The sequence below is a fragment of the Curtobacterium sp. MCBD17_021 genome (assembly GCF_003234525.1).
In the GTDB taxonomy this organism is placed as follows: Bacteria; Actinomycetota; Actinomycetes; order Actinomycetales; family Microbacteriaceae; genus Curtobacterium.
Genome location: NZ_QKTS01000017.1, coordinates 1 through 55,552, shown reverse-complemented (window position 1 = coordinate 55,552; position 55,552 = coordinate 1). Strand labels below are relative to the sequence as shown.

The following is a 55,552-nucleotide window of genomic DNA, read 5'->3' as shown; positions in this document are numbered from 1 at the left end:
TGCCGTCTCAATTCGAGAAGTCTCTCTTGGCGTCGATCCGCACAGCCTCGGAGACGGCGACGCACTAGGCGCGCGTTAGCCGATCGGCTTCTGGGACGCGATCACGACACGGAACGGTGCGAGAACGCACGACACCGAACGAAGCTGCTCACACCCTGGGGAGCGATCCGGGTCCGTCGCGGCTGCTCAGAAACGATCGTTTTTGACCGTCAGTTGGTCAGCGCCTCCGAAGCTTGAAGAGCCCGATGGTGATCGCCAGCAGCCCCGCAGGTAGGCCGATGACCATCAGCGTCCCGCCTCGCCCTGCCGGGGAGTCACCAGACTGCGTGGACACGAGGATTAGCACGACCGAGATTGCGCAGAGCGCGATACCTCCGCCGATGAACTGCATGGCCGACGATCTGTCCTTCGACGACATGGGGGTCCTCTCATTCGGGAGCACTTGCGCAGCTCTGACGCTACGTGATCGCACCAGCGCCAGCCCCACCACAACGATGGTTTGCGACCGCATCAACGTGAGCGTTGAGAGATATACTGCTTCCGGAGCGTGCACCTCTCTGCATGCGGCGGTCATCCGCCGTTTCTGATGCCTCTTCAGTTGGCGTCCGTGACGCGTACTGAGAAAATACGGGATTCTTACTCTGTGAACCTTCTCCCTTTTGATTGGCAAGCCGTCGTAGCCGTTGCCGTTTCCGTCCTAGGACTGGTTGCGACCTTCTACACAGCTTTTGGTTCAACCGCGCGACGCCTTCGTAGCGATCTCACTACAGACGTCCAACTTGTGGCCGAGCTCGAGGGCGACGTGAAAGACGACCTTCAAAAAAGCGTCACCGACCGTTCCTACCGCCTCGTTGCAGCTACCCGCTATCCGAGCGTGACGTGGTACGAAGCTGCGCTCGCTCTCTTGCTGGTTCCGTTGTTTTGGTTGCTGTTCAGCGCGCCCGGTAACCTGCACGCACTCGCTGAGAAAGACGAGGTCGAACCCATACTGTTGGGTCCCGGGCAAGGCATCATACTCATGATCGTCTTCGTGACGTACGACGCTTTGGTGCGTTCGTGGTCCGGTCGGGCGGCGGCACGGGTTGTCTACGTCTACCGGCGACTTGGCGACGATGAAGCGCGCGCACTTGTTCGACTACTCGCGTTTCCGGCAAACCTAGTCCCAATTGTATTTTTCTTCGCGCTCGCTTCCGGCATCCTCCTCAACGTCATGGAACTCACCGAATTTGCGTCCTGGCCGTCAGGGGCGGCGGTTCTGATAACGACGGTCATTTCCGGGGGCCTGATCTGGTCCCTCATTCGCATCGGTTCTCGCGAGGACCTATTCAAGTATCTGCGCTTCTATACGGACGTCCTTTACGCCGGCGCCGACATACCCCGTCTTCGTCCAGTTGAGCTTGGTCAAACGGAGGAAGAGCTGGCGCGCTACCAGGCGGCATACGATCGCCGATTCCCCGGCAGGCGTCGCACCACGGAGTGACACTGCTCGGATCAGTGCAGGCTCCGCGATCGGTCTTGGCTCAGGCGTGGTTGCCACAGGTCCAACCCAGCATCCGCTGCGCACGGACCTGAAACGATCATTTGCGCCTCACTCTATGCTTTGAGCATGGCTCGTGTGGACCCACTGCAAATCGCTGTTGCTGCCTACGCAGCCGCAAACTGGAACGACTCGGACTGGCGTGTGCTGGGACGCGAGACCGGGACGAGCGACATCATCGACCGTCACCCGCGGTTGTACCGCTCGCTGGGGTTCGGTGACCCGGACTACCCAGACGCCGCAGCTGAAGTCGTCGGGCAGATTCTCGCCTCCGAAGCAGTCGAAGAGGACTCCGGCGAGGCCGGCCGGATGGAACTGTTCGCCGATTCCATGCCGAACTTGGTCACGTGGGTGGAGGAACATGCTCCGAACCGGACCAAAAAGCTCTTCAAGGACTACTTACAGTCGCGCGATGCATCGGAGATTCCCCCTGCTTGGCGGAGCACGCCCACAAACGGGATGGAGGAAGATCTTGAAAACTGGTTGATGGAAACGCCGAGCTCGACGCCGCCCATCCTCAGCTGGCAGGAAGAACTGTTTGACCAGCAGAGATCCACAGCCGCACCGGCCGCACCGGCGGCCGCGCCCGCAGCGAAGCCCTCGTCCGCACCCACCGCTGAGCAGCCGGAATCAATCTTCATCGTTCACGGCCACGACGAGGCAGCGTTGAACTCGATCCGGATCTTCGTTCACAAGCACACGGGCATCATGCCCATTTCGCTTGCGGAGGAGGCCGGCCGTGGGCAGACGATCATCGAGAAGTTCGAAACGTACGGGGTGGCCGCGTCCTTCGTGATCGTCCTACTCACGCCGGACGACGTGGGCCAGACCGTCGGGGATCACCAGGCAGGTACCGAGCCGAAGGCGCGTGCACGCCAAAATGTCGTCCTCGAACTGGGCTACTTCATTGGCAAGATCGGTCGGGAAAACATCGTCGTCGTCGACGCTGCAGTGGAGCGCCCCTCCGACTTGGCCGGACTGAGCTACGTCGAGTACCCGGGCGCGAACTGGAAAGACTCGCTTCGCACCGAACTGGACGCCGCTGGCCTGGTTCAGGGGTGACCCACGCCGTCCTAACCGGCCGGAGGGAGTGGCCGCTGCGTGCTCGAGCGTGGTCGGAGAGAGTGACCTGCTCGAGCGGTCTAGGAACGGAACTCGGTTTGCTTGGTCATGGTTGATCCCGTCGATGGTGTCGCACACCGGTGACACCACGCTGCTCTGCGTCTCGCTGCTCGTCGTCGGGGTCGTGCCACTGCAAAAGCCGAGTGGCGGCGCCCTGGTACTGGCCCTTGTTGGCGTGGATGGCGCAGTCGTGGTTGTCGTGGTCGAACGCGGCCCGGTAGTACCGATCGGCGTCGAAGTCCGCTGCGATGAACGCGTTTCGGATGGCGTCGAGCTCCGCCTGTCGGGACTCCCAACCCCACCGTTGTCCTTGTCGGAAGATCGCCCATTCCCGGGCGGTGAACTCCCCCACCGGGATCTCCGTCCCGGGATCCTCGGCCGGTGGTGCTTGGAGCTCGTCGTAGTCCGCCGGCCGTGAGAAGACGTCCTCGACCAGTGCCGGTGCGGACGCCGGCGTGGGCTGGCTTCTCACGGTGTCGCTCATGATGCTCGGCTCCTTGTGCTCGAGGCGGGCGCGCCCGGTCAGGCGGTCAGGGTGGCGATCTTGTCGGGCCGGAAGCCGGCCCACTCGTCGGTGTCGGTGATGACGATGGGAGCCTGCAGGAGTCCCCGTTCCTTGAACTGCTCGATGGTCTCGATCGGCTCGTGCTCGAGGTCGACGACGGTGTACGCGATGCCCTTGCCGTCCAGTGCCCGGTACGTGGCGGTGCACTGCACGCAGCTCGGCTTGCTGTAGATGGTGACGTTGCTCATGATCCTCAGACCCCTCCCGATCAACTTCTCTTCTGACCGTTTCCGGCTAAGGGGACCGAGTGAGAGCGGGAGCGACGGCAACCAGGGACCGTGGAATACCGGACTGAGCGCAGCGAGGGAGGATATGCCGCGAAAGCCCTGATCACCGACGTGAAGCGAGCTACGATCGACCCGCCGGAAAGGTCAAAGGATGGGTGCTCTGCACTGTCCCGCGGAGCGGGCCCGTCAGACCGTCGGCCTCCGTGCCGACGGTCACAGCTCTGACACTCCCCCACTGTCACTGTGCTACCTAAATGCAATCAGTGTGATAGCAGTCTGCTACTGCTTGGCGTCGTAGTCGTCGACGCCGCGACGGAGCAGTTGCAGCATCGTCTTGTGGAAGCTGCGATCCTCCGCGGCCGCGATCCGCTGGATGGCGCGCGGCAGCTCCTCGTCCGCCCACCGGACGAGCGAGGTGGAGGGGACGTCGCCGGTCGGTTCGGCCGCCGGGCGACGGGCCGTCGTCCGTGGCGTCCGCGGCGCGGACGGCTGCGTCGGCGGGGTGGACGGTGATGACTGGGTGGGCGCCGGCGTCTCGGCCTGCGGCACGGCTCCGTCGCCGAAGGCGGCGATGGCGGCGGCGCGCTCTTCCTCGGTCCGCGGGGTGCGCTTCTTGATCGCCATTACGCGACTACCTCTCCTGCGAGTTCCTGGATTTCGGCGCGGGCCTTGGGGTTGGTCCACTCGACCACGCCGAGCCCTTCGCCGATGACGTCGCGGTACGCCTTCCGCTCGTAGACGACTGTTTCGAGCGGGGCGATCAGCGGGTACTCCGCCAGGTACTCCCCCGCGTCCGTCCGCTCGGACCCGTTGGGGTTCGTCGGGGCCTGCGTGATGAGGCCGCGGACGACCAGGTCCGGGTTGAGGTCCTGGGCCTGCTCGATCAGCTCGGACATGTGCGGCAGGGTGTCGAGGTCGAGCTGCGAGGGTCGGACGGTGACGACCATCCGGTGCGCGGCGGTCATCGCCGTCCGCATCTCCTTCGAGTCGTTCCCGGCGACGTCGACGAGGACGACGTCGTACCGGCCGTCAAGGTCCTTGAGCGTCGAGTAAAGGTTCCCCAGCTTCTCGACCGCGGCGACGGTCGGCGTGTGGCCGGCCTCGACGCGGTCGGCGTGCCACCGGGACAACGACCGTTGCGGGTCGCCGTCGACGGCGCACACGTCCTTGCCCTGCTTCGCGAGTTCGACGGCGAGGTTGGTGACGATGGTCGTCTTACCCGGCCCGCCCTTCTGGCTACCTACGACGATGATCATGCTTCCATCCTACTTCCATAGTGCTATCAGTGCAATAGCAAAGCGGTAGCAGTTGCAAACTGCTATCAGGTTGCTATCGGGGGAGCGCGAGGGGGCTCGCCCCCTCGCCCGCCCGGGTCACGGGGTGGGCACGCGCGCTACTCGGTAGCCGCGGCCTGGTCGAGGGCGTCGAGTCGGCGAAGCTGCTCGGCGATGGCCTCGAACCGTTCGGCGCGGGTGGTGTGGTCGCGGTGGCGGCGGCATCCGTCGACGTAGCGCGCGGCGTCCTGCCGCGCAAAGCTGGCGCTCTGATCGGCCCATGCGAGGCTCTGGCCGAGCGTGTACGGCGGTGCGTAGCCGAGGGCGGCGAGCCGCTGGGAGTTGGGCGTCTCGGGGGCTACCGCTGTCGGGTTCGTGGTGGTCGTGGCCATGCTCGGTGCTCCTGCCGTGCTGCGGTGCTATCGCTTCCACGCCACTTGTGGAGTGATAGCACGTTGATATCCGGGGGAGAGGAGCCGGTGGGGCCGCCTTCGCGGCGGCCCCACCGGCGCTCACTGCTCCGGGTCGTCGTCGTCCTCGGGGTCGGGGTTGAGGATCCCGGCGACCTGGTGCGCGGCCGTGAGCACTCGGGCGGCGGTGGAGCGGATCAGCTCGGTGTCAGCGTCGGACCATCCGGCGACGTATCCGATGCTGTAGGCGGCGGTGTCGAAGCCGACGAGTCCGGCGACGACGTAGGCGACGCTCTCGGCCTCGGTCTCCATGAGTCCGCGGTGCTCGGCGTACTCGGTCAGGTCGTCGGTGTGGCCGAGGACGATGTGCGCGAGCTCGTGAATGAGCGTCTTCGCGCCGTGCTCGGGGGAGAGGTGCGAGCCGATGACGACTCGGCGGCCCTCGGGCTCGGTAAAGCCGTTGCGGCCCTGGCCCGGCTCGGTGTGCTCAACGCTCCACCCGTCCGCCTCGAGGTGGGCGGTCAGGGTGGCGATCACGCCGTGATCGTCCGTCCCGGTGAGGGGCGCGGCGAGCGTCGACGGGTCGGCGGCGTCCGGGTCGACGGGGTCGGTCTGGGCAATGTCGAACACCGACAGGATCGGGAACCGGGGGTAACGCTTCTCCACGTCCTCGCCGTTTTCGTCCTGCTCGGTCACCTTCTTGGTGCTGTAGCCGAAAATGCGGAGCGACTTCTCTCCCTTGCGGACCTGGCGGCCGAGGGCCTGCCACTTGCGGAACCCGGCGACGCGCTCGGCGTCGGGGCGCTGGCTGAGGATCAACAACACGTTGTTGAGGCTGTAGGCGTGGAACGCGGCCGCGAACGCGAGGAACTGCGTCCAGCGGTCGGAGTCGCGCAGCTGCTCGACCTGGGTGGCGATCGACTCGTGCAGCGCCTCGGCCTGTGCTTTGCGCTCCTCCGGGGTGACGGACGGGCGGCGCGTCTTGGCGGGCTTGCGGCTGCTGGTGCGGGATGCGGTGGTGGTCATGGCTCTCTCCTGCCGAGTGGTTAGTGTCGGAGCGGGGGAGGGGGCGATTACGGTTCGCCCCCTCCCTCCTGGTCACTGCTCGGGCTGGTCGCGAGTGAGGGTGTCGACGAACATGACGAACTCGGGGCCGGGGATCGTGGCCGTGTGGGTCAGCGCCCACCCGTTCCGGCCGAACCCGGCGAGTTCCTGGTCGCGCTCGCCCAACTTGCGGAGCTGGCGCTGCAACTGGCCCTCTTCGACGACGGGGACTGCGGTGGTGACGGTGGTGATCTGCTGCATTTGGGGTTCCCTCCCTCTCGTTGTTTTGCCGTGAAGGCGACTTGTCGCCGCTAGGACGGGAGGGCGTAGTGCAACCCCTTGGGGCGGCGGGGGAGAGAGTCTCGGCGCGAAATCAGGGAGCTTGCGACCGCGTGCCGAAAGTTTCGGAGGAGCCGGCGGCTTGCCGCTTGCGCGGAGCCCGGACGGACGTACGCTGCCGAAGGCTTCTCGGCTAAACAACGGGCCCGTAGGGCCGGACAGCGCCGGCGCTCCGTCGCCGGCTCCTTCTGGGAGCGCAGCGACTTCTGCCTGGGCTGCTTTTACTTTGCTACCGGGGTGCTATCAGAGAGCTAGCAGCCTGGGTCGCGCTGCGGTGTGTTGAGCTCTTGGAGGACGTGCATCACGCAGGTTGCGTGTCCGTACTGGCCGTCCTCTATCTCGAACCGCTCCGGGTGGTCGCCCGGGATGAACCGGCCACACACGGGGCACACGTCTGGATGCACCCGGTCATTGTCGCCGCTCCCAGGCGCACCCGTGTCTAGTGATGCGCTTGTCGTCTGATGGTTCGCGGAGCGGTGACGCTCGACGCGAAGAGCCGCACTGATCCGGGGGAGCGCGAGGGGGTGGGACCCCCTCGCCGCCGGCGGAGACGGCGGGGTCGCTGGCGTGGAGCCCGGAGGGCCTGAGCGGGGGACCGGTCGAGGGCGAAGAATCTCGGGCGATGTGAGGGAGCTTGCGACCGCGTCCGAGATTGTTCGTCAGCGTCCGGCGCGTCAGCGCCCGCGTGGCGTGGAGGGTGGAGCGTTGGCATGATCGCAAAGCCGGACAGGTCAAAGACCACGACAAAGGGTGCGGCCGGCGGTGCCGGCTCCGTTGAGAGGATGCGGGCCCGCGTGCGGGCTCAACAGTCCGGAGCTCCGTCGGAGGACGCTGGCACGCAGTGTCGGTGTGCTGTTGAGGTGATATCAGTGTGTAAGTGTTCGAGGGAGGGATGACATGGCGAACAACGCGCGAGAATCCACGGAGTTGCCGGAGTCAGCGCCACCACCGGATCACGAGTGGGACCGGCTGCTCGCGGCACCGCGACGAGTGGTGCGGTCGCTGACGAGTTCCGACATCGACGTCCGTCCGGGGGTCTACCTGTGGCGACACGGCGGCCGCGTCGCCTATGTGGGGAAGGCGAAATCGCTCCGCGATCGGATCTGGAAACGCCACCTCGGCGGCAGCCGAAGTCTCGGCGGTTCATCTCTCCGCCGGAACGTGTGCGAACTCCTCCTCGGGATCCCGACGAGCGAGACGCTCCGCGGCCGACGGAAGATGACGCCGGAGGAGGTGTCAACTATTCGGGAGTGGCTTCGAGAGTGTGAGATCGCGTGGGTCACCACCGAGTCGGAGGCGTCAGCCTTGGCCCTTGAGGAGCGTCTGCGCCTGACATGGATGCCGCCGCTCAACCGCATCTGATATCACTCTGCGTGCTTGCAGAGTGATATCAGACTGATGGTGTTGTGCTGCGGTGCTTGACTGCGGCTCGCCACACCCAGGCCGACTCGGCTGCTTGGCCGTGGCCCCACTCGACGAGGACGGCGTCGGGTGTGGTCCAGAGGGCGTGCGCGTCGACGCGGAGCTCCTTGTCGTCGATGGTGTGTAGCCAGGCTCGGACGGGCTGGTGAGGGTTCACCTCGAGGACGGGTCCGCCGCGGGCGTCCTCGGGGAGCGACACTGCTCGAGGCGGGGACCATCGGTTGCTGCGGCGGCGGCCCATCAGTCCGCGCGCCGGGGTCGGAGCGTTCGATGGGTGACCTGGTCCCGGGGGATCCAGACGTGGTGCACGAAGCCCATATGGACAAACCGGGCGTAGACGCGGTCCGTTCCGGCAAGTTCGACGAAGCCCGGCACGCGTTGCGGGCCGGTGCGTGTGAACGTGACGTGCACGGTGACGGGTGCTGTGTTCGGGTCGATCGCCGTGGCGCCCTCGTCGGGTGCGACGCCGACGGGCTGGTCTTCGGGCACATCAGAGTGCTCCGGTGGAGTCCACTGGTGCTCGGCCATGCCCTCGATGATCGCGGCCGACACCGACACTCGTGGTGTCGGGCAAGGTCGGGAGAATGGAGCATGGTCGAGTACCGGGAGCTGCCGGAGGAGCGCGAGGCGCGCCGCATCGTGGCGGGCGAGCTGGGGTTGGTTGTCGATCGGTTCGAGGACGGTAGTGCGAACGGGATGGTCGACGCTCTGATCCGAACTCCGTTCGGGGCTGTGCCGCTCGAGGTGGTGCAGGACGTGAACGTGCCTGAGCGTCGCCAGGCGGCTGCGCTGGGGCAGCACGGCCGCCGGATCGATGTGCCGGGCCTGGTGCCCGGCTGGTACGTGACACTCAAGCACCGTGTGAATGTGCGTGAGGTGCGGCGGCAACTTCCCGGCCTTCTGTTGCGGCTCGATGAGTTGCGTGCGGGACGGCCGTCGTGGGCGTCTCCCTCACTGGCGATGTGGGAGCAGGATCTTCCAGACGAGTTCAGGCGGATCGGCGTCGAGTACCTGGCTCCGTTGGAGACGATGCCGGGCATCGTCATGTTGAACGGCGAGGGGTGGGAGGGCTCGTACGGTGACGACCCGCTCAACGCGTGGGTGGCTACGGTGCTCGAGCGGGAAGCGGACGTGCCGGCGAAGCTGCGCGCGTTCCCCGGTGGTCGGGGTGATGCCTTCATCTGGGCGACGATCAGTAGTGATCTGGCCGTGACCGGGCTGATGACCGACCCCGACGTGGCAGTTGTGCCGCGGTCGCTGCCGCAACGAGCTCTGGACCTTCCGGAAGGCGTCGACCGGGTGTGGGTCGCGTGCACCATCGGGCGCCGGCGCGGCATCGTGGCCGAGGGTGGCCGCTGGCGCTGGCTCAACTGTGTCGCTGACCCGGCTCGAGCACTCGGCGATGACTGATCAGTACCGGCGCCGGGTGACAAATCAAGCAGCGAGTTCGTAGGCGCGAAGTCGTTCGACGCCGTCGGGGGAGTGGACGATGGTGCGCGCTGTGCGGTGGTCTCCGAGGCCGGAGGCGTCGCGGGGGTAGGCGGGCCAGGCTTCTTCGCCGCCGCGGGAGTCGGTGGCTTGGAAGATGACGCGGGCGGTCGCGTGGGGTCGACGTCGCCGCTGTCGGGGTTCTGCGCGCATGAACGCTTCCTCGGCGAGCCACCAGGTCCAGAGTTCTCGTTCGCGTGCGTAGAGCAGAGCGCGAGCTGCCAGGGTTCCGATGACGTTGAGGGCGCGAGCTGCCGCATCGCGGAGGTCGCGGCGATGGAGTCGCCACCCGATGTTGGTGGTGACGACCAGCCGGTGGGTGCGTAGACGTGACAGGACTCTGATGATCCGGTGTCGGGGGACTCCGAGGCGGTCGGAGGCGTCCTCGACGGTGACGGGGTCCTCGTGGCGCATGGTCGCGTAGACGCGGCCGGCGAGGTGGCCGAGGCCGGCACGGGTGAACACGTCGTGCCGGAGGTCGGTGAGGTCGTTCTCAAACCGGGCCAGGAGGTCGGCGCGACGATCGAAGAGAACGGCCGGGGGGCGGGGGTTCTTGAGTGGTTGTGACCGGACCTGTTCTGGGGCTGTGGAAAGAGGCGGGGTGAGCCGCCATTCGGCGGCGTTGCTGCCGTCTGCGGTGGCGGTGCGGGTGATGAACCCGTGCGCCTGCAGTCGGGTGAGGGCATCGCCGGCGGTTGTGCGGCCCATGCCGGTGAGCAGCGCGAGCGTCCGGACGGACGCGGCGACGTGTGTCTTACCGGTGTGGAGGGTCAGGTACGTCAGCGCGGTCAGGACGGCGCGTTCGTGCGCGGCCGCCTCGTTGGCGTTCCACCGGCCGGGGGAGACCCGGAAGCGGGTGTGGACGTCCTCGGCCGCGTCGACGAGGTGAGCGAGGTCGGTGAGGTCCCGCTCGGGGCGCGCAGCGGCGCCGAGGAGGCCCCGGGTGGCGGCGATGCTCTGAGCCTTGGCCCACTGCCGCTCGAGGCGTGCAGCGGCCTCCTGCGGGTTCCTGGGGCGGCGGTCGCCGCGGCCGGTGTTCTTGGTGCGGTAGTGCTCCATGCCGGGAGCGGTGCGCGCGGCGTGCTCGACATCGGCGAGGGACCATCCGGCGGTCGCGGCTGCGAGGAGGCAGGCGAAGCCGGTCCACGAGGGGTTGTCGCCGCCGTGGATCGTGGCCATGTGGCCACGGCCCCACGCGGTGAGCTCGCGGTGGGTCTTGTGGCGGGAGTCGACGGGCCCGGAGGGTGCGGAGGACTCCGGGGTGCTCGGCCGCCGGCGTGCGCGGAGCGCGTCGGTGACGGCCGCCAGGGCGTCCGCGGTGACGGGAGCGGCTGTGAGGGCGGCGACGTCGCCGCGGAGCACCGTGGAGGCGGAGCCGTCGCGGTGCGGCGCTCCTGGGGGCCGGACGGCTCCGGTGGCGGGGTTGTGGAGCATCCCGTGGTCGAGGGTGCGGAGGGCGCCGCGAGCGGCGTCGGCGAGTTCGGCGACGGCGGCTGCGTCGGCGTCGACGCGGATCCACACGTGGAACCCGCCCGCTGCGCTCGAGCGGCAGGTGACGTGCGCGATCGCGAGGGTGTCGAGGATCCGGGTGAGCACGTCGGCGTCGTCGGCGGCGTGTTCGTAGTCCTCGTCGGTCTTGGCGTCGAGGTCGAACGCGACGTACCGGAATCGGCCGTCGGGGCCGGCGAGGTACATGCACCACGGCGTCGACGGGGCGGCCGGGCCGACGCGGTACGCGTCGGGGTACTGGTTGACGTGGAGGCCGCCGTCGGCCTCTCGTCGCATGGTCCGCACAGTCGCCTTGGGCGACATGCGACGGGTCAGCGACCACGCCTCGGAGGTCAACGAGATGCTGGGAGCGACACTCCGGCCGCGGTTTTCAGTTACAGAAACAGCTTCGTGAGTTACGATGACAACACCTCCTCCTCTCGGGGCGGTGGTACGACGAAGGCTCCCGGCTCCAACCGGGCTTCTTCTTCGGGAAATCTCACGGCCTGATTTGTTTGGCGACTCGGCAGGCTGTGAGGCACATGACTTGGGGCTTCGCCCCGGACCCCCGCCTCGGCGGGGGTCTTGTCGTTTAAGCGGCTGGGATCGGCAGCTCCTGACGTCGGTCTTGTTCAGGCATCCAGACGGGGATGCCCTGATCGGTGACCTCGACGTGCTCGGTGAGCAGCTCCACCATGACGGCGGCACTCACGCCAGCGTTGCGAGCGAGCGTCTCGAGCCGTTCCTTGGCAGCGCGCTCGATACGCCAACCCGGTAGAACCGGATCGACCAGCGTTCCTCGCGGACGTCGACGTGCAGTCATGTGCGCCACGCTATTGCTACACGTAGCGTTACCGCGGGAGGAGCAGCGCGTGTCGTGAGTCGCCACGGTCTAACCCTCGTCCGGCGTCTCGGCGGCACTGGCGTCGACAGTGCGGCGGGAGCGTGGGACAAAGCCGGGCCGCTGGTTGCTGGTCTCTTCGAGGAGACGGCGGAGCGTCTTCTTCTCGACGCGCCAGCGTCCTCCGGGGCGCATAGCCGGGATGGTGCCGTTGTTGAGCCACCCGAAGATCGCGGGGCGGCTCTTGCCGAGCAGGACCATGAGGTCCTGGTACGTGAGGGTGTCGCCGTAGTCGTCGAGCGGGTCCGGGTAGGGCTCGTGCTCGGGGACCGGGACGGTGGACGTGGACTCGAGCCACGCCCGCACCTCGGATCGGAACACGATCCAGGAGTGCGCGATCTGGTGGCCGGGGATCGTGCCGCGCGTCAGCCACAGGCTGACGGTCGTCTGCCCGATCTGCAACAGCCGCTCGAGGTCTTTCGACTTGAGGGTGACGGGCAGTGTGTCCCAGTAGTCGTCTTCTGCCATGCGAGAGGATGCTGCTTCGGTCGAGGGCGGGCTTGCGGGCTCCGTCTGCTCGAGCAGACGGTCAGCGGGCGGCTCTTCGATCGCGAGGTGTTCCGAATGGCCACCCCGGGCTCCGATTATGCCTTGCTGCTGCCAGTAGAACCCACCGTTCGCATCCGTGTCACTCATCAAGGGGTCACCTCGCGTTCAGTGGCGACCGTGACCTCGCACGCGAGGTCACCGAATCGCAGTCGGTCGCCGTCCTGCAGGGGGATGGCAACGCCGGGCACGGCGACGAGGTCGACGTCGCCGCGCTCGATGGTGGTGCCGTTGCCGGAGCGCTGGTCGATGATCGCGGGCACGTGGTCGGACCAGGCGATGACGAAGTGCGTGCGGGACAGGTTGCGGCTGGGGTCGTCGACCTGGTGCACGTCGAGCTCGGCGCCGGTGGTGTTCACCGGTCGGCGGCCGACGAGCGCGGCGCCCGTGATCTGAACGGACGCGCCGGTCGAGAAGCGGAGGCCGAGCATCGGTGCCACCGGCTGATGGCGCTCGATGAACACCGTGAGTTCGGCCTCGCTGGGGAGGTCGTTGACGGTCCACGCCGGCGTGCTGTCGGCGCGGACGGTTGCAGGGGGCATCGCCGGCACGGGGAGTGGTGCAGCGGGTTCCGTGCGCGAGGCCACTGGCGCCGAGTCGGACAGGGGCTGTACGGGCGCGGTGCGGCCGTTTGCGGCCGCGGACCTGAACGCCGTGCGTCCAGTCGCCGGAGCGGTCGAGGGCCCGGAGACGGTGGGACGTCGCCACCGGGGCCGCTTCGCGGGCCGGGCGGCGGGCGCGAGGTCGGTTACGCGGCCGTCGGGGTGCGCTGCGAGGGTCCACTGGCCGTCGGGGTCGACGGTGGTGAGCCGGACGGGCCGGTGCAGGACGTCGCGGGCGACGGCCACGGCGTAGGACGTGATCTGGGCGCGTGCGTCGGCGATGTTCGCCGGCGTGAGGGGCACGTCGTGTCCGGCGAAGTTGATGTGTGCGGTGCCGTCCGGGTAGATGTTGCCGTGGACGACGGGGAAGTGCGGGATCGGGGCGTCTGTCATCAGAAGTTCTCTCGTCGGCAGTCGTCGCCGCAGAGGGTGACGCCGAAGACGTCGAAGAACTTCTCCGGGTCGACGTAGCCCTGGGGGCCACCCTGGGTCTGCGACTGGGGGAGGGCGCTCACGTCATCGTTGGTGGAGCCGTCGGTGTTGATACGAATGTCGAGGTGGCAGCCGGTCGACGGACCGTTGGAGCCGACCTTGCCGATTTCCTGCCCGCTGCTGACAGCGTCACCGACGGCGACCTCCATGTCTTGCGGGTACAGGTGCAGGTAGCTGATCGTGTAGCCCTCCGCGGACTTCACCGACAGCGTGTACCCGGCGGCCACAGTGACGGTGCCTGCCTGAGAGGCGAAGATCGGGGATCCGCACGAGTAGCCGGAGCGGCCCGCGGCCGAGCCGGAAACGCGCGTCTGGTAGTCGTTCGCGGGGTGCCACGACGAGGCGCCGGCGGTAGGGCTGTTGCGGGGGCCGTAGTCCGAGCTCATGTCGAAGGGCGCCGTCAGGGGCAGGACCGTCCCGCCGGCGGAGCATCCGTTCGTCGGGGCGCTCGCTCCCGGCGTTGCGGATGCGGACGGCGAGGGCGTCGCGGCGCTCGAGGCGGCGGAGGTGGTGAAACCGCCGTCGCCGCCGGAGAGCTGCGTGACGATGTTCTGCGCGGCGGACTGGTACTGGCGGTAGTGGAACGGGTCTTGGTTGATCTGCACGCGGTGGATCACGATTGTGGGTTCGAGCTCTTCCCAACCGTCGACCTCCTGTAGGGCCTTAAAGAAGTTCGTGGCGCTGATCGTGGGGTCCATACGGTCTTCGTAGGAGCCCCACGCGCCGTTGCCGCGCTGCTGAAACAGGCCGCGGCTGTCCGGACCGGCGGCGTCGCCACGGTCGAGGACCTGCAGGGTGGACTCGCCGATGGCGGTCATGATGCCGATGACCTGCGCCTGCTGAGTCAGGCCCAGCGACTCGGCGGCGTTCATGATGTAGGCGGCGTTCTTCAACTGCTCACCGGAGAACCCGTCGATCGGCGCGTGCTCTGCGGCAGCGTCGACGTCGACGCTGCCGCCGGTCATCGTGTTGCAGGTCGCTGCGGCGCTGCCGCTGCCGAACGAGAACACGACGAGGAACACCATCAGCGCCATGAGCGCTGCTGGTGTTCCGATGAGGATCAGAAGACCCTTGCCGCCGTTGTTCATGCGCCGCTGCTAGTTACCGGTCCGAGGTGGGCCGGATCTCGTTGGCGAGCCACGGAGCACTGCCCCCGGAGCGGGACAGCGCGACGTTGTACTCGCCCGCGTCAGTCGGGACCAGGACGTTCAGGGCCACGTCGGTGGCGCCGTCGACGATCGTGCCGCGGCCGGTGACCTTCGTCGCGGGGATCGTGGTCGGGTCCTGGCCCTCGTAGGCGACGGCTCCGGACTGGGAGAGCAGCGGCGTCATCTGCTGCGCCCACTCGTCCGGGGAGAGGTCCGGCTGCGCGTACGCGCGGACGACCTTCTCGGCGGCGGTCACGGCGGAGTCCTGAGCACCCTCGGACGCCTCGGGCGCCGGCTGTGCGGTGGCATCGTCGTAGACCGACGGCGTCGGTGACGGCTCGGTGGAGCCCGTCGACGACGTCGCGGGCAGCGGGTCCCGCTGTGGCCCACCGCTAGGGACCTCACCGGAGCAGCCGGCGAGGGCGATCGCGGCGGCCATCAGGAGCGGGATGGCGGTCGCGGTGCGGGCGTTCACAGCCCACCCGCCACGGCGGCGCCGGCGGCGAGCCAGGCGCGCTGCGTGCTCGGGCGGAGGGCACCGTAGTTGAGCACGTCAGCTCCGAGCGCCGGGTCGTAGGGGATCGTGACGACCTGGCGCGCGAGACCTGAGAACCCGGAGGCCATCTTGGTCAACTCGGCGTCGGGCAGGTCGTGCTTATGCTTGCTGACCACCACGACGGCCTTGTCCGCAAGGCCCGCGAAGTGGCCGCCGCGATCGTGGAGGCCCTCGAGGAGGAGCGCGGCGGACTCGGCCGCCTTCGCCTCGCCGATCGTCGGCACGACGATCTGATCGGCTCGCTCGAGCGCGCGGACCCACATCGGGTCCGTCTCGTCGTTGCCGGAGTCGATGAACACGAGGCGGTAGAACTTCGAGGCGACGTCGTGGATGAGGTCCACGGTGGTCGCGTCGAAGCGCTGCTCGGTGGCCAAGACCTCGGGCTTGCTGCGGAGCACGTCGTATCGGTCGCGGGTCTGGTGGTGCACGTAGTGCGCCAAGTCCGCGGACTGCGCACCGGTGCCGAGGAGCCGGTCGACCTGCGGGAGCAGGTCGAGGATGCTCGCATCGTGCGGGCCCTGCTCGGTGGACCAGCCGAGCGTGCCGCGGGTCTGGTTGTTGTCCCACGCGAGCACCCCCGCTCCGCCGTAGCGGGCGAACACGGACGAGAGGCTGATGGTGGTCATCGTCTTCCCGACGCCACCCTTGCCGTTCACGATGACGATCGTCCGCGGGCCGGGCCAGTGCTGGCTCACCAGACGCGACCAGTCACGCTCGAGCCGTTCGGCGTCGGAGGGTGAGACGCGGATCCCGATGCGCGCGAGCATCCCGCGGATGCCCTGCGTTGCGGGCTCCTCGACCTCCTCACGGGTGAGGAACGACTGCCGCGCAGCCCGACGGGTCGTCGGCTGGCCGTCGGCCGCGGGGGCGGCTGCAGGAGTGGGAGCGGCGGGGGCCGGGGCCTGCGGTGCAGCGGCGGCGGGCGTGGTCGGCTGCGCGTCGACGACGGGCAAGGTCGGGACGGTCTCGACCGGCGCGGCCGGAACGGCGTCGGCCTGGTCGAGGTCGGTCAGGGGCTCGGTGACACCGTTCGGGTTCACGGCGAGCGTTTGGGTGCCGTAGCGGTCGTGCGTCGTCAGGCGGACGGCGCGGTGCATCTGCTCGGCGGTCCCGCGGACGCTCGTGAGGATGCTGCCGCGGATGTCGTCTTCGCTTGCCTCCGCGTACGGCATCGGCACACCGTTGACGGTGAGCACGCCGGTGGCGCGGCCGTCGGTGGTGGGGGTGATGGTGGCTTCGATGCGGGGGAACGCGGGAATGGTCGATGCGTCAGTCATCTGCGCCTCTCAGGGATGGGGTGCCGCTGCGTAGGTCCGGGGATGGGTTGCCGCTGCGGTGGTCGTGTGGCGCGCAAGCGATGCGCGAGCTCGATGTCCGGCCAGTCCATTCGTTCTCCCCCGAAGTGGTCACGTATGGTGCATGATCGTAGAGGGATTTCAGAGCACGGTCTACCTGAACAGCATTGCTGGTTATATTGGCAGCAAGGTGAAGTAACGATCCGTCTACTGGGTCCGCTGCAAGGGGGACTCGCTGGGGGACGGGGCGCAAGAGGCCCGAAAGGGCGAATGGGGGTCGCATGAGCGACAACGCGAATCCGTGGGTAACGGGGGAAGCAACCTCCGAGCAGGAGGAGCAGGAGGCCGCTCCTGTTGCGCAGCCCACGACGCGTCGCGAGGTGCTGCGCGGACCGACGGCACCACAGCCGACGGCCGTGCAGGTGCCCGAAGCCGCCGACCGGCTGCCGTCCCGCCAGGTGCACGGCGACGCAACGATGTGGTGGCTCGGCGCACATGGTGGTGCCGGCGAGAGCACCCTTGCAGCGCTGGCGCTTGGCTCTCAACCTGCCGCTCACGCGTGGCCGCTCCCGAGCGAGCGAGGCGCGCTGGTGCCGGCGACGATCGTCGCCCGCACCAACTACACCGGCCTCATGGCGGCGCAGCGGGCAGCCCGTGAGTGGGCCGCCGGCACGACCTCCGGTCAGGTCGAACTGACCGGGCTGGTCCTCATCGCGGATGCTCCGGGTCGCAGGCCCAAGGAGCTTCGCCAGCTCGAGCAGCACATCGCGGGTGGTTATCCACAGCTCTGGACACTCCCATGGGTCGAAGCGTGGCGGATGGGCCCGCCCTCGCCGTCTGACATACCCCGCGAGTACCGCGCACTGCTCGCGGACCTCAACCTCACCATTTCAACCAACTAGACCCGCTCGGAAGGACCGCCACCCATGTCCAACACCCTCCTCGTACTCGACGCCCTGAACACGGCGGCAACGCAGGTGCATCACGTGCAGCACCTCCTCGCCATCGACGTCCCCGACGGCGACCCCCAAGCCCCCGCCGGGTGGTCGGGCAAGTTCGGCCGAGTGATTGGTATCGCCAAGTGGATCCTGCTGCCGCTCGCGGTCCTCGCTCTGATCGCGACCGGCGCGATGCTCTTCTCGAACAACCGGCACGGCGACGGCGGCGAGATCCAGTCCCGCCTGATCAAGATCGGCTTCGGTCTGTTCCTCGGACTCGGCGCCGCTTCGCTGGTCAGCTTCCTCGTCTCCTAACCCTCGGCATCCCGGATCGCCTCGACAAGAAAGCACCTCCATGAGCAACGCAGAGCAGCCGTTCTACCGCCGCCCACTGTGGATCGTCGTGGCGATCTTCCTTGCCGTCGTCCTGGTGGGCGGTGGCATTGCCGCTGTCACGGGCGCCTTCAGTGGCGGTGACGAGACGACCGCCGAACCGACGCGAGCACCGTCCAAGACGTCGGGTGTGCCCGACGGCGCAGCATCGGCCTGCGGGCTCAAGGACTACGAGACGTCGAACACGCTGGACGCGGCACCGGAGGCGAAGTGGGAGCTGGTGGGGACGGTGGCGGCACCTACAGATGCGAAGGGTGCGGGTCCGGGCTCGACGTCGTCTGACGGCGTCCGAAGCTGCTACTCGCACACCGCAGAGGGCGCGCTCTACGCAATCGTGAACTACTACGCGCAGGCAACCGATGCGCGGCTGGTGCCACACATCGCAGACCTGGTGGCGCCGGGGAAGGGTAAGGACGCGGCGCTCAAGAATGCCGCTGGTGACTCGGCTGGTGGTTCGGCTACGCGGCTGCAGGTTGCCGGCTTCAAGGTGAACAACTACTCGGCGTCTGAGGCCACGATCGACGTCGTCTGGACGGTCACCTCCGAGGACAACACCCTGGTCAGCATGCCGATGGTCATGCGGTGGGTGGACGGTGACTGGAAGGTCGAAGTTACCGAGTCGGGTGACTTCCCCTTCACGGCGTCAGCGGTGGACAGCCTGGGCGGCTACATCCCCTGGACTGCGGGGGTCTGACATATGGCGTGCTCGATCATCAACCCGCTGGAATGCGTCTCTGACGGCGCTTCGGCAGTGGTGTCCAAGGCGGCGAACGACACCGTGCAGCAGTTGATGAACAACGCGCTCGAAACGTTCGGCAAGATCGTCGGCTCCCTCGGCACTCTGTGGGTGAACGTGCCGAGCCCCGAGCTCACGAAGGGCGATGCGAACGCTTCCGGGTACACCCCGGACGCCACGGTGACGTCGAGCTTCGACACGATCCTCGGCTACGTGGCGTGGATCGGGTTGCTCGTCGCCGTCCTCTCAATCATCGGGTTCGCGATCCTCTTCATGCGAGCCCGCTCCGAGGAGTCCGGGCTCGACAGCATGGGGCGGCTCGGGCTCGTCTTCGGAGGCGTGTTCTTGATCACCAGCGCCTCATCACTCGTGGCGTGGCTGATCCCGACGACGGCCCCGAGCGGGTCGTCGACGACGGTCGGGTTCCTGCAGAGCTCTACTTGGTACGTCGTCCTGACGATGGCCGTTGCATCGGTGATCATCGCGGGCATCCGGATGGCGTGGACGCAGCGCGGCGAGCCGATCCGTGACCTCCTGCGGTCCCTGCTCACGCTGATCATGGTCTCCACGATCGGTCTGACGGTGATCCAGCTCGCAGTGTCCGCCGGCGATGCGTTCTCGGTCGGCGTTCTCAACGCCGCCACCGACTGCAACGTGGCCGCCGACACCGGCACGTCCTCGTGCTTCGGCACGAACGTCGCCGGCATGATCGCGCTGTCCTCGTCGTCACCCATCGGCACGATCGGCGTCCTGATCCTGGCGCTGATCGCGATCCTGATGACGTTCGTGCAGGTCGCGCTCATGGTCGTCCGGTCGGCGATGCTCGTCCTCCTCGCGGGCGTGCTGCCCCTGACGGCGAGCTTCACGAACACCCCGACGGGGAACCAGTGGTTTCGCAAGTCGTTGGGGTGGCTCGTCGCGTTCATCCTTTACAAGCCCGCCGCGGCGCTGATCTACGCGGCCTCGTTCAAGCTCGTGGGCACCGACCTGTTCGCAAAAGATGACGGCGGGATCTGGTCGATCATGACCGGCCTGGCGCTGATGATCATCGCGCTCGTCGCGCTTCCGGCGCTCATGCGGTTCATCGCGCCGATGGTCGCTCCCGCTGGGGGCGGCGCGGCCGGTGGGGCGATCGTCGGTGGCCTCGCGACCGTCGGGTCGACGGCCGCGTCGGGTGCGATGAGGAAGCTGGGCTCGAGCGCCAGCCGCACCGCGAACGAGGGCGGCGGCGGAGGAGGCGGCAGTCCCGCGGCGAACGCATCAGGGGCGACCCCGACCTCGACGGGGTCCCGCGACGCGGGAAGTGCCGGCGGCGCTGCAGGGCCCGGCGGAGCGTCGAAGGGCACGCCTGCAGGAGCCAAGGCCGGGGCCGCTGGCGGGCAGACGGCCGGTGCCGGCGCGACGGGTGCCGGTGCTGCCGGGGCCGCCGGCGCTGGTGCTGGCGCCGCGGGCGGAGCGGGAGCCGCTGCGGGTGGGGCAGGTGCCGCTGCGGGCGCTGGCGCGACCGGTGCAGCCGCCGCGGGCCCGGCGGGCATCGCGCTCGTGGGCGCTCAGAAGGCCGCACAGGGCGCCAAGAAGGTCGCCGACGTCACGAAATCTGCGGTCGAAGATTCGTCCGGAGAGGGCCCCTCGGGGTCCAAGTAAGGGGTAGGGCATGAGCAACTTCGAGGGCCGCACGACGGCACGCACCTACGGCAACTGGCGGAAGCCTCGGACCCGCGGTGTGGGCGCGCTCGGGATGTTCCCGACGATGTTCGGCTTCGCCGGGGCGGTCATGGTGATCATCGTGGCCACGAACAAGGGCCTGCTCGCAGGGCTCGTCACGGCCGCGGTCTTCGCGGCGCTGCTCGCGACCGTGGCGATCAAGGACAAGCACGGGGAATCGGGGATGATCCGCATGATCAACCGCATGGGGTGGATGTTCGCGAAGAACCGCGGTTCGCACCTGTACCGCTCCGGCCCCCTCGGCTTCGCCGAGTGGGGCACCGCGCAGCTTCCCGGCCTGGCGGCCGGGTCGCGGCTCACGGAGCAGCAGGACTCCTACGGTCGCCCGTTCGCGCTCATCGAGGTCCCGTCGCAGAACGACTTCACGATCGTTCTCGGCGCCGAGCCCGATGGGTCGGCGCTGGTCGACCAGGAGCAGGTGGATATCTGGGTCGCGGAGTGGGGTTCCTGGCTCGAGGCCCTGGCCGATGAGCCGGGACTGGTCGCCGCGTCGGTGACGCTCGAGACGGCTCCGGACACGGGCACGCGGCTCGAGTCCGAGGTCCTCGGCCGGATCGACGAGCGCGGGTCGGAGTTCGCGAAGACGGTGCTGCGGAAGATCGTGGCGACGTACCCGGCGGGGGCTGCGACGATCAAGGCGTACGTCGCTGTCACGTTCAACGGAGCGACCCGCTCGGGCGGGAAGAAGCGTTCTCCGGAGGAGATGGGCCGTGAGCTGGCGTACCGGCTTCCCGGCCTCACTCAGGGCCTGTCGTCCACCGGCGCGGGCTCCGCTCGGCCGCTGACGGCTCAGGAGCTGTGCGAGGTCGTGCGGGTCGCTTACGACCCCGCCGCGGCGATCCTGATTGACCAGGCGAACGCCGCCGGTCAGACGCCGGAGCTGTACTGGCCGGAGGTCGGCCCGACCGCCCACCAGGCGTCGTGGGACTCGTACCGGCACGACTCCGCGCTGTCGGTGTCGTGGATGATGTCTCAGGCCCCGCGGGGCGACGTCGGTGAGTCGATCCTGGCTCGTCTCCTCGCTCCGCACCGTGACATCGCACGCAAGCGCGTGACGATGCTGTACCGGCCGATCGACCCGGCGCGCGCCGCCGCGATCGTCGAGGCCGACAAGCGCGATGCGGAGTTCATCGTCGGGTCGTCGAAGCGGCCCACGGGTCGGTCGCGGAAGGACGTTCTCGCGGCGTTCGCGAACGAGTCCGAGGAGTCCAGCGGCGCGGGCCTGGTCAACTTCGGGATGGTCGTCACCGCCACGGTGGAAGACCCCGCCACGATCGAGGATGCACGCGCCGCGATCGACAGCCTCTCCGCCCAGGCCCGCATCCGGCTTCGCCCGGTGTACGGCTCACAGGACTCCGCGTTCGCCGCGGGCCTGCCCCTCGGCCTGGTGCTCCCGCGGCACCTCGCCATCCCCCACGACATTCGGGACCAGCTCTGATGCATCTGAAACGAGCACTGGTGAGCGACGCGACGGAAGGGGCAGCACATGCCGGCTCTTGACCAAGGGACCCGACGGGTTACGAAGAAGCGGACGAAGACCATCACTCCGACGCAGTCTCAGACCGCGTCGGAGTCGAAGAAGAAGCCCTCAAAGGAGGAGCGCCAGGCCCGCAAAGCAGCGGGACGCGCGTTCAAGCGTCCCTCCCCGCGCGGCTGGATCGGTCGCGGCCGCGGTGAGACGGTCATCGTGCAGCCCGCCCCGGAGTGGCGTGGCACGACGGTGCAGGTGTGCGGCCTCTGGCCGTACGCCGTCGGAGCGGGCAGCCCCATCAGCGGTGTCCCGCTGGGGCTGCACCTCGACACCGGCTCAACGGTCTGCGCCGACCCCATCTCGTGGTTCCAGACCGGCATCATCTCCAACCCGTCGATCTTCGCGCTCGGCCTGCCCGGGCTCGGCAAGTCGACGCTGATCCGACGCATGTGCGTCGGCGGCGACGGCATGGGGTACCTGCCGCTCGTCCTCGGCGACTTGAAGCCGGACTACGTCGACATGGTCCGGGCCCTCGGAGGGCAGGTCATCACGCTCGGCCGCGGCCGCGGCCATCTCAACATCCTGGACCCGGGCGGCGCGATCGAGGCTGCGGAGCAGCTTCGCGTCGCCGGGTTCGAGCAGCAGCGCCAGCAGCTCATCGCCGACGCCCACGGGCGCCGGAACACGATGGTGTCCTCCCTGCTCACGATCCTCCGCAAGCAGGCCCCGAACGACGTGGAGGAATCGATCATCGACGCCGCGCTCCGCGTGCTCGATGACGAGTTCGAGGGCGTCCCGATCCTCGGGGACCTGCTCAAGGTCATCCAGGACGCCCACCCGGCCGTCCGTGACGTCGCCGTAGACCGCGGGGACATGACGGCGTACCAGGAAATCACCCGGGGCCTCGAGGCGTCGCTGATCAGCCTGACCCGCGGCGGCCGTCTCGGCGAGATTTTCTCGCAGCAGACCGACGTCGCGATGAAGCACGACAAGCCCGTCGTCTACGACGTGTCCTCTATCGACGAGTCCGACACCGACCTGCAGGCGGCCGTGCTCCTCGCGTGCTGGTCCCAGGGGTTCGGCTCGGTGAACGTGGCCACGGCCCTCGCCGACGCAAAGCTGCAGCCGCGCCGCCACTACCTGATCGTCATGGACGAGCTGTGGCGGGCCCTGCGCGTCGGGAAGGGCATCGTCGACCGCATCGACTCCCTCACCCGCCTGAACCGTCAGCGCGGCGTCGGCCTGGCGATGATCACGCACACCATGTCGGACCTCCTCGCGCTCCCGGACGAGCAGGACCGGATGAAGGCCCGCGGGTTCGTGGAGCGTGCCGGGATGATCGTCGCCGGCGGACTGCCGCGCGCCGAGATGGCGATGCTGACCCAGGCCGTCGCGCTGTCGCGGGCGGAGCAGAACCTCGTCATGTCGTGGCAGAACCCGCCCGGCTGGTCCCCGGACCAGGAGCCGCCGGGGCGGGGGAAGTTCCTCATCAAGGTCGGCGGCCACCCGGGGATCCCGGTGCACGTCGAGCTCACCGAGGAGGAGCGGTACATCAACGACACGAACAAGGCGTGGCACGCCACGGAAGTCTTCCCGGAGCCGGACGAGATGGTGGGACTCGCACCGGAGCTCGCGGTCGTCGTCGACGACGAGGCTGCATACGACCGCGCCGCTGACGTCGAGGAGGGCGCAGCATGAGCAGCCAGCAGACGAACCGTCGTTCCGAGCCCGGCAGGTCGAACCCGAACACCGTGCTCTACACGTGGATGTTCGGGATCCTCCTCGGCGCGATCGCGTCCGGGTGGCTGGGACTCGTGATGGCGTCGAAGCTGTCAGGGACGAACGGGAACCTGCCGCGCGACCCGTTCAAGATCGCGGAGGGGATCAAGAAGGGCACCGTCGAGTGGACGGGGCTCTCGACGGTCCTCTCGGTGATCGTCGCGGTCGTCCTGATCGCCGTGGTGGTCATGTCGATGAAGGTGTTCCGCCCCTCGAGCAAGAACCGCACCCGCGTCGACACGTCCGCCCGCTACATGGCCTCGACGAAGGACCTCGCCGAGCTGCAGGAGAAGCGCTCGCTCGAGAAGGCCGCCCGCCTCGGCGTGCAGGGCTGCCCCGGCGTTCCGCTGGGTAAGGACATGCGCTCCGGGAAGATGCTCTACGCATCGTGGGAGGACGTCACGATCGGCATCGCCGGCCCCCGCGTGGGCAAGACGACCGCACTGGTCGTTCCAGCGATTCTCGCCGCCCCCGGCGCCCTCCTGACGACGTCGAACAAGCCCGACACCGTCGAGACGACCCGCAAGCTGCGCGACGAGGTCGGCACAACGTGGGTGTTCGACCCGCAGCAGGTCGTCGACGAGGAGCCCACCTGGTGGTGGAACCCGCTCTCCTACGTCACCGACGACACCACGGCCGCGAAGCTGGCCGGGCACTTCGCCTCCGGCTCCCGCGAGCCCGGCGACAAGGGCGATGCGTACTTCGACCCCGCCGGCAAGAACCTCCTCGCCGGCATGCTGCTCGCTGCCGCCCTCGATGGCCGCGCGATCACCGACGTGTTCACGTGGCTGACCGACCCCGACAACCGCGAAATGGTGCCGGTGCTCCGCAACGGCGGGTACCCACTCATCGCGGACGCCGTCGAGTCCGAGACACGCGCCCCCGAGCGGCAGCGCGCCGGTGTGTACGGCACGGCTCGGAAGATGGCGGGATGCCTGCAGAACAGCCGCATTGGCCGGTGGGTGACGCCCGTCGGCGGCAACATGCGCGGCGATCGCCGCCCGCAGTTCAACCCCGACGAATTCGTGCGCGGCACCGACACCCTCTACTCACTCTCCAAGGAGGGTGAGGGCACTGCCACGCCGCTGGTGACCGCGCTGACCGTCGCCGTCGTCGAGGCAGGCGAGCGCCTGGCGAAGACGCAGCCCGGCGGCCGCCTGGCCACGCCACTGCTGTGCATCCTCGACGAGGCCGCGAACGTGTGCCGGTGGAAGGACCTGCCGGACCTGTACTCGCACTACGGGTCGCGCGGGATCCCGATCATGTCGATCTTCCAGTCCTGGTCCCAGGGCGTCGACGTGTTCTCGCTCGCCGGCATGCGGAAGCTGTTCAGCGCCGCCAACGAGGTCGTGTACCTCGGCGGTGTCAAGGAGATTGAGTTCCTGCGGGAGCTGTCGGAGCTGATCGGCGACTACGACCACGAGACCGTCTCGTACTCGATGAACAAGGGCGTCCGGTCGACGAGCGTGCAGAACAACCGCCGCCGCATCCTCGACCCGTCCGAGCTGGCAGAGCTGCCCCGTGGCCGCGCGATCCTGATCGCGTCGGGTCTGCGGTCCTCGATGGTCAAGACGGCGCCCTGGTACGAAGGCTCCGACGCTGAGAAGGTCCGCGCGTCGATCACCGCCTACGAGGACGCCGCCCGCGACGAGCGCACGGCGTCGACGGCGCCGCTGGCGTCCCCGTTGCCGGCAGAGGACAACCCGTGGCTGAACGCCTCAACGGTGCAGCCGGTCGAGGCGGAGGACAACCGATGAGCGCCGTGGCGGAGTGGGACGGCCACGTCGACGACGTCGACGAGGACGACGACGTGCTCGAGGAGTCGGAGACGTTCTACGGCTCGGCCGACGAGTTCGTGCGCGAGTTCCTGATCGTCACCTACCGCCGCGAGGTCAGCCCCAAGGGCGACTACCGGTGGGACCCCCGCTGGTGGATGCACCCGGAAGCGGTCGCTCGCCTCGACGCGCTCTGGCGCACCTGGGAGCACTTCCGGAACGACGGAGCGACAGGGATGAGCGTCTGGTGGCGTGACCACGCCGACCACCACATGGGCGTCCTCCTGAGCTCCGCGGGGCCCTTCTCGAAGACGTCTGGGACGACGGAGCCGGGTGACCCGCTGCCGTACACAGCACCGCCGCCCGGGCTATTTGTCGATGTCCGCACGATCGAGGGCTAAGCGCCAGCGTTCAGGAAGTGGAGCTGTCGGACGTCCATGTGCGGGTCAGGCCCCGCGCTCGCATCACTTCGGCGGCGTCGTACGCATCATCGACGAAGCGGCGTGTGAGGTTCGTGTAGTGCTCCAGGTCGCGGGCGTTCCACCCCGTGAGTACTTGGACGATCATGTCGTCGCCAAGGTCGAAGACGTGCTGTGCCGCCTCGAGGCCAGCCGGGGTAAGCCCGACGAGTGCGGCTCGCGCATCCGCTGGGTCTGGCGTGCGCTTCAACCAGCTGTTCTCCTCCAGTCGGCGCAACATCTTGCTGACATTCGATGCCCCGGTCTTCAGCCGCTCCGCGATCTGCGACGGCCGAAGGGGGCCAGAGAACCCGAGCAGGCGGAGCAGTTGATGGGACGACTGGTCAAGTGGCTCACCGGATCGCGTCAACACCTCCGACTGGAACTGCGGGGACTCCCACAGATAGATCAGCCGACTGAGGTCCGTCAGGAGGGCAGAGCGGTACCTCGTCTCGCGCTCCGGGTCGCGGTCGTTCCGAGCAGCTGGCATGCCCTGACCCTACTGCGGTGCGCACCCTTCCGCTGGGAGTTAACTGTCCTCCGCGACAGAACATACTGTCGCATGCGACACTATTCGCGTACCGCCCGCCAGAGCTCGCTCAACACAACTGGAGAAGAACTATGACCGAGATCCCCGCAGGCCCCGTGAAGGACTTCATCGACGCGACGAACCGACACGACGCTGACGCGCTGCTCGCCGTCTTCGCAGCGGACGCGTCCGTCACCGACGACGGCACCACCTACACGGGGTCCGCAGAGATCGAGCAGTGGATCCGGGAGCACCAGATCGCACCAAGAATCACTCTCGGGCCGACCGCGTACGAGAACGGCGACGGTAGCGCCGTGCAGCTCACCGCATCTGCGGACGGCGACTTCCCGGGAGGCCCGCTGCCGTTCGCGTTCCGCTTCACACTCGACGCCCAGAGCGTTCAGGCGCTCGAGATCCGTATCGCGGAGTAGCCCGGTCGTGCGGGGAGCTCCGGCTCCCCGCGCACTCGCACTCGCCTTAAAGGAGGCCTGATGGGCGCAATGGACGAGTTGATTACCCCCACCGTGGTCGATGACCTCGCGTCGATCATGCGGGACCACGGTCGCGTGGACACCACCGCTCTCCTGGCCACCGCCGAGACGCTGTCCGGACGGAAATTGCGTGCCCGCGTTGACACGGTGCGTGCAGGAATCCTGGCGACGCTGCCGTCCTCGTACCGCGGTACCGCCGCCCTCACCGACGCGATTTTCGAGGACTCCCGTCTGGACGGGTGGATGATCTGGCCGCTCTCGGAAGCCGTAGTGCGCCGCGCACTCGAGGACTCCAACACGGTCGCGTTCGACGACGTGCACCGTGTCCTGGCGAAACTGACCACGCGCTTGACCGGTGAGTTCGCCATCAGGGACCTCCTCATCGCCGATCACCAGCGTTCCCTCGCGATCATCGGCGAGTGGGCCGGATCGCCCAACGACCACGTGCGACGGCTGGCGAGCGAGGGGACGCGCCCGCGTCTGCCGTGGGCCAAGCAGGTGCCGGCGCTGATCGCCGCTCCGGGCGTGACACGGTCGATCCTGGACCAGCTCGTGGCCGATCCCAGCGAGTACGTGCGTCGGAGCGTCGGCAACCACCTCAACGACATCAGCCGCGATCACCCCGGCATCGCCACCGCGATCGCCGCGGACTGGACCGCGAAGCACGGTGCCACCTCGACGGTCCGTCGTGGGCTCCGCACGCTCATCAAGCGGGGCGACCTCAACGCCTTGGCGCTGCTGGGATTCTCGACCACGACGCTGGGGCTCGAGCCGCCGGCACTCGAGGCTGACCACGTCCGCGTCGGTGAGACGTTGCCCTACACAGTCACGGTGCAGAACCTCGGCGACAGCGACGCGAACGTCGTCATCGACGTGGTCCTCACTTCCCCGACCGCGGCCGGCGGAAGCACCGAAAAGGTTTTCAAGCTCGCCAAACGGTTGATCCCGGGGCGCGGCACCGCCACGGTTTCGGGGAAGCGGAGCTTTGCCCCACTCAGCACTCGCACCATCAGGGCAGGGCGACACTCGCTCATGACCCAAGCCAACGGGCGACGATCCGCGCCGACCTTCTTCGACGTGAACGCCTGACTATTCGCGACACCGGACGCGAACCAGAAAGGACACCATGACCAACCCACTCGCCCTCAGCGGGAAGCGTGCGCTCGTCTCCGGCGGCACGAAGGGCACCGGACGCGCCGTCGCCGAAGCACTCGTCTCAGCTGGTGCACACGTCACCGTTCTCGGCCGCAGTGCCGCCGACCCATCACACCCAGCGCAAGCCTCCCTCCAGGTCGACGTCACGGACTCTCAAGCGCTGAGCGCCGTCGCGGACCGCACCGGCGCCATCGACATCCTCGTCCACGTCGCAGGCGGATCCAACGGCCCAGGAGGAGGATTCCAAGCACTGGACGACGAGCACTGGGACGACGATCTCCAACTCAACCTGCTCAGCGCCGTCCGACTCGACCGGGCCGTCGTCCCCGGCATGATCAGCCGCGGCAACGGGGCAGTGATCCATGTCTCCTCGATCCAGGCCCAGATGCCCCTATACGACGGGACCCTCGCCTACGCCGCCGCGAAAGCAGCCCTCAGCACCTACAGCAAAGCCCTCGCCAACGAGTGCGCACCCCACGGCGTCCGCGTCAACACCGTCTCCCCGGGATTCATCCGAACACCATCAGCCGAAGCGCTCATCGACCGCATCGCAACAGCCAACGACACGGACGTCGACGCTGCCCGCAAGCTACTGATGAACTCACTCGGAGGTATTCCTCTCGGCCGCCCCGCGGAGCCCGAAGAAGTCGCCGCCGCCGTCGCGTTCCTCGTCTCAGACGCAGCTTCGGGCATCGTCGGTGTCGACATCAACGTCGACGGAGGAACTGTCCCGACACGATGAGCAGGCTGGGGCGTATCGATAGCTGATCGTTTACCGGACGTCAGCAGCGCGCATGGGCGCGTAGCACCGGCAGAGGCGAGGGGGTTCGACCTCCCGCAGAAACGGTTTAGCACGTGGGCGGGTAGCGCTCCGCGTCGGATGTCGACCCGGTGGGATGCCTTCGATTTGTCCACGTCCGGCACTTTTTCTCGCGCTCTGAGCCCGCATCAAACGCCTTTGACACCTCTCGCTACCCTCGAACGAGGGGAATTGTGTTGACAGTCGGGAGATGAACAATGAGCACCTACGAGACCGAACCCAGTGTTGAGCCGGCGAAGATCCCGACGGTGGCACGCGCGCGCAAGCAGTGGCGGCGGCAGGGCATCGACAGCATGAGTCAACCGCAAAACGACTTCTTCCGGGATGACGCACCAGAAGTCGTTCAGCGCCGACCTCGATGAGCGGTTCGTCAGGGGTGACTCCGCCCGGCGATCGAGCCAGCACGTTGCCAGGTGGACGGGGGTCGGCGGAGGTGCCGCACCTCGTGGCAGGTCATTGTCACCGTCCTCGTCATGCGGTCGTCTCATCGCCGGTCCTGCCTGGGACGAGCAGATGCGTGATGTCGATTGGCTGTGTCGGGGGAAGGTGCAGGTCTGCGGGATCGACTCGGATGGCGGTCGGAAGCGGGGCGTGCATGGAAGCGTCCGTTTCGTCGTGTCGGTCAGGCGGTGAGGGATGAGACATGCGGGTGCGAGGACGGCACGCTCGTGCCCGGCGAGCGGTTGAACGACGATCAGCTGACTGCGTGGCTCGGTGTCTCCCGTACCCCTGTGCGTGAGGCAATTGCTCGCCTCGTGGCCGAGGGGTTCGTCGAGATGGCGGCAAACCGGTACACGAAGGTCAGCTCTCTCTCCTCACGCGAGGTACGCCTATGCAAGCCAGTTCCTCGCCGGCCTGCACCGGCTCGCGCTCGAGCAAGCGACCGCCGTCGACGGGACAGTTAGAGCCGAGGTCGCCGCCCGGGCGTCTGCAGCTCGTCGCGCCGTCGAGGAGGAGGGCTTGGGTGGGTACCGGGATCTGCTGGATGCCTACGGCAGTCTCGTAGCAGCCTTGGGAAACCCGCTGTTCATCGACGCGGAGCGCAGCGCCCGAGGGCGAGCGAAGTTTCATGCTGCCGCTGACGGCGCCCGCATCGATTGGCCCGCGGTGAAAGAAGCGGGGGCGGCGCTAACGGGTCTCTGATGTACCGTCTGACGTCACCGCACGTCCGGTCGGTGCTCAACCCACGGGACGCGGTTCCTGGCGGGACACCGGCCCGTGAAGGGGCGCGACACGCTACATGGCGGCGCCATCGTTAGTTACTGCGTCTGCGGCAGTGGGGAGAGGGGCGTCGCGAGCATCCGATAGCGGGTGGTGCGGTCGACGCCGAGATCGCGAGCGATGTGCCCTTCGGGACGCCGGCGCTGATGAGCGACGCGCCTCGGCGACTTGGTCGACGCGACGCTTGGTGTCCGGTTGGGGCAGCGGTTCAATGTTGACGCAGGATGCTGAGGAACTCGTCTGCCCATTCCAGGTTGCGGGCGAGCTTGGCCCTGCGATCCTCGGTGTCGGCAATATACGTGTCGAGTGTATCAGCGGTGGTTTTGCTGCCAGGAGGGCCTTTTTGAGCCTCGATGCACTCGCATCGTTCGGTGCGCAAACAGTACATGTCTCTGAATGTTCAGTTGCGCGAACCGTTCGGTTCGTGAAGGATTCTGGTGTCCGGGCATCGAGCAGCAGAAGGTGGCGAGGAACATGCACAGCACGTACCAGGGGATGCCCCGGACGACGCACACGCGGGGCGCGCACCGGCGCTTCGGCCTGACAGACCCGACGGTCATCGAGACGTACGCGTCTCGCCGGGCGGAGGATCCGTCGCTGCTGAGTGGGAGCACCGGGCCGTCGTACGCCGACTTCTTCGCCGCACCCACCGTCTGACATGGTCGGATCCGCACCCCGTTCCTCGGAGGCTGCCTCGTGCCGTTGACCGTCGTCCGCCGTGAGCACATGCACCTCTACGCGCGTGAGCCGCGATCTCGGGCCGCGAAGAACGCGGTCGAAGCGCTGCTGCGGCTGCAGCATGCGGAGGAGCAGCAGCTCGAGCAGGCCCGGAAGGAATCCGGTCTGACGAAGAACGAGTTCCACGCGGTCCGGTACATGCTCCAGGCGCACCGCGACGGCCGGGTCATGGGGCCGAAGGACCTCGCCGTGATGCTGAACGTGTCGAACGCGTCGGTGACGAAGATCGTCGACGGACTCGTGGCGAAGGGGGACTTCGTCCGCGCGCAGCACCCCACGGATCGGCGGGCGCAGGTGCTGGAGCCGACGGTGCAGGCGGCGGAGAAGATCGACGACGCCTACGCCCGGTACCACCGGGTCGTGGTCGAGATCATCGACCACCTGCCCAAGGAGGACAACGACGTCCTCGCCCGGGCGCTGGAACAGGTCACCCAGGCCCTCAACGCAGCGGATCAGTCTCCCGCATTCGAGGACGAGTACGTCGTCGAGAACGAAGACACCATCGAGGAAGCGCCACAGCTCCACATCCTCACCTGAGCCAACCGAGTGCCCCCTCGGAGGACTGTTCGTCGCTCTCTGGGCTCGGTCAGGGACGGTTATTCCCCGGCAACGGTCCCGGATCCGGTCGGTTCGGGGATCATCTGGAGCCCACCGTTGCTGTTGACCGATTGCTTCAGGATGTTGAGCCAGGCCTCGTTGACGACCGGGGCTCTGCTGCCTTCGAACTTGAAGCGGAGGCTGACGGTGGGGAAGATCCAGATGGTGCTTCGACCGTCGCCTTTCGACACGGGTTCCTTCCAGGAGAACGCGAAGCTCTCCTGGCGGCGCAGCTTGCTGATGATGACGATCTGGAGGTGCGCGAGGGTGCGGTCATCCATCTGGATCTCGGCGCTTTGACCGTCGTAGATCAGGTACCCCATGTGGCTCTTCCTTCTGGTAGTGGTACGCGGTTGCAGTGACGCCTCGAAAGCGTCAGCGGGATCGCCCGGTGGGTGCAGCTTCCAACAGCGGAGCTGTCTGGAGCGAAGCCGGTGGAGTGAACTGGCTCACTCGTCGGCGTCAACCCACTGAGGGCCTTCGTCGAGGTCGGATTCACTGGCGGCAGGACCGGTCAGAGTCCGTGCGTCGCCTGCCGGGTTGAGTGATCCCGTCGGCCGGGCGGAGTCGAGGAGCCGGACGGCGTCAGCTGAGCTGATGACCCAGGTCATCGTGGCGGTGACCGTCGCGGTCGTGTCGTCGCTGAGGTCGTCGGCGATGAAGTTCACCGCGACCTGGCTGACCTGCTCCGCGTGGACGGTGACGTTCTTGATGCCGTCCACGATCGCTCGGTCGTCGTAGGGAAGGTTGGAGAGAGCCATGCGGATCCGATCGGTTGCAGGTGAGGTGGCGGACAGCCGCGACCGAAAGCTGGGGTGCGTGGCTGTGTGCGTGGAACAGGCGAAGGGGCGCAACCTCGGGTAGCTGCTCAGGCGCTTCAGGCACGTCCTGAGCTGAGCGAGACCGGCATCTCAGTGGGGCGATCCCGCTCAGGGGTGCAAGCGGCGAGCAGAAGGTTCTCACCTGCTTCTGGGAGCCAACACATGTGAATGTGTCGTGTCCGAGAAGGGGCCGTGAACAGCCAGGCAGCCCGCGTGGAGCGTTCTGATTCTGCTGGCACCGAGGCGCCGCCCTCCGGATCAGCTTGTGGACGCAGCGCTGGCCAGCGTCGGGTGTTGTCAGCCGGTTCGGTGCTGGTCGTCTTCGTCGTGACAGAGGTCAACGCGGCGGTCGAGGATCGCTTCGGCGAGGGTGTGGAGCGGTTGAGCGTTCGCGAACGCACGTGCATGGATGATGAGGAGCGCGTTCTCGACCGACACGTCGAGTTGCGCTGCCACCATCCCGGTTGCTTGTTGGACGTGTCGCCCGGACGGGTGCGTGACGGACGCGGCGGTAGGGGTGGCACCGGTGTCCATGTCGCGGACGGCGCCGGCGAGGATCCGTTGCGCGGTGAGGCCGGCCAGATGTGTCGCGTTGGTGATCTCTGCCGATGAGAGCGGTTTCGTGTCAGCCAGGTACAGGGTGACAGCGCCGATGTCGAGTGAGCTGGTGAAGAGGGGGAAGGACAGCACCCCCGACCAGCCCGTTCGTTGCAACATCACGAGGGCCGTCGGCCAGTCTTCCGCGTTGGCAGTGGCGAAGTCGTACACGGTGACGGGGCTCCGATTCCGGAGCGCTGACCAGCCCGGGCCTTCCCCGAGTGCGACCTGCTGTTCGTCGGCGGTTGCAGCGCTCGGGCCGGATGCGGCGACGAGCGCCGTTCCGAAGATCCCTCCGAAGGTGGAGATCGCCGCTGCCGCAACCGGGAGGGAGTTGACGAACGGGCCGGTGAGGTCGCTATCGTCCGGCGGGTGCCGGGTTGCGTCGTTGAACCTGAGCATGAGCACTCCCATCAGGGTGGGGCTGCAGCGCGGGGTCCAGGTACTGAAGCGATTGCGACGAGTGTACGTCTCGAACCTGTCCGCGCCACCCCCGGTGAAGCAGCGGGCGACGGTACCGGCAGCAGTCCCGGCCTGGCCTTGATTCAGTCGGTGACTGCTACGGGGTCGGAATTGGCGGCAGCTGGTTTACGGCCCTCGATCGGACGAGCTCACCTGCGCTGTCTCCTGCTCCGAGCAGCGGCCCGGTCAAGCCGGCGGACAACGGCTCGTTCCGGTCGTTGTCCTGACGGAGCGCCTCGGCGAACCGCGCGGCGAAACGCGCCACCACGGTCGCCTCGGCGTCGGAGAGTTCATTGATGACGGTGATCAACGGTGTGTGGATGTCCCCGTACGCCCGTGTCAGGTCCGCGGTCCCGATCGCGGTGGGCACCAGGGACACACTGCGGCGATCCCGCGGGTTCGGACGGCGTTCCACCCGCTCGGCTCTGCTGAGACGATCGACGAGCTTGGTGACCCCGGCAGTGGTGAGGTGCAGTCTCGCAGCGAGCTCGGTCGCAATCAGGAACCGACCTCCGCGGCTGGCCTCGACCAGGTGCAGCAGTGCCAGCGCGTCGATCGGGCGTATCTGGAGCGCGCGGAGCGCTCGCTCGTCAGCGTCGTGCGCGCTGTCGCTCAGCGACTGCAGGGCCTCGATGGCCGCCGCCCCGGCCTGACTGCGGGGCTCTTCCGCGCAAATGCGATGCGCGTTGCGGGCGTTGTCCTCGCTCGTCATCAGATCCCTGGACGCATTCAGCGGCTTGGGACACGTACGAAGTAGAGCGTCATCGCTGATGCGATGCTGCCAGCGATGATGAGCGCCCACGCAAGCGCCACGATCAGGCCGTCCCACGGACTGATCAGCAGCGCGATCCCGAGCAGGATCACCGCCGCCGCGCCGACGAACGCGACCCGATGCGGCTTCCGCGTCAAGATCTGTGCCACGCGTGAACGCTACGCGGACCGCCGCGGCAAGAACACTCAGGCTCGGCCGCGTGCCGCTAAAAGCGGTTGCTGCAGGTCAGCACCCTGCTGACGGACGGACGGGTGGGCAGCGGTGCTTCTGACGTAACCGAAACCGCGACGTCCGCGCTGCTTCATGCCGGATGGGGCAGCTGAGGTCAGGTGAGGTCGTCGGGGTGAAGCCGGTCGCCTGGATGGGGCGTGCGAAAGACCGGGTCCCCGTTTGGCTGGAGCGCTTCCCGTCGGTCCGCGCCATCGGTTGCGGGCTCCTGGTTGTCGATGCCGGCCTCGACTTGCTCGGCTTGGCCTCGTTCACGATCAATCTCGCTGAGGGACTCGGAGTCCACCGGAGCTCCCTCGGGGTCGGGTTGACCGACAGGGTTGAATGGCGCGCTCATCGACATGCCTTCAGTCTCGTCAGTAGCAGCTGGAGCTCGCCGCAGTTGCGTTTCACGTGCGCTTCAGGGAGTGAGCAGTGCGCCGTCAGACCTGTTCGCCCCAGCTGAGGTGCAACTCGCTGGTTTGACTAGACCGGTGTAGCGATGGGATCCGAGGTGTGAGACCGGTAGCTGGAGCCCCACGCGCCGTAGATGGCAGCGCAGCAGCTAGTCGACTCGGTGCGCTGAAGCGCTTTGGTCGTCGTGACCCGACGGCAGTCAGCCGCTGACAACTTGGCCGTGTCCCACTTGACCTGGGGATTCGTAGAGCTGTCCCGCGAAAATGCCCGGTGAAGGGGCCAAACCCTACGTGGTGGCGCCGTCGCCGGTGACTGCGTCTGCGTCTGCGTGGGAGAGGGGCGTCGCGAGCATCCGGTAGAGGGTGGTGCGATCGATGCCGAAATCGCGGGCAACGGTGGCCTTCGGAACGCCGCTGCCGATGAGCCGACGTGCCTCGGCGACTTGGTCGTCGCTGAGCTTGCGCGCGCGCCCTTTGTACTTGCCGGCGGTTCTCGCGATGCGGATGCCCTCGCGTTGACGTTCGCGGATGAGGGTGCGTTCGAACTCGGCGAAGGCGCCGAGGAGGTTGAGCATGAGTCGGCCGATCGCGTCGTCGGTGTCGCGACTGTAGGTCTGCTGCTCCTTGACGAACTCGACAGAAGCTCCCTTGCCAGTGATCTCGTCCACGATGTCGCGCAGGTCACCAAGCGAACGAGCAAGCCGGTCCATGGAAGCGACCCGGACAGTGTCTCCATCGCGGACATACCGGATGCAGTCGAGCAGCGCTGCCCGGTCCGCCCGTGAGCCACCCGACACCTTCTCCTCGAACACGCGATCAACCTCGCCGATCGCCTCGAGCTGCCGGTCGAGGTTCTGGTCCGCCGAGCTCACCCGCACGTAGGCGACGGTCTGCGTCTTGTGTTGCACCACGTTTAGACCCTCGCACACATCTGTCGCAGAAGGGTCGACACGGACCCCAGAACCACACAGAATCGAAGCTCCCGCAGCCGTTGCGTTGGGGTATACCCCAGAGTTGCGGCCCGAAAACACTTGCACTGTATTGCCCTCTTGCTTGCAAGCCAGCCACCAAGAGGTCTACAGTTGGGGACAAGGAGGAAACATGACAATCACCTGGTCGCCGATCTTGGTACCGACAGAGCACTACGCAGACATCGCTTTGGCAGTGCAGCACCGACTCGCCGAACTGGGCTTCGCCGGCGCAACTGGCGAAGTCCTGAGCCTCGAAGTGGTTGAGGGCGGCACGGCATCGGCATCGAACGATGCGGATGCGATGCTGGCAAACCATGAGCCGTGGGAGGTGTCGAACCTGGTGCTCTTGCTGCAGAACGACACGGTCACCGCCCGGCGGTGGGTGCGGGCGGTCGATGCCTGCGCGAAGGAGCCGGATGCGTTTATGTCGACTGAACAGATCGCGGAGGCGACCGGCATGCGGGTCAACGAGTGGCGATCGGCATGTCGGAAGATGACGGTGCACCAGCGCGCTACGTATCCGTCTGAGACGTCCTGGCCGTTGGCAGTTGCAAGTGGACGCGACATTGGGCGGCCCGTCGGCCCGCTGTACGTCGCGCTCACCAGTGAGCAAAGCCGCCGCTGGTCGGAAGCTAAGGCTGAGGTGAGCGGACGATGAGCGATCGGCGCCGGTACGGAACCCTTGACGCTGCTCTGCTTGCCGAGGGTATCCCGGCATCGAACTGGGACACGATTGCTGGGATCGTCGAAGCCATTCCGATCAGTGACTTCTCCGCCCGCTCCACGCGGGGCATTCGTGCCCGCCGCGCTGATGGCGGCCCAGACCTGCGCATCGAGTACGGCCACACGATCGGGTTTCTTAGCCAGGAAGAAGCAGAACGCGCAGCGCCGAACTGTGCTGCATGGGCCAACAGCGCCTCCGGTAACCGATGGGGGATCACCCATCCCGAGAACGCACACCGGGACACTGAGAACCCGACCCAACCGACATCCGCCACGGAGACCTGCGCTGAGTGTTTCACCGCGAAGTCGGTCGCTGGTACATGCGGATGTCCGTAGCGAACAGGATCGCGGTGCTCCCGCCCACAGCAGATGCCCGGTTCCTCGCTGAGCTCACCAGCCACGCGTCGGATTTGTCGGAGGCTGCGTCAACGGTCGAGGCAGCATTGGAGGCGGGGGAAGAATCGCCGGGGTGGTTGCCGTTGACGATGCACGCGGCGACGGCGTACGTGCGGCCCTTCATCCACTCGAACGTGCGTCGACGTCTCGATCAGATTCCCGAGTTCCCTGGCGTTCTCGATGAGTGGTCGCGGCTGCATCGGATGGTGCGGCAGTACCGGAACACCACGGTCGCGCATTCGCAGTCAGGTCTCGCCACCCCGGTGGTGATGGCGCTGCTGAACGAGGATGCAGCGGTGGGCCGGGTGATGGCGGTGACGGTGTCGCATCCGATGCCTCGAGCGATCGCGGAACAGCTGCAGCAGCTCATCGCCGCCATCTCCGCGCTTGTCGATTCCATCCTTGAACCGGTCGCAGTGCGGCTCGAGCAACAGCTGGCAACGGTCGATGCTGCAACGGTCGCGGCCTGGCCAGCACTGGATGTGAACCACGAGCTGGACGAGGCGTTTAGCGGCGTCCACCGCCGCACACAGCAGCCGCAGGTGCGTCTCTACTGGCACGTCGAGCGTACGCAGCGGTGACGGAACGACTCTCCGACGAGGTCATCAGCGGCGTTCAGTGCGCTGAACGCCGCTGCGCGGCCTCGTTGTGGGGAGCGGCTGTGATTACGTGTCGGTGCTGAGCCCGAAAAACCGGTCGAAGAAGGCTGTCAGCTTCTCGATGACGCGTTGCTTGGTCGCCCCGTGGCCGTTGCTGTCGGCGAACCGGGATACCGGCGGGAGCACGGTCGTGATCGCGGTGCCCGCGGTGCGGAGAGCTCCTTCGCGGAGCGCCTGATCGACGAACGCGTGCGCGGCGTCGGGCCGGAGACGTTCCTCGTCGATGATCCGGGTGAGTTCCGCGTCGCGTTTCGCGGTGACGTAGCGCTGCCACTCGTCGTCGATGGCGCCGTCGACGGAGACGGAATCAACGAAGTCCTCGATGAGGTCTTTCTTGTTCCGCAGGGTCGGGCTGGCGTCGATGGCGCGGGTGATCTCGGCGCGGAGTTCCCGGTCGTCGCCGTCGCCGTGGTCCTGCCGGAACTTGGCAACCAGCATCAGGATGTAGTCGACGTTGATCTCGACCTGTTTGATCAGCTCGATCTCGAACACGACGTCGTCGTTGATGATCTCCTTGTCCGCCGCGGCGGTCTGCCGGTACTGGGCGTGGAGGTCGAGGTAGACGCTGCGGTAGTCCTGCCGTTGCCGGTCGGTGAGGATCTGCGCTCCGGCGAAGTCGTCGAACGAGGTCAGGATGTTCTCCAACCGGAGGATCTGCCCGAACAGCTGAATGAACGCCTTCTCCGCACCCTCCCCAACGATCTGCTGCCCGAGCGGGAACCCGGCCAGCAGCTCCTGCGTTTGCTCGGCGTACTGGGCGTAGTAGTCCGCGTAGGGCTTGAGGAGCACGACACCGCGGGCGTCCTTGTTCCCGAACAGCTCCAACGCTTCGTTGGTGGCGTCCTCGAGGTCCCGAAACGCGACGACATTGCCGTACGTCTTCACCGAGTTCAAGATCCGGTTCGTGCGGGAGTACGCCTGAATGAGGCCGTGGGCGCGGAGGTTCTTGTCCACGAAGAGGGTGTTCAGGGTGGTGGCGTCGAAGCCGGTGAGGAACATGTTGACCACGATCACGAGGTCAAGGTCCCGGTTCTTCAACCGTTGGGAGAGGTCCTTGTAGTAGTTCTGGAACTTGTCGGCACTGGTGTCGTAGCTGGTCCCGAACAGGCGGTTGTAGTCCCGGATCGCGTCCTCGAGGAACCCCCGCGCGTCACCGGAGAGCGCGTCCGTGTCAAACGCCTCATCGTCGAGCAGCCCATCATCGGCGCTGTCGGTGACGGCGTCGTTCGCGCCGTAGGAGTAGATCAGCCCGATCTTCAACCGCTTCGCGGGCGTCAGGTCCTGCTGTTGGCGTTGGAACTCGGCGTAGTAGCTGCGGGCAGCATCGATCGACGCGGTCGCGAACAACGCGTTGAACCCCCGCACTCGCTTGCGCTGGCGCACTGCTTCGGCTTGCCGGCGAGTGCGGGTCGCGTCAGCGACGTTCGTCACGACGGAGTGCTCGTACCCGGCCTCGCGGCGGGTCTTTTGGTCGAAGTGCTCCAGCGTGTACCCGACGACGTCGGACACGCGTTCCGGGGCGAGGAGGACCCGCTCAGTGTCGATGGAAGACACCTGCTTGTCCACCACCGTGCCGACGCGGAGGGTGTTGACGTAGTCGATGCGGAACGGCAGCACGTTCCGGTCGGTGATCGCGTCGACGATTGTGTACGTGTGCAGCTTCTCCCCGAACGCCTGTTCCGTGGTCTTCAGCAGCGGGTTCCCGCCGGAGCCGGAGTTCGCGGCGAAGATCGGGGTGCCGGTGAACCCGAACAGGTTGAACTTCTTGAACGCCTTCGTGATCTGGGTGTGCATGTCCCCGAACTGGGACCGGTGGCACTCGTCGAAGATCAACACCGTGTGCGAGTCATACACCGGGTGGGTCTTGTTGCCGGTGATGAAGTTCGACAGCTTCTGGATCGTGGTGATGATTATCCGCGCGGACGGGTCCTCGAGCTGGGTCTTCAGGACAGCGGTAGAGGTGTTGGAATTCGCGGCGCCCTTTTGGAACCGGTCGTACTCTCGCATCGTCTGGTAGTCGAGGTCTTTCCGGTCCACCACGAACACCACCCGATCCACCCCCGGCAACTGCGAGGCGAGCTGCGCGGTCTTGAACGACGTCAACGTCTTCCCAGACCCCGTCGTATGCCACACGTACCCGCCGGCACCGGTGGTACCGAGCTGCTTGTACGTGGTCGCGATGCCAATGCGCTGCAGGATCCGTTCCGTGGCGACGATCTGGTACGGCCGCATCACCAGCAGCAGCCGGTCCGCGGTCATGACGCAATACCGGGTGAGAATGTTCAGCAGGGTGTGCTTGGCAAAGAACGTCCGCGCGAACGAGGTCAGATCCTGAATCGGCTTGTTCTGCGCGTCCGCCCACCAGGACGTGAACTCGAAACTGTTCGACGTTCTCCGTCCCCGGCCCGGCTTCTGCCCGTCCTTCAGATGCTGACTGCGGGTGGTGTTCGAGTAGTACTTCGTCAGCGTCCCGTTGCTGATCACGAACAACTGCACGTACTCAAACAGGCCACTGCCGGCCCAGAAGCTGTCCCGCTGGTACCGGTCAATCTGGTTGAACGCCTCCCGGATATCGACACCCCGGCGCTTCAGCTCGATGTGCACCATCGGCAACCCATTCACTAGCACCGTCACGTCATACCGGTTCGCGTAGCGGCTCCCCGCACCACCCTCGGAGGCCGAGTCGGCCTGGTCGACCTCATACTGGTTAATTACTTGGAGGCGGTTGTTGTGGATGTGCTGCTTGTCGAGCAGCCTCACGTTCTTCGTTGAACCGTCATCCCGCCGCAGCACCTGCACATGGTCTTCCTGCACCCGGATCGTCTTCTCAACGATGCCGTCGTTTTTCCCGGCAACGCAGGTGTCGAAGAACTGTGCCCACTCCCCATCCGAGAACACGATCCCGTTCAGCGCCTCGAGCTGGGTACGGAGGTTGTCGACGAGCTGGGCCTCGGACATGATCGGCAGGTACTCGTACGCCTGCGACCTGAGCAGGCGAATTAGTTCAGACTCGAGCGCCGCCTCCGACTGGTAGTCAGCCGCCTGCACCGGATCGGCCACGTACTCAGCGACGACCGTGCTTTCGGCCGACACGGCAATCGGATCGTACTTCCGCGCCACAGCGTCGCTCACGCTCACGCCGACGCCTCCTCGAAAGTCAGGAGCCGGTCGCGGTAGTACTCGTACTGCTTGCGGCGCGCTTCCAGCTCTGCTTCCAGCTCTGCTTCCAGCTCTGTGAACTGGTCCAGGATCCGCACGATCTCCCGCTGCACCTCAAGCGGCGGTATCGGAATTGGCAGGGTATCAGTGTCCTTGACTCCGAGTTGTGGCAGCTTTACTGAGGTTGCCCGCGCGACCTCTTGTAGGCGACCGGCCTGAGTGAGTAGGTAGTAGTAGACGAACTTCTGCTCCACTTCGGGGTCCGTGAGGGTGTATGACCACAGCTCGGTCTTGTGGGTAAAGGGGCCCTCGTAGTAGCTGAAGCCGATATGACCACGCGACTTCACGACGATGCTAGGCTCGCGAACGACATGTTCCACCGGGATCGCGCTCTCGGAAACGTCAGCAATTGTTTGGCCGCCGGCGAACACTCGGATGGGCCCGGGGACCTCAGCGAGAATCTTCATTCTCGCGGCTGTAATTGACGTGCCCTTGTTGCGGCGTCCAAGCGTCGATAACGGCCGATAGGCAACTCCGTTAGGGGCGAGTTGGGCGAGTAATTTATCGATTCTGCTCACCGGGCGCCCTCCAGATCAGCGACGACGGCGTCGATCGAGGTGCGAAGCTCGGCCTGGCGAGTGACGATGCGGGCGATCTCGGCGTTGAGCGCGGTGATGTCGACGATCTCGCGGGTGTCTTCCGCTTCGACGTAGGAGGATACGGCGATGTTGTAGTCGTTGCCTCCGATGGTCTCGTTGGGGACGAGGGCGGCGTAGTGGTCGACGTTCTGCCGGTTTTGGAGGGCGGTGAGAATGTTTTGCTGGTGGTCGGGACTGAGCTTGTTCTTGTTCCCGACGCGGGTGAACTCCGCTGACGCGTTGACGAACAAGACCTGGTTGTCGGGTTTCGACTTCTTGAGGACCATGATGCAGGTGGCGATGGTGGTGCCGAAGAACAGGTCTGGTGGGAGCTGGATGACGGCGTCGACGTAGTTGTTGTCGATCAGGTACTGGCGGATCTTCCGTTCCGCACCGCCTCGGTAGAGCACGCCGGGGAATTGTACGATCGCGGCGGTGCCGTTCACGGCGAGCCAGGACAGCATGTGCATCGTGAACGCGAGGTCGGCTTTCGACTTCGGTGCGAGCACGCCGGCGGGGGAGAAGCGTTCGTCGTTGATCAGGAGCGGGTTCGCGTCCCCGTCCCACTTGATGGAGTAGGGCGGGTTCGACACGATCGCTTCGAAGGGTTCCTCGTCCCAGAAATACGGGTCGATGAGGGTGTCGCCGTGGGCGATGTCGAATCGTTCGTAGTCGAGTTCGTGGAGGAACATGTTGATCCGGGCGAGGTTGTAGGTGGTCAGGTTGATTTCCTGCCCGTAGAACCCGCCGACGTTGTCCTTCCCGAGGACCTTCGCGAACTTCAGCAGCAGCGACCCTGACCCCGCAGCCGGGTCGTAGACCTTGTTGACACGGGTCTTGCCCATCACAGTGGTGCGGGCGAGGACCTCGGACACTTCCTGCGGCGTGTAGTACTCGCCGCCGGACTTCCCGGCTTGGGATGCGTACATCTGCATCAGGTACTCGTACGCGTCACCGAACAGGTCGATGGAGTTGTCCTGGAAGTTCCCCAGCGGCAGGTCCCCGATTGCGTCGAGGAGCTTGACGAGCTTCTCGTTCCGCTTCGCGACGGTGTTGCCGAGGCGGGTGCTGTTGACGTCGAGGTCGTCGAAGAGGCCCTTGAGGTCGTGCTCACTGTCCGTGCCGAGCGCGGAGCCTTCAATGTTCTTGAACACACGCTCAAGCGTCTCGTTGAGGTTGACGTCCCGGCTGCCACGGCGGCGGACGTTGACGAAGAGCTCCGAGGGGAGGATGAAGAACCCCTTCTCCGACACGGTGTCGCGGCGGATAGGTTCCGCTTGCTCGTCGGGGAGGACGGCGTAGGAGAAGCTCGTGTCGCCAGCGTCGTGTTCGCCCTTGTCGATGAACGCGGCGAGGTTTTCAGAGATGAACCGGTAGAACAGCGTCCCGAGGACGTAGGACTTGAAGTCCCACCCGTCCACCGACCCGCGGAGATCGTTCGCGATCCGCCAGATCGTCTTGTGCAGCTCAGCGCGCTGCGCTTCTTTCGTGGTCGGTGCCATGTACTTCGGTCTCCTACGCCAGGGGTGGGCCCTCTGAACGGGGCAACACCGCTCATAGTCTCGCAGCCCGTCTCCCCGCGCCACGTCGCCGTCGGATGCACTGCGTCGGGCTCGTCCATGGCTCCTCGGATGCGGCGGTATGCGGCAGAGTAGGGCGAGTGAGCACCCTCAACGACGACTCGGTCTCAGCTGTCCCGATCTGGCCTGCGTTCGTCATCCCGGTCCTGCGGGTGCTCGAAGACGGGCAAACCCTGCACCGCAAGGACGTCTTCGATGCAGCTGCTCGGATCGCGGGACTCACCGCGGAAGCTCGCGAGGAAACCCTCCGCTCAGGCGGCTACCGGTACGAGCAGCGCTTGGGCTGGGCACTGAGTCACCTAGCGAAGGCGAGCTGGATCGATCGCCCAAGCCGCGGCCACTACGTCATCAACGACCGCGGCCGCAACGCACTCGTGCAGTATCCCGACGGGTTCGACTACGCCCACGCGCGAGAGATCTTCGCCCCGTTCTGGCCCAACGAGACCCGCAAAAGCGCCGATTCTCAAGCCGTGCAGGCCGAGCTCCTCCCGGCTGATGCCGGGATCCTTGACCCGATCGAGCAGATCGAGGACGGTATCAGCCGCATCGAAGCCGAAGTCGGGGAAGAACTGCTGCACCGTCTTCGTGAGAGTCACCCGGACTTTTTCGAGCAAGCGGTCGTCGATCTGCTCCTTGCCATGGGCTACGGCGGTGCCGAGCAACGCGGCAAGCGCATCGGTGGCACCGGTGACGAAGGTATCGACGGCGTGATCGACCAGGACGCCCTCGGCCTTGACCGCGTCTACATCCAAGCCAAGCGGTACAAGGCCGGCAACAACATCAGCCGTGAAACCATCCAAGCGTTCGTCGGCGCCCTCCATGGCTTCGGCGCCACCCGAGGCGTGTTTCTCACCACCTCCGCGTTCACGCCCGCCGCGATCAGCTACACCAGCAACGTGCAGTCACGCGTCGTCCTCATCGACGGCGAACGACTCATCGCTCTCATGATCAAGTATCGAGTGGGCGTCCAGGTCCGCAGCACCTACACCGCCGTGGAAGTCGACGCCGACTTCTTCGACTGACCAAGCGGACGAGCGACGCCGCCTCCGGAGGCCGGTTTACCTTGAACCGTGACGGAACGTCACCACCGCATCGAAGAGAGGATGTCAGCGATGACCCGGGAAATCGAGCTCGTTCGCGACGGAGATGGATTGGCGATCATCGGCGACGACGCCGACATCGACCGGTTCCTGACCGCGGCCAAGCTCAACCACGCGGTGACGAAGCCGCTTCCGCTGCATCGCATGTGGTCCGCGTCGACGACCGCCGCCGCGGCGACACAGGTCGGGGCGGACCTGGCAGCGAACTCGGGCCGGTGGGTGAAGCTCACGGCGGAGTCTGCCGAGGCGATCAAGACGTACGGGTTGATGCCGACAAAGGTTCCCGGGGTGAGTCATGCCATGGTCGGGAACCCCGGAGACATCAAGCAGTGGCTACAAATCGCACAGGCCCCTACCGCGCTGCTGAGTGGACCGTTCGCCGTGAGCGCGCTTGCGACGATGATGCAGCAGCGGGCGATGCAGCAGCAGATGGACGAGATCGTCGAGTACCTCGAGGACATCAGCGAGAAAGTCGATGACATCCTCCGCTCGCAGACTGACTCGGTGCTCGCAGACATGATCGGCGTGGACCTGATCATCGAAGACGCAATGACCGTCCGCGAACACACCGGCCGCGTGTCCGAGGTCACCTGGTCAAAGGTGCAAGGCGCATCATTCGCGATCGCTCGGACCCAGGCGTACGCGATCCGCCAGCTCGACACCATCGCCGAGAAACTGCAGAACAAGGCCGACATCGGCGAGGTAGCGAAAGCCACTCGCGATGCTGACCCGCCCGTGCGGGAATGGCTCGCGGTCCTCGCCCGCACCATGCAGCTCCAGGACGCTGTGTCCGTGCTCGAACTCGACCGGGTTCTTGACGGGGCAGGAGAACAACTGGAACAGCACCGGTCCGGTCTGGCATCGGCGCGTGCGAACCGGATCGGCCTCATCAACCGGATCACCGTGCGGCTGCTCGAGCAGATGGACGAAACGATCATTCGGGCGAACGCGAAGGTCCTGACGAACCCCTTCGACTCACCCGCCGCCGTCCGATCAAGCAACACGCTCTCCGAGGGGCTCGCACAGTTCCGCGACCGCGTCGGCATCGAAGCGGACTACGAGCACGCCGAGACGCGACGCTGGAAGCAAGCCGTTATCGACACTAGAGACAAGGTCGTGACCTCCGGCGTGAGCGGTATTCGAACTGCGGGCCGGGTCGGCGCGAAAGGATTCGAACACGCCACGGAACCCTTCCGAGCCGTGGACCTAGATGGTGACGGAATCACCGACCGGCCGCGCGCAGCCGCGGCTGCTGAAGAAGCCAGCGAAGCCCTGAAAGGCGCCGCCGCCGGTGTCTTTGGCGCACTCGGCACCCTGTTCAAGCGGGGACGGCGGCAGCCGGAACGCCCGGAGGTAGAAGACGGACAGTCGTCGTAAGCGGATCCGCTGGCTCCACCTGACGTAAGAGACCGATATCGGCGCGATCAGCAACGGCCGGCGACCCCGAGGGATGGCCGGCCGTTGCTACGTGTGGAGTGGCGTCAGTGTGCGGCGTCGTACGCGTCACGGACGGCCTGGCTGATCCGGCCACGGGAGGACACTTCGTGGCCGTTGGCTGCTGCCCACTCGCGGATCTTGCCAAGCTCTTCCGAGTTGCCACGCTTGGGGGCACTGCCAGAGGAGGCGCGGCCGCTGCGGTTGCCGGTCTTGCGGGCGGCTGCGATGTAGTCGGAGAGCGCTTCGCGGAGCTGGTCTGCGTTGTCGTCGGTGAGGTCGATCTCGTAGTTGGCGCCGTCGAAGCCGAAGGACACGGTGCGACCCTTGCCGTCTTCAATGTTTTCGCCGGTCAGGTCGTCGACGAGCTGCGTGGTGACTTTCTGCGCCATGGGTACTGCTGCCTTTCGTAGTGGGGGAGGTACGCCTCTACTGTGACATATCCAGAGCAGATCGGGTCGATGCGTGCCGATTGTTGGTCGCGCAAAGTGCTGGTGCAGAATGGTTACCGATGACCCAAAGAGCACCAGTTCCGTCCGGGTACGCCATGGCATTGGCAGAACTCAAGCGGCAAGTGAAGGAAGCGCGTATCACTGCGCAGCGACGCGTCAACACTGAACTGGTGCGTCTGTACTGGGGGATCGGCTCCACGATCTTGCAGCGGCAGGAGCAGGAGGGGTGGGGGACCAACGTCATCGGTCGGCTCGCAGAAGATCTCCGTGCTGAGTTTCCGGAGATGAAGGGCTTCTCGCGCGCGAACCTCTTCTATATGCGTCGTGTCGCTGCAGCGTGGCCGGACGAGGAAGTTGTCCAACAGCTTGTTGGACAACTTCCCTGGGGGCACATCACCGTGCTCCTCGACCGACTCGACGACCAGGAAATCCGCGAGTGGTACGCCGCACAGGCCGTGCATCACGGCTGGTCTCGGAACGTCCTCGAGCACCACATCCGTACTGACGCGCACGCACGGCTCGAGGCGGCGCCGTCGAACTTCGCTGCGACGTTGCCGGCAGGGGAGTCGGACCTAGCGCAGCAGCTCACAAAGGATCCGTACGTCCTGGACTTCCTCGCGCTCGAGGGCGATGCGAAGGAGCGGCAGCTTGAGCAGGCACTCGTCGATCGCATCATCGACACACTGCGCGAGCTGGGGGAGGGGTTCGCGTTCGTGGGCCGGCAGGTGCACTTCGATGTCGACGGGGACGACTTCTTCGTCGACCTGCTGTTCTTCCACGTCGAGCAGCTCCGGTACGTCGTCATCGAGTTGAAGACCGGCAAGTTCAAGCCGGAGTACCTCGGACAACTCGGCTTCTACGTCGCCCTCGTCGACGACAAGCTCCGCCGGTCCCAGCACGCCGACACCGTCGGACTGCTCCTCGTCGCAGACAAGAACGACGCCGTCGTCCGGTACTCACTCGGCGCGAACCAAACACCGATCGGCGTCGCCAGCTACGACCTCCTCCCGCCAGCGGTGCAAGCAGCGCTGCCCTCGGAAGCGGACCTCGTGCAAGCCCTCGAGCAGCCACCCACCGACTCCCCGCCGACATAACCAACGCCGCGGACGGGGCCTGCTTAGCAAGCGTGTCTGTCCAGAGCTTCGCCAGCGCTGCGGCCTGCTCGGCGGCTGCCGTCCAGTTGAGCGTCACGCCAGAAGAAGCGGCGTGGAACTTCGCCCGCCCTCGTGCACCGCGCTCAGCATCAGTGAACAGCGGCTTCTCGAGCCCGACGATTGCAGATAAGCAATCCAGCACTATCGCTTGCAATCGGACGCTGGTACCTGTCCTAGGGCGAGTTGCGCGGTGGTGCACGCGCAAGCTTGCATCTAGCTTTCAGAGTGATAGCTAGGTAATAGCAGTGTGCTGGCATTGCCACGTGCCGGGTCTGGACTCGAGCGCCCGTGAGGCGCTTACAGTGGCTGCTGTGGGTGGGATGACGGCTCGGGCAGCTCTTGTGCGCGAACTTGACGTCATCGGGGGAGACCCGGCCGAACGGTTCGACCGTGTTGCTCGGCTGACGCGGGACGTGTTCGGTGCGCCGATGGCGTTCTTGAACCTCGTCGACGACGACACCGTGTACACGCTCACCCCGCAGACATCGACTGGTCCGCGGGAGATACCCGCGAGCGAGAGCTTCTGTGCGGAGACCGTGCTTCACGACGAGCCGACGTTGGTACCGGATGCTCGCGCTGATGACCGGTTCGCGGCGCTGCCGGTGGTGCAGACGCTCGGAGTGCGCTTCTACGCTGGCGCACCCGTCAGCGTGCGGGGCACCCGTGTCGGGTCGTTGTGCGTCGTGGACACGCATCCGCGGGTTCTGTCGGATAGCGACGTCGTCCTGCTGCAGGACCTCGCGACGTGGGCGGGCCGGATCCTCAGCGACGACGGCAGCGACACAGTTTCGGGAACCGAGACCAGCGCTCTCGCACCTGGTCCGCTTCAGCTTCCCGGCTACGACCTCCGCGCCGAAGTGATCCCGTTCAGTGGCGCCAGTGGCGACTTCTACGACTGGATACCCACGATCAATGGTGCGGCGATCACCCTCACCGATGTGATGGGAAAGGGCGTGGAGGCGGCCAAGCACGCCGCCTCCATCCGCGCGGCGTTCCGCGCCCAGGACCAGGAACGTCCCGCCGCCGACGTGATCGGTGCCACGGACCGAGAAATCGGGCCGGCGCTTGTGCGAGCGGATTCGTTCGCCACCGCGTTCCACGCGCACCTCGACACCGCCACGGGTTGGGTGGACTTCGGCGACGCCGGTCACGGCATCGCGATGCACCTCTCAGCGCACGGGCAACCGATACGGCTGCTCCGATCACGAGACCTGCCACTCGGGCTGCATCCCGGCGCGATGCGCCACTCCTCTGGATTCCTGGTCCTGCAGCCCGGCGATGCGCTGATCGTCTGCAGCGACGGCGTCCTCGACCTGTTCGACGGGACACTCGCCGCGCTCGATCAACTCGCCGAGGTGTACTGGGCTGCTCCGGACGACTTCCTTCCTCGAGTCCGTGCCCTCGTTGCCGAACGCAGCCCTGACGACGATGTCACCACCCTCGTTCTCGCGCGGCACAACTTGGCGCCAAAACAAGACGCGTTGAGCTGACAAGGACAACGAGGCATCTCACGGCTGGTCGGCTGGTCGGCTGGTCGGCTGGATCCAACCCGGCGGCGTCCTGCTGCTTTCCTGCCTGTCCTCGAGCGATCCTGACAATTTCTTGAGGACCTCTCGCGCGCTTGGCCGACGAGGCGTACCGTGCCGCTCAACCACTCTACGTGCGCAGCCGAGATCAGGAGGTGAGCGCATGGACGCGTCGATGCGTCGACCCCTGCGGGCAGTGATCCGGTGGGCCCTTCTGGGTTCCGGGATCGCTGCGGCGGTCGTGCTGCTCTCGCTGCTCCTGGGCGCCCGCCCGGCCGCAGCGGCGGAGGGCAAGCTCCTCGGGGTCTCGCCGAGTGGCGTCACGTCAAGTGTCGGTGGGGCCGTGCAGGGTGTCACGGGCGGTGTCGGCCAGGTGCTCGACAGCGCCGTCGCACCGGTCCGGAGCGTCGTCGCGCCAGCCCCGGCAGCGCCCGCTCCGGCGGCTCCCGCGCCCGTCGTCGCCCCGGCGGCCCCCGCAGCGCCAGCCCCGGCGGCCCCCGTAGCACCCGCCCCGGTGACGGCGACGCCCACTCCTGCGGCGCCCGCTCCTGCGGCGCCGGCCGCCGCCGCGCCGAGCCACCCGGCCCCCGCCCAGCACGCGCCGACCCCGGCCCAGAGCGCTCCGACCCACAGCACGCCGTCGCAGAGCGGCCCGACCTCGAGCAGCCCGGCGCACAGCAAGCCGACCCACTCCGCACCGGCGGCTCACGCCCCGGTGACGTCCGCGACCCCCGCCGGCACGCACGCCCCGAATGGCACCCGCTCGACCACGTCGGTCACCGACGGCATCGTGGCGGCCGCGAGCGGAGCCTCCCGTCCGGTGACCGACACTGTCGGTGCGATCCTCAGCCCGGTGACCGACACCGCCTCCTCCGTCCTCGAGCCCGTGACGGGGGCCGTCGGGACCGTCGCCGACGGCGGGCCCGTCACCGCAGTGGTCGACACCGTCGACCGGGTGGTCGGGAGCCTCCCGGTCGTCGGTTCGGTCCTGGGCGACGACACGCTCGGTGGTGTCACCGCCCCGGTGACCGGTGTCGTCGATGACATGCTCGGCACCGTTGGGGGCGTCGTGACGCAGATCCCCGGCGTCGTCGCCGAGCTGCCGACCGTCGTCGATCAAGTCCCGGGAGTCGTCGGCGTGCTTCCGACCGGTCCGGTCCTGCCTGGCGGGCCGCTCCTGCCGGGAGGCTCGCTCCCCGGCGTCGACGTTCCCTCGCTTCCGGTGGTCCCGGGCTCTGGCACCGGTCCGGCCGCGGGTCCCGCGCCCGTGGCGACCACGAACCCGATCGCGGACCGGCCTGTCCGCACGACGGACGGCAGCACCGGCTCCGCCGCCGAGGCGCCTGCCGCGTCGGCCACCGCTGATGTGACGTCGACCCGCGGCACCGCCGGCCCCCGCACCGTCGCCCTCGGTCACGTCGCCACCGGCCCCGTTGCCGCCGCGACCGTCACGGACGCACCTGCCACGGTCACCGTCGACGGTGCGGCGCTCGTCCTCCCGCTCGGTGGCGCACCGGTGCACACGCCCTTCGATGGCGGCACCGCGGGCACCACGGGCGGCAGCACCTCCGGCGGCTCCGTCGGCGCGAACATCCTGGGCACCGTCGGTGCCTCGGCTCTCACCTCCCCCCTCGCCGCGGGCCTCCGCGGCTCGGTCTCCGACGACGCCGTCCCGGCATCGCTCGTCGGCGACCACGACGTCGCTCCCGATTGAGATCGGCGCACCTGCCCGTCACGGCAGGACGCGCCTCCGACCGCCTCTGTGTGCGGTCGACCATCCATCTCGACCAGGAGTGAACGACCATGAACAAGAACGTCTCCCGAGGGCTGTGGTTCGCCCTCTGTGTGGGCGGGCTGACCTTCGGTGGAGCTGTCGCGGCGAACGCGGCGACGACCACCGGTGAGGACGGCACCGTCTCCGGAACCCAGGTCGCGCCGACCGTCGACGCGCCCGTGTCTGTCACCCGCAACGCCTTCGGCATCGTCGGCGACGCGGTATCCACCGCTGCCGCACCGGCAGCTCCGGCTCCGGCTCCGGCGGCACCGGCGCCCTCGGCACCGGCGCCTGCGGAACCAGCACCCGCAGCACCGGCAACTGCTCCCGCAACGAGCGGGGCCGACGGCATCGCGTCCGGCACGCAGGTCGTACCCGACGTCAGCGCTCCCGTCGACGTGACCGGCAACGCGGTCGCCGTCGTCGGGGACGCGGTGGCGGCACCGGCCCCAGCGCCGGCTGCCCCGGCTCCCGCGCCGGCTGCTCCCGCTCCCGCGCCGGCTGCTCCGGTGGCCTCCTCGCCCACCACGTCCGGCGAGGACGGCGTGCTCTCGGGCACCCAGGTCGCCGGTGCGGTGGACGTGCCGGTCACGGCGACCGGCAACGCCGTCGGTGTCCTCGGTGACGCTGCCGCCACGAGCTCGCGCTCCGGGTCGTCCTCGGCTCCGGCAGCTCCGGCCGGTGACACGACGACCGCCTCGACCTCCGGGGAGGACGGCGTGCTCTCGGGCACCCAGGTCCTGCCGGACATCACGGTCCCCGTCACGGTCTCGGGCAACGGGATCGGCGTGCTCGGGGACGGATCGGCCACCGGGACCTCCGCGGCCCCGGCAGCTCCGACCGGTGGCACGACGAGCGGCTCGACCTCCGGGTCGGACGGGCTCATCTCCGGCACGCAGCTGCTCGGTACCGTCTCCGTCCCGATCACGGTGGCGGGCAACGGTGTCGGTGTCCTCGGCGACGGATCGAGCTCGGCCACGGGCTCGACCCCGACGGCCGACACGGGTACGACGCCGGCTGCAGGTGGTACGACCTCGGGTGACGGCGGCATCGGCTCCGGCACGCAGGTGTCGCCGGTGGTCTCGGTCCCGGTCACGGTCGGTGGCAACGGGATCGGCGTCGTCGGCGACGGCACCAGCACCGGCGGCTCGACGACCGGTTCGACCCCGTCGACCGGTACTGCTCCGGCGGCCGGTGGGACGACGTCCGGTGAGGACGGCATCGGCTCCGGCACCCAGGTGTCGCCGGTGGTCTCGGTCCCGGTGACGGTCGGTGGCAACGGGATCGGCGTCATCGGTGACGGCACGAGCACCGGCGGGACGACGGGGTCGACCCCGACGGCCGGCACGGGTACGACCCCGGCTGCCGGTGGCACGACCTCGGGTGAGGACGGCGTCGGCTCCGGCACCCAGCTGTCGCCCGTGGTGAACGTCCCGGTCACCGTCGGTGGCAATGGCATCGGCATCGTCGGAGACGGCACCAGCACCGGCGGCACCACGACCGGCACGACCCCCACCACCGGTACGGGCACCGCTCCGGCGGCCGGTGGCACCACCTCCGGCGAGGACGGCATCGGTTCCGGCACCCAGGTCACCCCGGTGGTCTCGATCCCAGTCACGATCGGTGGCAACGGGATCGGCATCGTCGGAGACGGCACCAGCACCGGCGGCACCACCACCGGCACGACCCCCACCACCGGTACGGGCACCGCTCCGGCGGCCGGTGGCACCACCTCCGGCGAGGACGGCATCGGCTCCGGCACCCAGGTCACCCCGGTGGTCTCGGTCCCGGTGACGGCCGGCGGCAACGGCGTCGGTGTCATCGGTGACGGATCGGCCTCGGGCACGACCCCCACGACCGGCACTGCTCCGGCGGCTGGTGGTACGACGTCGGGTGAGGACGGCATCGGCTCCGGCACCCAAGTCACCCCGGTCGTCTCGATCCCGGTGACGGTCGGTGGCAACGGCATCGGCATCGTCGGTGACGGCACCAGTACCGGTGGCACCACGACCACCCCCACCACCAGTGCGGGCACTGTTCCGGCTACCGGTGGTACGACGTCGGGTGAGGACGGCATCGGCTCCGGCACCCAGGTCACCCCGGTCGTCTCGATCCCGGTGACGGTCGGTGGCAACGGCATCGGCATCGTCGGTGACGGCACCAGTACCGGTGGCACCACGACCACCCCCACCACCAGTGCGGGCACTGTTCCGGCTACCGGTGGCACGACCTCGGGCGAGGACGGCATCGGCTCCGGCACCCAGGTCACCCCGGTCGTCTCGATCCCGGTGACGGTCGGTGGCAACGGCATCGGTGTCATCGGTGACGGCACCAGCACCGGTGGCACCGCCACCGGTACCACCCCCACGACCGGTACCGCCCCGGCCGCTGGTGGCACCACCTCGGGTGATGGCGGTGTCGGCTCGGGGACGCAGATCATCCCCGTCGTGAACATCCCGATCACGGTCGGTGACAACGGCATCGGCATCATCGGAGACGGCACCACGACCCCGGCCACCGGCACCACGCCCGGAACCACGCCGGGTACCGACCCCGGCACCACCCCGGGTACCGACCCCGGCACCACCCCGGGTACCGACCCCGGCACCACGCCCGGCACCACCCCGGGCTCGACGCCGAACACCGGGACCACTCCCGGTGACACGGGCAACACCCCCGACACCGGTACGACCCCGGTCGTCGACACCATCCCGAACACCGGCACCACGCCGCTCGTCGACACCGACACAGCCCCGGTCGTTACGGCAGACGTAGTCCGGTCGACCCCGACCCTCGTGTCCTTCGCTCCGGCAGCAGCTGCAGCGACCGGGGCAGAGGCGACGGCGAACACCGCCGGCACCCTCGCCTACACGGGCGCGAGCAACCCGGCGTCCCCGGCACTGGCAGCGGTCCTGCTGCTGCTCGCCGGACTCGGGACACTGACCCTGCAACGCCGTCACTGAAGGGCAACCATAGTGGAAAGGGTGCGGAGCACCGGGAGACCGGTGCTCCGCACCCGCCTGCCCGAACGGGTCAGCGCGACCACCGGCCTCGAGAAGTTTGAGGCGCCTTTGGGGGCAGCGAGAAACTTGCGCTGGCCTCAAAGGGTGACGGCACCGGCCGAATGAGTTGAGTGCTGCTCCCCCGTTTGAGCCGGAGATGCGCCGATAATGTATGTTATGTCAGGTAGCGGCTCGCTCAACTGCTTGCGCCACCCCCACCGTTCAGGCCGAGCTGATACTCGGCTCGCCAGCTGCGATCGCCTCCAAAGCACCAGAGCACACCTTGCGATGCCGACGCACATCCCTATCTACCGTGCGTATTCCCACGCGTGCCGGTGGCTAACGCGTCAGCCGTCGAAGATGCCGCAGCACTGTTCACCCTCACTGCCACAAACCTAGCTACACCACCCGCCGTAGCGCGTCGACCTCGCGTACGACGACGCAGTCCTTGGCGGCAACAACAAAGCCCCGGTTCGGATAACGAGCCAGGGCTTGCTGTAGAACAATTGCAGTTTCGCGATCAGTGAAGACGCTTACTTACGCTTATTCCGATTCTTTCCTAAAACTTTCCCTAGTGCGAAAGGAGCGATGATGATCATCAACACCAGTCCGACAATGAACCCAATCGTACCCTCGTCCATTACCAGTCCAACCCAAGGAACGACAACACAACCAGAACTACGCCAAATACCATGAACATAATTCCTCCGATTATTACATTTCTCGGAGTACTAGATTTTTTCGCAAACTTATCGGACGAAATCAATCTTTGCTGCTGCTGCATAGCCGGACCGATCCGACCAGCGTTTATCACAATTGCTACTCCAGCAATGGCGAGAACAATACCACCGATGAGTGCGGGGAGAAATATGGTCATGGCTCATCCTAGAAGGTGTAGCTGACGCCGACGTTGCATCCGCCGCCAGCGCCTCCCCCGACGCCACCGCCACCGGACAAGTCGCCGCCTTCGCCGACGCCAACTTCGCCGTAGACGCCGACGCCGAGGTCTGCTGAGCAGGATGCGTTAACCGAAGGTCCCTCGTTGGTGCCGGCGCCTCCACCGACAGAGCCATTCACTCCGACGTCGGGGCCGACTGCGGCGCCGATTGTGAAGTCCCAGTCGCCGTCGTAGCCGCCACCAACCTGAAGGCAGACGAACGCGCACAGTTCCCCAACGCCTCCAACATAAGCTCGCCCTGACGGGTCGCTTGCATTGATCGGGTCGTCACCTGCATAGGCGTATCGGTTAGCGTTATTGGGATCGAGGGGCGCGTCGAGAGTGTCGCGTGAGATCCACCCACCCGTCTCAGCGGATTGCCAGCGATAGCCAAACTTGGTGAGGCCGATGTTCGTACCGCTTGAGCGCAGACCGCCCTTGAACCCGTAGGGGTTCTGCTGCCACTGCGAGCTGTTGTCACCGTAGGTAACGGTCTCCCCGCCGTACGGGGAGTACGACACGACGTAAGCCTTTTCACCCTTGTCGGTAATGGCGGCGGCCGGATTTCCAATGCCGTCGATGACCCACATGCTGGTCGATCCGTCCGCGGTTCGGAGATCCAACGGGCGTCCACTGGACGGGTCGCTCAGCACTGACGCGGTGCCTTCACTCACGACAGTCCGGGCTGTGAGTGCGCCGCTCCTGCCGTAGGTGTATTGGTATGCCTTGCTCCCGGCGGTTGATTGCGACAACAACGTCACCATCGAGGCGCCGGCGTACGTGTAGCTGCTCTTGATCCCATCCTTCGTAGAAGACGTCATTTGCTGCGCACCGTTGTAGGTGAACGTCTTCCCTGGTGCGGCGATGAGGTTGCCGGTGCCGTCGTACTGGTACCCGGCGGTGGTGATCTGCCCGACCGCGTTGAAGCTGAGCTGCGTGTCGGAGATGACGCGCTTGGTGTCCGTGTCGACTGCCTTGGCTCCGGTTCGGTCGCCCGCCTTGTCGTAGGTGAACGTCCAGGTCGTGTTCTGGGCGCCACCGGTTTGCTTGACCTTCTGCAGTCGTGTGGAGCTCTTCCCGTCACTGGCCTTGTAGTCGTACTCGGTGATCTGACCGGTCATGTCCTTGGACCACTGCAGCTGGTCGCGGTCATTGCCCTTGTCGGGATCACAGCTGCCGCCGGCGGCCGTGCCGGCGACGTAGCAGTACTTTGTGTCGACGACGGAGGACGGGTTGCTGCTGTCGCGGGATCCGAGCACGCGGGTGACCTTGCCGGAGGCGTCGTACTCGAGCTTCTGGTGCGCCTTCCATACCGTCGGATCTTCTTCGCCGTTGGGGGTGGCGTTGAGCCAGGTGTCCGTACGGCGGCCGTGGTCGTCAGGGACTGCTGCAGGTTTGGTTGACTCCTGACGGGTAGGAGCGTTGGCTCCTGCTGGAAGGATGTGCGCCATGGTGAAGGCGTATCCGGAAGAGTTCCGCCGTGACGTGAT

The 55,552-nt window shown here is 67.0% G+C and carries 56 protein-coding genes; 27 read left to right on the top strand and 29 right to left on the bottom strand.

All coding sequences use genetic code 11. The annotated features are described in order from the left end of the window. Window positions 1-607: 607 nt before the first annotated feature. Both DEI83_RS13935 and DEI83_RS13930 read left to right on the top strand, forming a co-directional pair. Window positions 608-1,480: a hypothetical protein gene (locus tag DEI83_RS13935; protein ID WP_181431235.1), complete on the top strand. Its 873-nt coding sequence runs from the start codon at window positions 608-610 to the stop codon at window positions 1,478-1,480. Between the two features lie 126 nt (window positions 1,481-1,606). Further along, complete coding sequence (locus tag DEI83_RS13930; protein ID WP_111082542.1) at window positions 1,607-2,599, top strand: TIR domain-containing protein; 993 nt, start codon at window positions 1,607-1,609, stop codon at window positions 2,597-2,599. Between the two features lie 106 nt (window positions 2,600-2,705). Here DEI83_RS13930 and DEI83_RS13925 read toward each other — a convergent pair whose 3' ends face one another. From DEI83_RS13925 to DEI83_RS13895, 7 genes are all read right to left on the bottom strand, one after another. Continuing rightward, window positions 2,706-3,143: a hypothetical protein gene (locus DEI83_RS13925; RefSeq protein WP_111082541.1), complete on the bottom strand. Its 438-nt coding sequence runs from the start codon at window positions 3,141-3,143 to the stop codon at window positions 2,706-2,708. Window positions 3,144-3,181: 38 nt separating this feature from the next. After that, window positions 3,182-3,412 (bottom strand): glutaredoxin domain-containing protein, encoded by a 231-nt coding sequence (locus tag DEI83_RS13920; protein ID WP_111082540.1) that lies wholly within the window; start codon window positions 3,410-3,412, stop codon window positions 3,182-3,184. A 318-nt stretch (window positions 3,413-3,730) separates the two neighbouring features. Then, a complete protein-coding gene (locus DEI83_RS13915; protein WP_111082539.1) occupies window positions 3,731-4,075 on the bottom strand; it encodes a hypothetical protein in 345 nt (114 codons plus the stop codon). Next, window positions 4,075-4,707, bottom strand: a complete 633-nt coding sequence (locus DEI83_RS13910; protein ID WP_111082538.1) for an AAA family ATPase — start codon at window positions 4,705-4,707, stop codon at window positions 4,075-4,077. The genes DEI83_RS13915 and DEI83_RS13910 overlap by 1 nt, the downstream gene beginning before the upstream one ends. Window positions 4,708-4,844: 137 nt before the next feature. Continuing rightward, window positions 4,845-5,117, bottom strand: coding sequence for a hypothetical protein (locus DEI83_RS13905; RefSeq protein WP_111082537.1), 273 nt, complete (start codon window positions 5,115-5,117; stop codon window positions 4,845-4,847). A 120-nt stretch (window positions 5,118-5,237) separates the two neighbouring features. Continuing rightward, window positions 5,238-6,161: an ArdC-like ssDNA-binding domain-containing protein gene (locus DEI83_RS13900; protein ID WP_111082536.1), complete on the bottom strand. Its 924-nt coding sequence runs from the start codon at window positions 6,159-6,161 to the stop codon at window positions 5,238-5,240. A gap of 72 nt (window positions 6,162-6,233) precedes the next feature. Beyond that, window positions 6,234-6,440, bottom strand: a complete 207-nt coding sequence (locus DEI83_RS13895) for a hypothetical protein (RefSeq protein ID WP_111082535.1) — start codon at window positions 6,438-6,440, stop codon at window positions 6,234-6,236. A 975-nt stretch (window positions 6,441-7,415) separates the two neighbouring features. Between DEI83_RS13895 and DEI83_RS13890 the strand changes: the two genes are divergently transcribed. Further along, a complete protein-coding gene (locus DEI83_RS13890; RefSeq protein WP_111082534.1) occupies window positions 7,416-7,880 on the top strand; it encodes a GIY-YIG nuclease family protein in 465 nt (154 codons plus the stop codon). A 28-nt stretch (window positions 7,881-7,908) separates the two neighbouring features. Here DEI83_RS13890 and DEI83_RS13885 read toward each other — a convergent pair whose 3' ends face one another. Both DEI83_RS13885 and DEI83_RS13880 read right to left on the bottom strand, forming a co-directional pair. Continuing rightward, on the bottom strand, window positions 7,909-8,139 hold the full coding sequence (locus DEI83_RS13885) for a hypothetical protein (protein ID WP_111082533.1): 231 nt from the start codon (window positions 8,137-8,139) through the stop codon (window positions 7,909-7,911). A gap of 41 nt (window positions 8,140-8,180) precedes the next feature. Further along, a complete protein-coding gene (locus tag DEI83_RS13880) occupies window positions 8,181-8,492 on the bottom strand; it encodes a hypothetical protein (protein ID WP_146243352.1) in 312 nt (103 codons plus the stop codon). Window positions 8,493-8,531: 39 nt separating this feature from the next. On the opposite strand from DEI83_RS13880, the gene DEI83_RS13875 reads away from it, so the two are divergent. Then, window positions 8,532-9,350 carry a hypothetical protein gene (locus DEI83_RS13875; protein ID WP_111082531.1) on the top strand — a complete coding sequence of 273 codons (819 nt, stop codon included), beginning with the start codon at window positions 8,532-8,534 and terminating at the stop codon, window positions 9,348-9,350. Between the two features lie 24 nt (window positions 9,351-9,374). On the opposite strand, the gene DEI83_RS13870 is transcribed toward DEI83_RS13875, so the two are convergent. From DEI83_RS13870 to DEI83_RS13840, 7 genes are all read right to left on the bottom strand, one after another. Continuing rightward, a complete protein-coding gene (locus DEI83_RS13870; RefSeq protein ID WP_258371227.1) occupies window positions 9,375-11,213 on the bottom strand; it encodes a hypothetical protein in 1,839 nt (612 codons plus the stop codon). A gap of 295 nt (window positions 11,214-11,508) precedes the next feature. Further along, the gene (locus DEI83_RS13865; protein ID WP_181431234.1) at window positions 11,509-11,739 is read right to left on the bottom strand and encodes a hypothetical protein; all 231 of its coding nucleotides are present in this window, start codon (window positions 11,737-11,739) and stop codon (window positions 11,509-11,511) included. A gap of 69 nt (window positions 11,740-11,808) precedes the next feature. After that, window positions 11,809-12,285 carry a helix-turn-helix domain-containing protein gene (locus DEI83_RS13860; protein WP_111082530.1) on the bottom strand — a complete coding sequence of 159 codons (477 nt, stop codon included), beginning with the start codon at window positions 12,283-12,285 and terminating at the stop codon, window positions 11,809-11,811. A 167-nt stretch (window positions 12,286-12,452) separates the two neighbouring features. After that, a complete protein-coding gene (locus DEI83_RS13855) occupies window positions 12,453-13,358 on the bottom strand; it encodes an FHA domain-containing protein (RefSeq protein ID WP_111082529.1) in 906 nt (301 codons plus the stop codon). Further along, window positions 13,358-14,545: a M23 family metallopeptidase gene (locus tag DEI83_RS13850; protein WP_111082528.1), complete on the bottom strand. Its 1,188-nt coding sequence runs from the start codon at window positions 14,543-14,545 to the stop codon at window positions 13,358-13,360. Before DEI83_RS13850 ends, DEI83_RS13855 begins: the two co-directional genes overlap by 1 nt. A 13-nt stretch (window positions 14,546-14,558) precedes the next feature. Then, the gene (locus DEI83_RS13845; protein ID WP_111082527.1) at window positions 14,559-15,080 is read right to left on the bottom strand and encodes a hypothetical protein; all 522 of its coding nucleotides are present in this window, start codon (window positions 15,078-15,080) and stop codon (window positions 14,559-14,561) included. Then, window positions 15,077-16,438, bottom strand: a complete 1,362-nt coding sequence (locus DEI83_RS13840; protein WP_111082526.1) for an AAA family ATPase — start codon at window positions 16,436-16,438, stop codon at window positions 15,077-15,079. Before DEI83_RS13840 ends, DEI83_RS13845 begins: the two co-directional genes overlap by 4 nt. 299 nt (window positions 16,439-16,737) lie before the next feature. On the opposite strand from DEI83_RS13840, the gene DEI83_RS13835 reads away from it, so the two are divergent. Genes DEI83_RS13835 through DEI83_RS13800 form a run of 8 tightly spaced genes read left to right on the top strand, consistent with a single transcriptional unit; the run spans window position 16,738 to window position 25,674 of the window. After that, window positions 16,738-17,358 carry a DUF6668 family protein gene (locus tag DEI83_RS13835; protein WP_220036806.1) on the top strand — a complete coding sequence of 207 codons (621 nt, stop codon included), beginning with the start codon at window positions 16,738-16,740 and terminating at the stop codon, window positions 17,356-17,358. A gap of 24 nt (window positions 17,359-17,382) precedes the next feature. Continuing rightward, window positions 17,383-17,709 (top strand): hypothetical protein, encoded by a 327-nt coding sequence (locus DEI83_RS13830; RefSeq protein WP_111082524.1) that lies wholly within the window; start codon window positions 17,383-17,385, stop codon window positions 17,707-17,709. 40 nt (window positions 17,710-17,749) lie between these two features. Then, window positions 17,750-18,481, top strand: coding sequence for a hypothetical protein (locus DEI83_RS13825; RefSeq protein ID WP_111082523.1), 732 nt, complete (start codon window positions 17,750-17,752; stop codon window positions 18,479-18,481). Between the two features lie 57 nt (window positions 18,482-18,538). Continuing rightward, the gene (locus DEI83_RS16370) at window positions 18,539-20,167 is read left to right on the top strand and encodes a type IV secretion system protein (protein WP_309146597.1); all 1,629 of its coding nucleotides are present in this window, start codon (window positions 18,539-18,541) and stop codon (window positions 20,165-20,167) included. 10 nt (window positions 20,168-20,177) lie between these two features. Continuing rightward, window positions 20,178-21,686 carry an SCO6880 family protein gene (locus DEI83_RS13815; RefSeq protein ID WP_111082521.1) on the top strand — a complete coding sequence of 503 codons (1,509 nt, stop codon included), beginning with the start codon at window positions 20,178-20,180 and terminating at the stop codon, window positions 21,684-21,686. Between the two features lie 48 nt (window positions 21,687-21,734). Beyond that, window positions 21,735-23,417, top strand: coding sequence for an ATP/GTP-binding protein (locus tag DEI83_RS13810; RefSeq protein WP_258371226.1), 1,683 nt, complete (start codon window positions 21,735-21,737; stop codon window positions 23,415-23,417). Continuing rightward, on the top strand, window positions 23,414-25,255 hold the full coding sequence (locus DEI83_RS13805; protein WP_111082520.1) for a type IV secretory system conjugative DNA transfer family protein: 1,842 nt from the start codon (window positions 23,414-23,416) through the stop codon (window positions 25,253-25,255). The genes DEI83_RS13810 and DEI83_RS13805 overlap by 4 nt, the downstream gene beginning before the upstream one ends. Continuing rightward, window positions 25,252-25,674: a DUF4913 domain-containing protein gene (locus tag DEI83_RS13800; RefSeq protein WP_111082519.1), complete on the top strand. Its 423-nt coding sequence runs from the start codon at window positions 25,252-25,254 to the stop codon at window positions 25,672-25,674. Before DEI83_RS13805 ends, DEI83_RS13800 begins: the two co-directional genes overlap by 4 nt. A 10-nt stretch (window positions 25,675-25,684) precedes the next feature. Here DEI83_RS13800 and DEI83_RS13795 read toward each other — a convergent pair whose 3' ends face one another. Beyond that, window positions 25,685-26,221 carry a MarR family winged helix-turn-helix transcriptional regulator gene (locus DEI83_RS13795; protein WP_111082518.1) on the bottom strand — a complete coding sequence of 179 codons (537 nt, stop codon included), beginning with the start codon at window positions 26,219-26,221 and terminating at the stop codon, window positions 25,685-25,687. Window positions 26,222-26,352: 131 nt separating this feature from the next. Here DEI83_RS13795 and DEI83_RS13790 point away from each other — a divergent pair, with 131 nt between their 5' ends. The 7 genes from DEI83_RS13790 to DEI83_RS13765 all read left to right on the top strand — a co-directional run bounded on the left by DEI83_RS13790 (window position 26,353) and on the right by DEI83_RS13765 (window position 31,222). Then, on the top strand, window positions 26,353-26,691 hold the full coding sequence (locus DEI83_RS13790) for a nuclear transport factor 2 family protein (RefSeq protein WP_111082517.1): 339 nt from the start codon (window positions 26,353-26,355) through the stop codon (window positions 26,689-26,691). A gap of 60 nt (window positions 26,692-26,751) precedes the next feature. Then, window positions 26,752-27,840 (top strand): DNA alkylation repair protein, encoded by a 1,089-nt coding sequence (locus tag DEI83_RS13785; RefSeq protein ID WP_111082516.1) that lies wholly within the window; start codon window positions 26,752-26,754, stop codon window positions 27,838-27,840. A gap of 37 nt (window positions 27,841-27,877) precedes the next feature. Beyond that, window positions 27,878-28,648, top strand: coding sequence for an SDR family oxidoreductase (locus DEI83_RS13780; RefSeq protein ID WP_111082515.1), 771 nt, complete (start codon window positions 27,878-27,880; stop codon window positions 28,646-28,648). Between the two features lie 275 nt (window positions 28,649-28,923). After that, window positions 28,924-29,088 carry a hypothetical protein gene (locus DEI83_RS16040; protein ID WP_181431233.1) on the top strand — a complete coding sequence of 55 codons (165 nt, stop codon included), beginning with the start codon at window positions 28,924-28,926 and terminating at the stop codon, window positions 29,086-29,088. A 171-nt stretch (window positions 29,089-29,259) separates the two neighbouring features. Beyond that, window positions 29,260-29,631: a GntR family transcriptional regulator gene (locus DEI83_RS16365; RefSeq protein ID WP_309146596.1), complete on the top strand. Its 372-nt coding sequence runs from the start codon at window positions 29,260-29,262 to the stop codon at window positions 29,629-29,631. A 790-nt stretch (window positions 29,632-30,421) separates the two neighbouring features. After that, window positions 30,422-30,604 carry a hypothetical protein gene (locus DEI83_RS13770; RefSeq protein ID WP_111082514.1) on the top strand — a complete coding sequence of 61 codons (183 nt, stop codon included), beginning with the start codon at window positions 30,422-30,424 and terminating at the stop codon, window positions 30,602-30,604. A gap of 39 nt (window positions 30,605-30,643) precedes the next feature. Further along, complete coding sequence (locus tag DEI83_RS13765; protein ID WP_111082513.1) at window positions 30,644-31,222, top strand: MarR family winged helix-turn-helix transcriptional regulator; 579 nt, start codon at window positions 30,644-30,646, stop codon at window positions 31,220-31,222. Between the two features lie 59 nt (window positions 31,223-31,281). On the opposite strand, the gene DEI83_RS13760 is transcribed toward DEI83_RS13765, so the two are convergent. The 6 genes from DEI83_RS13760 to DEI83_RS13730 form a co-directional block, all read right to left on the bottom strand. Then, window positions 31,282-31,605 carry an ATP-dependent DNA ligase gene (locus DEI83_RS13760; protein WP_111082512.1) on the bottom strand — a complete coding sequence of 108 codons (324 nt, stop codon included), beginning with the start codon at window positions 31,603-31,605 and terminating at the stop codon, window positions 31,282-31,284. 126 nt (window positions 31,606-31,731) lie between these two features. Next, window positions 31,732-32,043 carry a hypothetical protein gene (locus DEI83_RS13755; RefSeq protein ID WP_181431232.1) on the bottom strand — a complete coding sequence of 104 codons (312 nt, stop codon included), beginning with the start codon at window positions 32,041-32,043 and terminating at the stop codon, window positions 31,732-31,734. 357 nt (window positions 32,044-32,400) lie between these two features. Continuing rightward, window positions 32,401-33,102 (bottom strand): GAF and ANTAR domain-containing protein, encoded by a 702-nt coding sequence (locus DEI83_RS13750; protein ID WP_181431231.1) that lies wholly within the window; start codon window positions 33,100-33,102, stop codon window positions 32,401-32,403. A 157-nt stretch (window positions 33,103-33,259) separates the two neighbouring features. Next, complete coding sequence (locus tag DEI83_RS13745) at window positions 33,260-33,874, bottom strand: MarR family winged helix-turn-helix transcriptional regulator (protein WP_111082510.1); 615 nt, start codon at window positions 33,872-33,874, stop codon at window positions 33,260-33,262. 17 nt (window positions 33,875-33,891) lie between these two features. Further along, window positions 33,892-34,083, bottom strand: a complete 192-nt coding sequence (locus DEI83_RS13740) for a hypothetical protein (protein ID WP_111082509.1) — start codon at window positions 34,081-34,083, stop codon at window positions 33,892-33,894. 761 nt (window positions 34,084-34,844) lie between these two features. Continuing rightward, window positions 34,845-35,468, bottom strand: coding sequence for a recombinase family protein (locus tag DEI83_RS13730; RefSeq protein ID WP_258371225.1), 624 nt, complete (start codon window positions 35,466-35,468; stop codon window positions 34,845-34,847). A gap of 190 nt (window positions 35,469-35,658) precedes the next feature. On the opposite strand from DEI83_RS13730, the gene DEI83_RS13725 reads away from it, so the two are divergent. Then, entirely contained in the window at window positions 35,659-36,186 is a 528-nt protein-coding gene (locus DEI83_RS13725; RefSeq protein ID WP_111082506.1) for a hypothetical protein, read from the top strand. Window positions 36,187-36,601: 415 nt separating this feature from the next. After that, window positions 36,602-37,228, top strand: a complete 627-nt coding sequence (locus DEI83_RS13720) for a hypothetical protein (protein WP_146243351.1) — start codon at window positions 36,602-36,604, stop codon at window positions 37,226-37,228. Between the two features lie 84 nt (window positions 37,229-37,312). On the opposite strand, the gene DEI83_RS13715 is transcribed toward DEI83_RS13720, so the two are convergent. The 3 genes from DEI83_RS13715 to DEI83_RS13705 all read right to left on the bottom strand — a co-directional run bounded on the left by DEI83_RS13715 (window position 37,313) and on the right by DEI83_RS13705 (window position 42,605). After that, a complete protein-coding gene (locus tag DEI83_RS13715) occupies window positions 37,313-40,399 on the bottom strand; it encodes a type I restriction endonuclease subunit R (protein ID WP_375334675.1) in 3,087 nt (1,028 codons plus the stop codon). A 41-nt stretch (window positions 40,400-40,440) separates the two neighbouring features. Then, on the bottom strand, window positions 40,441-40,932 hold the full coding sequence (locus DEI83_RS13710; RefSeq protein ID WP_258371224.1) for a restriction endonuclease subunit S: 492 nt from the start codon (window positions 40,930-40,932) through the stop codon (window positions 40,441-40,443). 107 nt (window positions 40,933-41,039) lie between these two features. After that, entirely contained in the window at window positions 41,040-42,605 is a 1,566-nt protein-coding gene (locus DEI83_RS13705) for a type I restriction-modification system subunit M (protein WP_111082503.1), read from the bottom strand. A gap of 158 nt (window positions 42,606-42,763) precedes the next feature. Between DEI83_RS13705 and DEI83_RS13700 the strand changes: the two genes are divergently transcribed. Both DEI83_RS13700 and DEI83_RS13695 read left to right on the top strand, forming a co-directional pair. Next, a complete protein-coding gene (locus DEI83_RS13700) occupies window positions 42,764-43,705 on the top strand; it encodes a restriction endonuclease (RefSeq protein WP_258371223.1) in 942 nt (313 codons plus the stop codon). Window positions 43,706-43,795: 90 nt separating this feature from the next. Further along, window positions 43,796-45,160 carry a hypothetical protein gene (locus DEI83_RS13695; protein WP_146243350.1) on the top strand — a complete coding sequence of 455 codons (1,365 nt, stop codon included), beginning with the start codon at window positions 43,796-43,798 and terminating at the stop codon, window positions 45,158-45,160. Between the two features lie 104 nt (window positions 45,161-45,264). On the opposite strand, the gene DEI83_RS13690 is transcribed toward DEI83_RS13695, so the two are convergent. Continuing rightward, complete coding sequence (locus DEI83_RS13690; protein WP_111082500.1) at window positions 45,265-45,609, bottom strand: Lsr2 family protein; 345 nt, start codon at window positions 45,607-45,609, stop codon at window positions 45,265-45,267. Window positions 45,610-45,764: 155 nt separating this feature from the next. Here DEI83_RS13690 and DEI83_RS13685 point away from each other — a divergent pair, with 155 nt between their 5' ends. From DEI83_RS13685 to DEI83_RS13665, 4 genes are all read left to right on the top strand, one after another. Next, the gene (locus tag DEI83_RS13685) at window positions 45,765-46,763 is read left to right on the top strand and encodes a YhcG family protein (protein ID WP_258371222.1); all 999 of its coding nucleotides are present in this window, start codon (window positions 45,765-45,767) and stop codon (window positions 46,761-46,763) included. A 380-nt stretch (window positions 46,764-47,143) separates the two neighbouring features. Then, window positions 47,144-48,313: a PP2C family protein-serine/threonine phosphatase gene (locus tag DEI83_RS13680; RefSeq protein ID WP_258371228.1), complete on the top strand. Its 1,170-nt coding sequence runs from the start codon at window positions 47,144-47,146 to the stop codon at window positions 48,311-48,313. Between the two features lie 199 nt (window positions 48,314-48,512). Continuing rightward, a complete protein-coding gene (locus tag DEI83_RS16360) occupies window positions 48,513-50,063 on the top strand; it encodes a hypothetical protein (RefSeq protein ID WP_146243349.1) in 1,551 nt (516 codons plus the stop codon). Window positions 50,064-50,152: 89 nt separating this feature from the next. Beyond that, a complete protein-coding gene (locus DEI83_RS13665; protein ID WP_111082495.1) occupies window positions 50,153-53,086 on the top strand; it encodes a hypothetical protein in 2,934 nt (977 codons plus the stop codon). A gap of 679 nt (window positions 53,087-53,765) precedes the next feature. On the opposite strand, the gene DEI83_RS15750 is transcribed toward DEI83_RS13665, so the two are convergent. Then, the gene (locus DEI83_RS15750; protein ID WP_146243347.1) at window positions 53,766-54,002 is read right to left on the bottom strand and encodes a hypothetical protein; all 237 of its coding nucleotides are present in this window, start codon (window positions 54,000-54,002) and stop codon (window positions 53,766-53,768) included. A gap of 8 nt (window positions 54,003-54,010) precedes the next feature. Further along, window positions 54,011-55,552: RHS repeat-associated core domain-containing protein (locus tag DEI83_RS13660; protein ID WP_309146595.1), on the bottom strand; the 1,542-nt coding region annotated here is incomplete at its 5' end.

Excerpts from the sequence above, each read along its gene's own strand:
- DEI83_RS13930 (WP_111082542.1), top strand. The coding sequence starts at position 1,607 with ATGGCTCGTGTGGACCCACTGCAAATCGCTGTTGCTGCCTACGCAGCC.
- DEI83_RS13925 (WP_111082541.1), bottom strand. The coding sequence starts at position 3,143 with ATGAGCGACACCGTGAGAAGCCAGCCCACGCCGGCGTCCGCACCGGCA.
- DEI83_RS13920 (WP_111082540.1), bottom strand. The coding sequence starts at position 3,412 with ATGAGCAACGTCACCATCTACAGCAAGCCGAGCTGCGTGCAGTGCACC.
- DEI83_RS13915 (WP_111082539.1), bottom strand. The coding sequence starts at position 4,075 with ATGGCGATCAAGAAGCGCACCCCGCGGACCGAGGAAGAGCGCGCCGCC.
- DEI83_RS13910 (WP_111082538.1), bottom strand. The coding sequence starts at position 4,707 with ATGATCATCGTCGTAGGTAGCCAGAAGGGCGGGCCGGGTAAGACGACC.
- DEI83_RS13905 (WP_111082537.1), bottom strand. The coding sequence starts at position 5,117 with ATGGCCACGACCACCACGAACCCGACAGCGGTAGCCCCCGAGACGCCC.
- DEI83_RS13900 (WP_111082536.1), bottom strand. The coding sequence starts at position 6,161 with ATGACCACCACCGCATCCCGCACCAGCAGCCGCAAGCCCGCCAAGACG.
- DEI83_RS13895 (WP_111082535.1), bottom strand. The coding sequence starts at position 6,440 with ATGCAGCAGATCACCACCGTCACCACCGCAGTCCCCGTCGTCGAAGAG.
- DEI83_RS13890 (WP_111082534.1), top strand. The coding sequence starts at position 7,416 with ATGGCGAACAACGCGCGAGAATCCACGGAGTTGCCGGAGTCAGCGCCA.
- DEI83_RS13875 (WP_111082531.1), top strand. The coding sequence starts at position 8,532 with ATGGTCGAGTACCGGGAGCTGCCGGAGGAGCGCGAGGCGCGCCGCATC.
- DEI83_RS13870 (WP_258371227.1), bottom strand. The coding sequence starts at position 11,213 with ATGCGACGAGAGGCCGACGGCGGCCTCCACGTCAACCAGTACCCCGAC.
- DEI83_RS13865 (WP_181431234.1), bottom strand. The coding sequence starts at position 11,739 with ATGACTGCACGTCGACGTCCGCGAGGAACGCTGGTCGATCCGGTTCTA.
- DEI83_RS13860 (WP_111082530.1), bottom strand. The coding sequence starts at position 12,285 with ATGGCAGAAGACGACTACTGGGACACACTGCCCGTCACCCTCAAGTCG.
- DEI83_RS13855 (WP_111082529.1), bottom strand. The coding sequence starts at position 13,358 with ATGACAGACGCCCCGATCCCGCACTTCCCCGTCGTCCACGGCAACATC.
- DEI83_RS13850 (WP_111082528.1), bottom strand. The coding sequence starts at position 14,545 with ATGAACAACGGCGGCAAGGGTCTTCTGATCCTCATCGGAACACCAGCA.
- DEI83_RS13840 (WP_111082526.1), bottom strand. The coding sequence starts at position 16,438 with ATGACTGACGCATCGACCATTCCCGCGTTCCCCCGCATCGAAGCCACC.
- DEI83_RS13835 (WP_220036806.1), top strand. The coding sequence starts at position 16,738 with ATGAGCGACAACGCGAATCCGTGGGTAACGGGGGAAGCAACCTCCGAG.
- DEI83_RS13830 (WP_111082524.1), top strand. The coding sequence starts at position 17,383 with ATGTCCAACACCCTCCTCGTACTCGACGCCCTGAACACGGCGGCAACG.
- DEI83_RS13825 (WP_111082523.1), top strand. The coding sequence starts at position 17,750 with ATGAGCAACGCAGAGCAGCCGTTCTACCGCCGCCCACTGTGGATCGTC.
- DEI83_RS13815 (WP_111082521.1), top strand. The coding sequence starts at position 20,178 with ATGAGCAACTTCGAGGGCCGCACGACGGCACGCACCTACGGCAACTGG.
- DEI83_RS13810 (WP_258371226.1), top strand. The coding sequence starts at position 21,735 with ATGCCGGCTCTTGACCAAGGGACCCGACGGGTTACGAAGAAGCGGACG.
- DEI83_RS13805 (WP_111082520.1), top strand. The coding sequence starts at position 23,414 with ATGAGCAGCCAGCAGACGAACCGTCGTTCCGAGCCCGGCAGGTCGAAC.
- DEI83_RS13800 (WP_111082519.1), top strand. The coding sequence starts at position 25,252 with ATGAGCGCCGTGGCGGAGTGGGACGGCCACGTCGACGACGTCGACGAG.
- DEI83_RS13795 (WP_111082518.1), bottom strand. The coding sequence starts at position 26,221 with ATGCCAGCTGCTCGGAACGACCGCGACCCGGAGCGCGAGACGAGGTAC.
- DEI83_RS13790 (WP_111082517.1), top strand. The coding sequence starts at position 26,353 with ATGACCGAGATCCCCGCAGGCCCCGTGAAGGACTTCATCGACGCGACG.
- DEI83_RS13785 (WP_111082516.1), top strand. The coding sequence starts at position 26,752 with ATGGGCGCAATGGACGAGTTGATTACCCCCACCGTGGTCGATGACCTC.
- DEI83_RS13780 (WP_111082515.1), top strand. The coding sequence starts at position 27,878 with ATGACCAACCCACTCGCCCTCAGCGGGAAGCGTGCGCTCGTCTCCGGC.
- DEI83_RS16040 (WP_181431233.1), top strand. The coding sequence starts at position 28,924 with ATGAGCACCTACGAGACCGAACCCAGTGTTGAGCCGGCGAAGATCCCG.
- DEI83_RS13770 (WP_111082514.1), top strand. The coding sequence starts at position 30,422 with ATGCACAGCACGTACCAGGGGATGCCCCGGACGACGCACACGCGGGGC.
- DEI83_RS13760 (WP_111082512.1), bottom strand. The coding sequence starts at position 31,605 with ATGGGGTACCTGATCTACGACGGTCAAAGCGCCGAGATCCAGATGGAT.
- DEI83_RS13755 (WP_181431232.1), bottom strand. The coding sequence starts at position 32,043 with ATGGCTCTCTCCAACCTTCCCTACGACGACCGAGCGATCGTGGACGGC.
- DEI83_RS13750 (WP_181431231.1), bottom strand. The coding sequence starts at position 33,102 with ATGCTCAGGTTCAACGACGCAACCCGGCACCCGCCGGACGATAGCGAC.
- DEI83_RS13745 (WP_111082510.1), bottom strand. The coding sequence starts at position 33,874 with ATGACGAGCGAGGACAACGCCCGCAACGCGCATCGCATTTGCGCGGAA.
- DEI83_RS13725 (WP_111082506.1), top strand. The coding sequence starts at position 35,659 with ATGACAATCACCTGGTCGCCGATCTTGGTACCGACAGAGCACTACGCA.
- DEI83_RS13710 (WP_258371224.1), bottom strand. The coding sequence starts at position 40,932 with ATGAAGATTCTCGCTGAGGTCCCCGGGCCCATCCGAGTGTTCGCCGGC.
- DEI83_RS13705 (WP_111082503.1), bottom strand. The coding sequence starts at position 42,605 with ATGGCACCGACCACGAAAGAAGCGCAGCGCGCTGAGCTGCACAAGACG.
- DEI83_RS13695 (WP_146243350.1), top strand. The coding sequence starts at position 43,796 with ATGACCCGGGAAATCGAGCTCGTTCGCGACGGAGATGGATTGGCGATC.
- DEI83_RS13690 (WP_111082500.1), bottom strand. The coding sequence starts at position 45,609 with ATGGCGCAGAAAGTCACCACGCAGCTCGTCGACGACCTGACCGGCGAA.
- DEI83_RS13685 (WP_258371222.1), top strand. The coding sequence starts at position 45,765 with ATGGCATTGGCAGAACTCAAGCGGCAAGTGAAGGAAGCGCGTATCACT.
- DEI83_RS13680 (WP_258371228.1), top strand. The coding sequence starts at position 47,144 with ATGACGGCTCGGGCAGCTCTTGTGCGCGAACTTGACGTCATCGGGGGA.
- DEI83_RS16360 (WP_146243349.1), top strand. The coding sequence starts at position 48,513 with ATGGACGCGTCGATGCGTCGACCCCTGCGGGCAGTGATCCGGTGGGCC.
- DEI83_RS13665 (WP_111082495.1), top strand. The coding sequence starts at position 50,153 with ATGAACAAGAACGTCTCCCGAGGGCTGTGGTTCGCCCTCTGTGTGGGC.
- DEI83_RS15750 (WP_146243347.1), bottom strand. The coding sequence starts at position 54,002 with ATGACCATATTTCTCCCCGCACTCATCGGTGGTATTGTTCTCGCCATT.